Below are 48,863 nucleotides of genomic sequence, written 5' to 3' on the forward strand. Positions count from 1 at the left end.
GTGCTGGTCGGAGTGGTGCCCGCGGCACCCGACCGGCGAGCCCGCGTCGGCCGCTCGCGGCGCGGTGCGCGCTGCTCCGGCGCCTGCGAGCGGGTATCGAGCTCACGCCGGCCGCCGACCACGTCGCCCTTGTAGATCCACACCTTCACGCCGATCCGGCCGAACGTGGTGCGGGCCTCGAAGAAGCCGTAGTCGATGTCGGCACGCAGCGTGTGCAGCGGCACCCGGCCCTCGCGGTAGTGCTCGGAGCGGGACATCTCGGCGCCGCCGAGACGGCCACCGCACTGCACCCGGATGCCCTTGACCTGCGGGCTGCGCATGGCCGACTGGATGGCCTTGCGCATCGCGCGGCGGAAGGACACGCGGTTGGACAGCTGCTCGGCGGTCACCTGGGCGACCAGCTGGGCGTCGGCCTCGGGGTTCTTCACCTCGAGGATGTTGAGCTGCACCTGCTTGCCGGACAGCTTCTCCAGCTCGCCCCGGATGCGGTCGGCCTCCGCGCCGCGGCGGCCGATCACGATGCCCGGCCGCGCGGTGTGGATGTCGACGCGGACCCGGTCACGGGTGCGCTCGATCTCCACCTTCGAGATGCCGGCGCGCTCCATGCCCTTCGAGAGCAGGCGACGGATCTTGACGTCCTCGGCCACGTATTCCGCGTACTGCTTGTCGGCATACCAGCGGGACTTCCAGTCAGTGGTGATCCCGAGCCGGAAGCCGTGCGGGTTGATCTTCTGACCCACTAGCTGGCACTCCTCTTCGCACTGGGCTTGCGACCACCCTTGGCCGCCTTCTTCACCGGTTCGGGCTTCGGCCGCGACTCCACCTCGACGGTGATGTGGCTGGTCCGCTTCCGGATCCGGTAGGCACGGCCCTGGGCCCGCGGGCGGAACCGCTTGAGGGTCGGGCCCTCGTCCACGTAGGCCTGGCTGACCCAGAGTGTCTCCGGGTCGAGGTCCAGGTTGTTCTCGGCGTTGGCCACTGCGCTCGCCAGCACCTTCGCCACCGGCTCGCTGGCCGCCTGTGGGGCGTACCTGAGCACGGCGAGGGCGTCCTCGGCGCTGCGGCCCTTGATGAGCTCCACAACGCGGCGCACCTTCATCGGCGTGGCGCGGACGTAGCGAGCCCGAGCAAACGCGCGCGGAAGCTCTTCCTGCGCGGTCGCGTCAGTCATTGCTTACTCCCTATGTCCCTAGCGCCTGCGCGCCTTGCGGTCGTCCTTCACGTGACCCTTGAAGGTCCGGGTCGGTGCGAACTCGCCGAGCTTGTGCCCGACCATCGACTCCGAGACGAAGACCGGCACGTGCTTGCGGCCGTCGTGCACCGCGATCGTGTGGCCCAGCATGTCCGGGATGATCGTCGACCGGCGGGACCAGGTCTTGATCACGGTCTTCTTGCCGGACTCGTTGAGCGCGTCCACCTTCTTGAGCAGGTGGTCGTCGACGAACGGGCCCTTCTTCAAACTCCTAGGCATCTGTCACTCCCTCCTGCTCTAGCGCTTCTTGCCGGTCCGGCGCCGGCGGACGATCATCCGGTCGCTCGGCTTGCCCTTGTGGCGGGTACGGCCCTCCGGCTTGCCGGCCGGGTTGACCGGGTGTCGGCCACCGGACGTCTTGCCCTCACCACCACCGTGCGGGTGGTCCACCGGGTTCATCGCGACACCGCGGACGGTCGGGCGCTTGCCCTTCCACCGCATGCGGCCCGCCTTGCCCCAGTTGATGTTGGCGTGCTCGGAGTTGCCGACCTCGCCGATCGTCGCGCGGCAGCGCACGTCCACGTTGCGGATCTCGCCGGAGGGCATGCGCAGCTGCGCGAAGCGGCCCTCCTTGGCGACGAGCTGCACCTTCGCTCCGGCCGAGCGGGCGACCTTCGCCCCACCGCCGGGCCGCAGCTCGATCGCGTGGATCACGGTGCCGACCGGGATGTTGCGCATCGGCAGGGCGTTGCCCGGCTTGATGTCCGCGCTCGGCCCGTTCTCGATCCGGTCGCCCTGCCGCAGCTTCTCCGGCGCGAGGATGTACCGCTTCTCGCCGTCGGCGTAGTGCAGCAGCGCGATCCGCGCACTCCGGTTGGGGTCGTACTCGATGTGCGCGACCTTGGCCGGCACGCCGTCCTTGTCGTGCCGCCGGAAGTCGATCAGGCGGTACGCCCGCTTGTGCCCACCGCCCTTGTGCCGGGTGGTGATCTTGCCGTGCACGTTGCGGCCGCCCCGCCCGTGCAACGGACGGATCAGCGACTTCTCCGGCGTCGACCTGGTGATCTCGGCGAAGTCGGAGACGCTCGAGCCACGACGCCCTGGCGTCGTCGGCTTGTACTTGCGAATGCCCATCTCTACGCAGTCCTCAGTGTCTCTACTCGCCGGCTCAGGCCGGCCCGCCGAAGATCTCGATCGGCTTGCTCTCCGCGGAGAGCGTCACGATCGCTCGCTTGGTGTCCTTACGCTTGCCGTATCCGGTGCGGGTCCGCTTGCGCTTGCCGCTGCGGTTCAGCGTGTTCACGCTCACCACCTTGACGCCGAACACCTTCTCGACCGCGATCTTGATCTGGGTCTTGTTGGCGCCTGGCGCGACGACGAACGTGTACTTGTTCTCCTCGAGCAGCCCGTAGGACTTCTCGGAGATCACCGGCGCGAGCAGCACATCGCGGTGGTCGGGGATCACTTGTCGTCCTCCTCGGACTTCCGCTGCGACGGCGGGAGCTGGAAGCCGGCCTTCTCGGCCTCATCGGCGCTGGCGAACCAGACCTCGGCCTCCGTGCGGTTGTAGAACGAGGTGCCCGGCAGGTGGTAGAGCTTCGAGCTCTCGTTGCCCTTGACCGGAAAGCCCTCCGGTTCGGCGCCGTCGTCCAGCGCGGCGTGGCTGCCGGCGCCGTACGGACCGGCCTCGGCCTTCTTCGCCTTCGGCTTGGACGCCGCCTTGTCGGCCTTCGCCTCCGCCTTCTCCGCCTTGGCCTCCGCCTTCTCGGCCTTCGCCTCCGCCTTCTCAGCCTTGGCCTCCGCCTTCTCAGCCTTGGCTTCCGCCTTGTCGGCCTTCGCCTCCGCCTTGTCGGCCTTGGCCTTCGCCTTCGGTGCGGCCTTCGGTGCGGGCTCTGCGTCGACCTCGCTCGACCGGGCACTCGCCTTGACCGAGACGCCCTTCGACGGGCCGGCCAGGAAGGTGTCCAGCGCGGCGCGGGTGAACACCACGTCGTCGTTGACCAGGACGTCGTAGGTGTTCAGCTGGTCCGGCGCGATGACGTGCACGTTCGGCAGGTTGCGCACCGAGCGCCAGCTGACCTGATCGTCGCGGCCCAGCACGACCAGCACGTGGCGTGCCTCGCTGACCGTCTCCAGCACCTTGCGGGCGGACTTGGTGGACGGCGTGTCGCCGTCGACGAGGCCGCTCACCACGTGCACCTGGCCGGCGCGGGCCCGGTCGGAAAGCGCACCGCGCAGCGCGGCGGCCTTCATCTTCTTCGGGGTCCGCTGCGCGTAGTCACGCGGCGTGGGGCCGTGCACGATGCCGCCACCGGCGAACTGGGGCGCGCGGGTCGAGCCCTGACGGGCGCGGCCGGTGCCCTTCTGCCGGTAGGGCTTCTTGCCACCGCCGCGGACCTCGCCGCGGGTCTTGGTGGAGTGCGTGCCCTGCCGTGCCGCGGCCTGCTGCGCGACGACCACCTGGTGCATGAGTGCGATGTTGGCCTGCACGTCGAAGACCTCGGCGGGCAGCTCGACCTTGCCGTCGGTCTTACCGGCCGGGGTCTTCACCTCAACGCTGGTCACTACGCATCACCCTTCGCGGCGGTCTTGAGGAACACCACGCCGCCCTCTGAGATCTCGCCGGGGATCGCGCCCGAACCGGCGATCTCGACAACTGCAACGTTGCTCACTGTGCATCCCCCTTCGCGGCGGTCTTCAAGAAGACAACGCCGCCCTTGGGGCCGGGGATCGCGCCCCTGACGAGGATCAGACCCTCCTCGGCGTCCACCCGGTACACCTTGAGGTTCTGGGTGGTGACCTTGACGTGGCCCATCCGGCCCGCCATGCGCAGGCCCTTGAACACGCGACCCGGGGTGGCGCAGCCACCGATCGAGCCGGGCGAGCGGTGCTTGCGCTGGGTGCCGTGAGAGGCGGACAGGCCCTTGAAGCCGTGCCGCTTCATCACACCCGCGGTGCCCTTGCCCTTGCTGGTGCCGGTCGCGTCGACCACCGTGCCGGCGTCGAACACCTCGGCGGTGATCTCCTGGCCCAGCTCGTAGGTGTCGGCGTCGGTCGTGCGCAGCTCGGCGAGGAAGCGGCGCGGGGTCACGCCGGCCTTCTCGAAGTGGCCGGTGCGCGGCTTGTTGACCTTGCGCGGGTCGATGGCGCCGAACGCCAGCTGCACCGCGGTGTAGCCGTCGGCGTCCTGGGTGCGGATCTGGGTGACCACGTTGGGGCCGGCCTTGACGACGGTCACCGGGACGATCCGGTTGTTCTCGTCGAAGACCTGGGTCATCCCGAGCTTCGTGCCCAGGATCCCTTTCATCTGCCGGGAAGACATTAGTACTCAGGCCTCACTGAATGTTGACGTCGACGCTGGCCGGGAGGTCGATGCGCATGAGTGCGTCGACCGTCTTCGGCGTCGGGTCGAGGATGTCGATCAGACGCTTGTGCGTGCGCATCTCGAAGTGCTCGCGCGAGTCCTTGTACTTGTGCGGCGAGCGGATGACGCAGTACACGTTCTTCTCGGTGGGCAGCGGCACCGGTCCGACGACCCGAGCGCCCGTGCGGGTAACCGTCTCGACGATCTTGCGCGCGGACGCGTCGATCGCCTCGTGGTCGTAGGCCTTGAGCCGGATGCGGATCTTCTGTCCCGCCATGGTGGCTTGCCGTCCTTCTCGTCCTGTGCTCTATCACGATGGCTCGTGCCGCTCCGGTCCACGCGGTCGGGTGTGTCGCGCCCTTCGCACAGACCGGCCCCGTGGACTTCTGTCCTTCGGGAGTGGTCATGACTGTCTCGCCCGACAGCCGAACACAGCCGTCCACGACGAGCAACCTGTCAAGGATGCCACACGCGTGTGCGGCACCCAGAACCGGGGCCCCAGGTGAGAACACCTGAGGCCCCGGTGGGTACTACTTGGCGATCTTGGTGACCCGGCCGGCGCCGACCGTCCGACCACCCTCGCGGATGGCGAACCGCAGGCCCTCGTCCATGGCGATCGGCTGGATGAGGTTGACCGTCATGCCGGTGCTGTCACCGGGCATGACCATCTCGGTGCCCTCGGGGAGGGTCACCACGCCGGTCACGTCCGTGGTCCGGAAGTAGAACTGCGGGCGGTAGTTGTTGAAGAACGGCGTGTGCCGGCCGCCCTCGTCCTTGCTCAGGATGACGACCTGGGCCTCGAACTCGGTGTGCGGCGTGGTGGTGCCGGGCTTCACGACGACCTGGCCGCGCTCGACGTCCTCGCGCTTGATGCCGCGCAGGAGCAGACCCACGTTCTCACCGGCGCGCGCGTCGTCGAGGATCTTGCGGAACATCTCGACGCTCGTGACGGTGGTCTTCTGGGCCTTCTCCTTGATGCCGACGATCTCGACCTCTTCCATCGGCTTGAGCACGCCACGCTCGACGCGCCCGGTGACCACGGTGCCGCGGCCGCTGATGGTGAAGACGTCCTCGACCGGCATGAGGAAGGCCTTCTCGATCTCACGAACCGGCTCGGGGATGTTCTCGTCCACCGCGTTCAGCAGCTCGATGACCTTGTCGCCCCACTCGGCGTCGCCCTCCAGCGCCTTCAGCGCGGAGACGCGGACGACCGGCAGGTCGTCACCGGGGAACTCGTACTCGGTCAGCAGCTCGCGGACCTCGAGCTCGACCAGCTCCAGGATCTCCTCGTCGTCCACCATGTCGGCCTTGTTCAGGGCCACCACGATGTACGGCACACCGACCTGGCGGGCCAGCAGCACGTGCTCCTTGGTCTGCGGCATCGGACCATCGGTCGCGGCGACCACGAGGATCGCGCCGTCCATCTGGGCGGCACCGGTGATCATGTTCTTGATGTAGTCCGCGTGACCCGGGCAGTCCACGTGGGCATAGTGCCGCTTCTCGGTCTCGTACTCGATGTGAGCGATCGAGATCGTGATACCGCGCTGCTTCTCCTCCGGCGCCTTGTCGATCTCATCGAACGGCGTGAAGGGGTTCAGGTCCGGGTACTTGTCGTGCAGAACCTTCGAGATGGCCGCGGTCAGCGTGGTCTTCCCATGGTCGATGTGACCGATGGTCCCAATGTTGACGTGCGGCTTGGTCCGCTCGAACTTCGCCTTCGCCACTTCTCTCGTCCTCCTGGACTTGTATCTCTCCGCCGTCTTTGATTTGGGACGACAGCTAAATGGGGTTCAGTTGTGCGGAACCATAGAGGGCGCTACCCACGCAGCCCGCACCGGATGCAATTACTCGCCGGTTACTCGCCGGTCGCCTTGGCGATGATCTCCTTCGCGACGCTCTGGGGAACCTCCGCGTAGGAGTCGAACTGCATGGAGTAGTTCGCCCGACCCTGGGTCTTGGACCTCAGGTCGCCGACGTATCCGAACATCTCCGACAGCGGCACCAGCGCCTTGACGACGCGGGAACCACTCCGCTCCTCCATGGCCTGAATGTGGCCACGGCGAGAGTTCAGGTCGCCGATGACATCGCCCATGTAGGTCTCGGGCGTGGTCACCTCGACCGCCATCATCGGCTCGAGCAGGGCCGGGCTCGCCAGCCGTGCGGCCTCCTTGAGCGCCATGGAGCCGGCGACCTTGAAGGCCATCTCGGACGAGTCGACCTCGTGGTAGGCACCGTCGATCAGGGTCAGCTTGATCCCCACCAGCGGGTAGCCCGCCAGCACGCCGTACTGCATGGCGTCCTGGGCACCGGCGTCCACGGACGGGATGTACTCCCGCGGGATGCGGCCACCGGTCACCTTGTTGTCGAACTCGTACAGCGCGCCGTCCTTCGTGGCCAGCGGCTCGAGCTTGATGATCACCTTGGCGAACTGGCCCGACCCACCGGTCTGCTTCTTGTGGACGAAGGTGTGCTTGTCCACGGTCTTACGGATCGTCTCGCGGTAGGCCACCTGCGGCTTGCCAATGTTGGCCTCGACCTTGAACTCCCGGCGCATGCGGTCCACCAGGATGTCCAGGTGCAGCTCGCCCATGCCGGAGATGATCGTCTGACCCGTCTCGTCGTCGAGCTTGACCCGGAACGTCGGGTCCTCCTCGGCGAGCTTCTGGATCGCGGTCGAGAGCTTCTCCTGGTCGGCCTTGGTCTTCGGCTCGATGGCCACCTCGATGACCGGCTCGGGGAACGTCATGCTCTCGAGCACGATCGGGTTCTGCGGGTCCGACAGGGTCTCGCCCGTGGTGGTGTCCTTGAGCCCGATGACCGCGTAGATGTGGCCGGCCAGCGCCTCGGGAACCGGGTTCTCCTTGTTGGAGTGCATCTGGAAGATCTTCCCGATGCGCTCCTTGCGGTCCTTGGTCGAGTTGATGACCTGGGCGCCGCTCGCGACCTTGCCGGAGTAGACCCGGATGTAGGTGAGCTTGCCGAAGAACGGGTGCACGGCGATCTTGAACGCCAGCGCCGAGAACGGCTCGTCGGTCCTCGGGCTGCGGAAGGCCGCCGTCTCGCCGTCCTGCAGCGTGCCCTCGACCGGCGGGAGGTCCAGCGGTGCCGGCAGGTAGTCCACGACCGCGTCGAGCATGGGCTGCACGCCCTTGTTCTTGAACGCGGAGCCGCACAGCACCGGGTAGGCGCTGCCGTCGTGCACGATCTTGCGGATGCCCTGCTTGATCTGGTCGACGGTGAGCTCCTCGCCGCCGAGGTAGAGCTCCATGAGGTCGTCGTCGGTCTCGGCGACGGCCTCGAGCAGCTGCTCGCGGTACTCGCCGGCCTTCTCGACGAGGTCGGCCGGGATCTCCTCGACCGTGTAGTCCTCGCCCTTCTTGACCTCACCGCGCCAGGTCAGCGCGCGCATGTTCACCAGGTCGACGACACCGATGAACTCGCTCTCGGCGCCGATCGGCAGCTGGATCGGCAGCGGCTTCGCGCCGAGACGTTCGGAGATGGTGCGGATGGTGAAGTAGAAGTCCGCGCCCAGCTTGTCCATCTTGTTGACGAAGCAGATACGCGGGACGTCGTACTTGGTCGCCTGCCGCCAGACCTGCTCGGACTGCGGCTCGACCCCCTCCTTGCCGTCGAACACGGCGACCGCGCCGTCGAGCACCCGCAGGTTGCGCTCCACCTCGACGGTGAAGTCGACGTGTCCCGGGGTGTCGATGAGGTTGATCTGGTGGTCCTTCCAGAAGCACGTCGTCGCGGCGGACGTGATCGTGATGCCGCGCTCCTGCTCCTGCTCCATCCAGTCCATGACGGCGGCGCCGTCGTGCACCTCGCCGATCTTGTAGCTGATGCCCGTGTAGAACAGGATCCGCTCGGTCGTCGTGGTCTTGCCCGCGTCGATGTGGGCCATGATCCCGATGTTTCGGACCTTGGCCAGGTCGGTCAGCACGTCGAGTGCCACGGGTCTCTTCCCCTGTCTCAGTCAGCGTTGGTGCGGCCCAGGCTTCTGGCCGCGTGCCGTCACCAGCGGTAGTGGGCGAAGGCCTTGTTCGACTCCGCCATCTTGTGCGTGTCCTCGCGGCGCTTCACGCTCGCCCCGAGGCCGTTGCTCGCGTCTAGCAGCTCGTTCATCAGTCGCTCGGTCATGGTCTTCTCCCGGCGCGCCCGGGAGAACGTGACCAGCCAGCGCAGCGCCAGCGTCGTGGAGCGGCCCGGCTTGACCTCGATCGGCACCTGGTAGGTGGCGCCACCGACGCGGCGGCTCTTCACCTCGATGGTGGGCTTCACGTTGTCAAGCGCACGCTTGAGCGTGACCACCGGGTCGGTGCCGGTCTTGTCGCGGGCGCCCTCGAGCGCCTGGTACACGATCTTCTCGGCAACGGAGCGCTTTCCGTCCCGCAGCACCTTGTTCACCAGCTGGGTGACCAGCGGGGAGCTGTAGACCGGGTCGGAGATCAGCGGCCGCTTGGTGGCAGGTCCCTTGCGGGGCATCTCAGCTCTTCTCCTTCTTCGCGCCGTAACGGCTGCGAGCCTGCTTGCGGTTCTTCACGCCCTGCGTGTCCAGCGAGCCACGGATGATCTTGTAGCGCACACCGGGCAGGTCCTTCACCCGGCCGCCGCGCACCAGGACCATCGAGTGCTCCTGGAGGTTGTGACCCTCCCCCGGGATGTAGGCCGTGACCTCGATGCCGCTGGTCAGCTTCACGCGAGCGACCTTGCGCAGTGCGGAGTTCGGCTTCTTCGGGGTGGTGGTGTAGACGCGGGTGCACACGCCACGCCGCTGCGGGCTCCCCTTGAGGGCCGCAGTCTTCTGCTTGGCGACCTTGTCCTGGCGGCCCTTACGGACCAGCTGCTGGATCGTGGGCATGGACCGGCTTTCTCCTGGTGTACTGCTCTGCTTGGTCTCTAGCTGTTTCGTCCCGCTCCGTATCACGAGGTCGGGCGTGTCGCCCTTCCCCACAACGCCCAAGCAGGATTGAATCATCCTGACAGGGCTCGGAAGGAACTCCGCGGTTACTGCCGGGTGTCCGCTGACGCGGACCTCCGCGCACGCACGCGGATCGACCCGACCTAAGCCGGGCGCAAGTACCAAAGATACCTGGCGCGTCTCGGAGGGTCAAAACCGGGGTCACCTGGCGCTGGAGCCGCACTCGTCCCTGACGGATACAACACCACGACGGCGCTGGTCATTCCACCACACCTGTCTTCGGGGCCGGTGCCCCAGGGGTGGTTTCGGTGGGTCAGATGCCGCAGCTGGGCGCCGACCAGAACTGGTCCGCTCGGTGCGCCACGTGGGTGTGGTCGTCGTGGCCGGGATAGCCCGGGCCGAGGATCTCGCGGAAACCGTGCTCTCGGGCCTGCTGTGCCAGCCCGCAGAAGCCCTGCGCGCCGGCACCCAGGTCGACCGCGTCGCCGTAGAGGTGCCGGCTGTTGGGCGCCCCGCCGACGTTGTTGTTGCACGCCACGCTGCGGAAGCCGCCGTTGACGTCGATCGGTCGGTCGCCCATCGCGTGGCGCATCGCCTGCAGCTTCCACATGGACACCAGCGCGTTGGCCTTCGCGGTGGCGGCGTCGACGTTGCCGCCGGACCAGTCGGAGTTGCAGTTGTTCAGCTCGTCGAAGGTGAAGTTCACCGGCGTGCAGTCGTCGTCCTGGAGCTCGTAGAGCTTGTCGAAGGTCGACTGGTTCGCGGCGCCGTCCGCGGGCAGGCCGTACGCCTGCTGGAAGCGTGTGACGGCCGCTTTTGTCGCCGGACCGTAGTCGCCGTCCAGGCCCAGCACCGCGCCCGTGCCCGGGTAGCCGGCGACGCGAATCTGCAGCTGCCGCACGTCCTCGCCGGTCGCGCCCTCGGCCAGCGGGCGGTCCCAGCTGAAGCAGGCGTCGGCGGGCGCCGCGTTGGCCGGCAGCACGGTGACCGCGACGACGATCGCCGCGGCGACCGCGGACAGCAGGGCGACGAGGCGAACCAGACGCGACTTCATGCGAGTCCTCCGGCAGGGTCGGATGATCCTCGGAGGGTCGTCGGCGGAGATCGTCACGTCAACGAGTAACGGAAAAGTGCCCTACTTCGGTGGATCATGACCGCCCAACCGGCCCACGACGATCGTCGCAAGCAGCGCGTTATGGTGCCGCACAGGCCGTCGCACCGAACCCGGTCGGACCCGCCTAATACGCCACCGCCACCGGCCCCGGCCCCGGCCCCGGCAACTCCCCGATCCAGGACCTGACGTGCTCAGATGACGGGGCCAACCTCGCCTGCAAACACCTCGGTGGCTGGACCGGTTCGCCCGTGCCGACCTGATCGCCGGCGGCGAGAGCACCCCGGACGACGGCTACTGCCACCTGTTCTTCCGCAGAGCTCCCGGACGCGGCTGAGAAGACGGCGGGGCCCCGGAAGCCGTGTGGCTCCCGGGGCCCCGCCGTGCCCTAGACCTTTACACCCCTACGACTACCGGTAGTCCCGACCGAAGTCGTAGTCGTCCAGCGGGACCGCCGCACCGGTGCCCGTGCCGAACACGTCCGGGGTGTAGTAGCCGTCGTCGTAGGACGGGATCGCGTACGCCGCGACCCGCGCCTCCTCGGTCGGCTGCACCTGGATGTTGCGGTACTTGTTGATGCCGGTCCCCGCGGGGATCAGCTTGCCGATGATCACGTTCTCCTTCAGGCCCACGAGCTTGTCCGACCGGCCGTTGATGGCCGCGTCCGTGAGCACGCGAGTCGTCTCCTGGAAGGAGGCCGCCGACAGCCACGAGTCCGTGGCGAGCGACGCCTTCGTGATGCCCATCAGCACCGGACGGCCCGACGCCGGCTCGCCGCCACCGGCGACGACCCTGCGGTTCTCCGTCTCGAACTGCGCCCGCTCGATGAGCGCGCCGGGCAGGAACTCCGCGGCACCGCTGTCGAGGATCGTGACCCGGCGCAGCATCTGCCGGACGATCACCTCGATGTGCTTGTCGTGGATGGACACACCCTGCGCCCGGTAGACCTTCTGGACCTCGTCCACCAGGTGCAGCTGGGCCTCCCGTGGGCCCATCACCCGCAGCACCTCGTGCGGGTTGGGGGTGCCCTCGAGCAGCGGCTGGCCGACCGACACGTGGTCACCATCGGACAGCGGGCCTTCCGCGCTCACCGCGAGCCGCTGCCGCTTGGACAGCTTGTCGAAGACGATCTCCTCGCTGCCGTCGTCCGGGATCAGCGTGATCTTCCAGTACCGGTCGCCGTCCTCGATCCGCACGCGGCCGTCGGTGTCGGCGATGGGCGCCATGCCCTTCGGCACGCGGGCCTCGAACAGCTCCTGCACACGCGGGAGACCTGTGGTGATGTCGTCTCCCGCGACGCCGCCCTGGTGGAACGTACGCATCGTCAGCTGCGTACCCGGCTCACCGATGGACTGCGCGGCCACGATGCCGACCGCCTCGCCGACGTCGACCAGCTGGCCGGTCGCCATCGAGCGGCCGTAGCAGGTGGCACACACACCCACCGCCGACTCACACGTGAGCACGCTGCGCACCTTGGCGTTGGTGACCGCGGAGGACACCAGCGTCTCGATCGCCGGGTCGCCGAGGTCGTCGCCGCGGTTGAGCAGGACGTTGCCGTCCCCGTCGGTGATCTCCTCGGCCAGCGTGCGGGCGTAGACGCTCGTCTCCACGTGCTGGTCGCGCAGAACCGACTTGTCGGGCTGCGCCTCGCCGATCTTCATGTTGATGCCGCGCGTGGTGCCGCAGTCGACCTCGCGGACGATGACGTCCTGCGACACGTCCACCAGACGCCGGGTCAGGTAACCCGAGTCGGCGGTCCGCAGCGCGGTGTCGGCCAGACCCTTGCGGGCACCGTGCGTGGCGATGAAGTACTCCAGCACGGACAGGCCCTCGCGGAAGTTGTGCTTGATCGGCCGCGGGATGTACTCACCCTTCGGGTTGGACACCAGACCACGCATCCCGGCCAGCGACCGGACCTGGGTCATGTTGCCCGCCGCACCCGACTTCACGATCATCGGGATCGGGTTGTCGTCCGGGAAGTTCTCCTCCATGGCCTTGGCGACCTCCTCCGTCGCCTGGCCCCAGACCTTCACCAGCTCGTTGTTCCGCTCCGTGTGGGAGAGCTGACCGCGCTGGTAGCGCTTCTCGACCGCGTCCGCCTTCTTCTCGTACTCGTCGAGGATCTCCGCCTTCTTCGCGGGCACCACGACGTCGGAGATCGCGATCGTCACGCCGGACCGGGTGGCCCAGTGGAAGCCCGCGTCCTTGAGCTTGTCGAGGGTCCGCGCCACGGTGACCATCGGGTACCGCTCGGCCAGGTCGTTGACGATCGCGGCCTGGCGCTTCTTCGGCATCGGCTCGTTGATGAACGGGTAGTCCTCGGGCAGCAGGTCGTTGAACAGCACCCGGCCCAGGGTCGTCTCCGCCAGCCAGGTCGAGCCCGGCTCCCAGCCCTCCGGCTTGTCCGCCGACGCCGGCGCACGGTCGGAGACGCGCACCTTGATCGGCGACTGCAGGCCGATCACCTTGCGGTCGAAGGCCATGATGGCCTCGGCCGGCGAGGAGAAGGCCAGCCCGGCGCCGACTCCTTCCTCCCTGAGGCGGGTCAGGTGGAACAGCCCGGTCACCATGTCCAGTCGCGGCATGGCCAGCGGACGGCCGGACGCCGGCGACAAAATGTTGTTCGACGACAGCATCAGGATCCGCGCCTCGGCCTGCGCCTCGGCGGACAGCGGCAGGTGCACCGCCATCTGGTCACCGTCGAAGTCCGCGTTGAACGCCTCGCAGACCAGCGGGTGCAGCTGGATCGCCTTGCCCTCGACCAGCTGCGGCTCGAAGGCCTGGATGCCGAGGCGGTGCAGCGTCGGCGCGCGGTTGAGCATCACCGGGTGCTCGGTGATGACCTCTTCCAGCACGTCCCACACGGCCGGCCGGGCGCGCTCCACCATCCGCTTGGCGGACTTGATGTTCTGCGCGTGGTTGAGGTCGACCAGCCGCTTCATCACGAACGGCTTGAACAGCTCGAGCGCCATCGCCTTCGGCAGACCGCACTGGTGCAGCTTGAGCTGCGGGCCGACCACGATGACCGAACGGCCGGAGTAGTCGACGCGCTTGCCCAGCAGGTTCTGCCGGAACCGGCCCTGCTTGCCCTTGAGCAAGTCGGACAGCGACTTCAGCGGCCGGTTGCCCGGGCCGGTGACCGGACGCCCGCGGCGGCCGTTGTCGAACAGCGCGTCGACGGCCTCCTGCAGCATCCGCTTCTCGTTGTTCACGATGATCTCGGGCGCGCCGAGGTCGATGAGCCGCTTGAGCCGGTTGTTCCGGTTGATCACGCGGCGGTACAGGTCGTTCAGGTCGGAGGTGGCGAACCGGCCACCGTCGAGCTGAACCATCGGCCGCAGGTCCGGCGGGATCACCGGGATGCAGTCGAGCACCATGCCCATCGGCGAGTTCTGCGTGGACGAGAACGCGGCGACGACCTTGAGCCGCTTCAGCGCGCGGAGCTTCTTCTGCCCCTTGCCGTTGCGGATCGTGTCGCGCAGGTTGTCGGCCTCGGCCTCGACGTCGAAGTCGGCCGCCAGCTTCTGGATGGCCTCAGCGCCCATGGAACCGGTGAAGTAGTCGCCGTAGCGGTCCACCAGCTCGCGGTAGAGCACCTCGTCCGCGATCAGCTGCTTGACGTCGAGCTTGGTGAAGGTGCTCCAGATCTCGTCGAGCCGGTCCAGCTCGCGCTGGGCCCGGTCGCGGAGCTGGCGCATCTCGCGCTCGCCGCCCTCCTTGACCTTGCGCCGGACGTCGCTCTTGGCGCCCTCGTCCTCGAGCGCCTTGAGGTCGGCCTCCAGCTTCTGCGCGCGGGCCTCGATGTCGGCGTCGCGCCGGTTCTCGACCTGCTTGCGCTCGACCCCGATCTCGCTCTCCAGCGTGGCGAGGTCGTTGTGCCGCAGCTCGCCGTTCACCCCGGTGATCACGTAGGCCGCGAAGTAGATGATCTTCTCGAGATCCTTCGGGGCGAGGTCGAGCAGGTAGCCCAGCCGCGAGGGCACGCCCTTGAAGTACCAGATGTGGGTGACGGGAGCGGCCAGCTCGATGTGGCCCATCCGCTCGCGGCGCACCTTGGCGCGCGTGACCTCGACGCCACAGCGCTCACAGATGATGCCCTTGAAGCGGACGCGCTTGTACTTGCCGCAGTAGCACTCCCAGTCCCGGGTCGGACCGAAGATCTTCTCGCAGAAGAGTCCGTCCTTCTCCGGCTTGAGGGTGCGGTAGTTGATGGTCTCGGGCTTCTTCACCTCACCGAACGACCACTGGCGGATGTCGTCCGCGGTCGCCAGGCCGATGCGAAGCTCGTCAAAGAAGTTGACGTCCAGCACGTCGGTACTTCCCCTTTGTTCGTCTGAAGCCTTGGGTTATGGGGATCCGTTGGTCAATTCACGACGTCGTCAACAGATGGCGACTCATTGCGGGACAGGTTGATGCCCAGGTTGGCGGCCGCGCGCTCGAGGTCCTCGTCGTCCCCGTCGCGCATCTCGATCGCCGCGCCGTCGCTGGAGAGCACCTCGACGTTGAGGCACAGCGACTGCAGCTCCTTGAGCAGAACCTTGAACGACTCCGGGATGCCCGGCTCCGGGATGTTCTCGCCCTTGACGATGGCCTCGTAGACCTTCACCCGGCCGAGCACGTCGTCGGACTTGATCGTCAGCAGCTCCTGCAGCGTGTACGCCGCGCCGTAGGCCTGCATGGCCCAGCACTCCATCTCACCGAAGCGCTGGCCACCGAACTGGGCCTTACCACCGAGCGGCTGCTGGGTGATCATCGAGTACGGGCCGGTCGAGCGGGCGTGGATCTTGTCGTCCACCAGGTGGTGCAGCTTCAGGATGTACATGTAGCCGACCGCCACGGGGAACGGGAACGGCTCGCCGGAGCGGCCGTCCAGCAGCACCGCCTTGCCGTCCTCGGCGACCATCCGCTCGCCGTCCCGGTTGGGCAGCGTCGAGCCGAGCAGGCCGGTGATCTCGTCCTCCTTGGCGCCGTCGAACACCGGGGTCGCGGTGTGCGTGCCGGGCGCCACGTCGTAGAGCTCACCGGGCAGCTTGGTCGCCCAGTCGGGACTTCCCTCGACCTTCCAGCCCTGCGACGCCAGCCAGCCGAGGTGCAGCTCCAGCACCTGACCGATGTTCATTCGGCGCGGCACACCGTGGGTGTTCAGCACGACGTCGACCGGGGTGCCGTCCGGGAGGAACGGCATGTCCTCGGCGGGCAGCACCTTGCCGATGACGCCCTTGTTGCCGTGCCGGCCGGCGAGCTTGTCGCCGTCCTGGATCTTGCGCTTCTGGGCGACGTAGACCCGGACCAGCTCGTTGACGCCCGGGGGCAGCTCGTCCTCGTCCTCGCGGGAGAACACCCGGATGCCGATGACCTTGCCGGTCTCGCCGTGCGGCACCTTCAGCGAGGTGTCGCGCACCTCGCGCGCCTTCTCGCCGAAGATCGCGCGGAGCAGGCGCTCCTCGGGCGTCAGCTCGGTCTCGCCCTTCGGCGTCACCTTGCCGACCAGGATGTCGCCGTCGCCGACCTCCGCACCGATGCGGATGATGCCGCGCTCGTCGAGGTCGGCCAGAACCTCCTCGGAGACGTTCGGGATGTCCCGGGTGATCTCCTCGGCGCCGAGCTTGGTGTCGCGTGCGTCGATCTCGTGCTCCTCGATGTGGATCGAGGTGAGCACGTCGTCCTGGATGAGGCGCTGCGAGATGACGATGGCGTCCTCGTAGTTGTGGCCCTCCCACGGCATGATCGCCACGAGCAGGTTCTTGCCGAGCGCCATCTCACCGTTCTCGGTGCACGGCCCGTCGGCGATGACCTGGCCGGACAGGACCCGGTCGCCATCGCCCACGATCGGCCGCTGGTTGACGCAGGTGCCCTGGTTGGACCGGCGGAACTTGTGCAGCCCGTAGGTCCGGCGGGAACCGTCGTCGGCCATCACCGTGATGAAGTCGGCGGACAGCTCCTCGACCACGCCGTCCTTCTCCGCGACCACCACGTCGCCGGCGTCGACCGCGGCGCGCAGCTCGGTGCCGGTACCCACCAGCGGCGACTCGCTGCGCAGCAGCGGCACCGCCTGGCGCTGCATGTTGGCACCCATCAGCGCGCGGTTGGCGTCGTCGTGCTCGAGGAACGGGATCATCGCGGTCGCGACGGACACCATCTGCCGCGGCGAGACGTCCATGTAGTCCACGTCGAACGGCTCGATGAACTCGACCTCGCCGCCCTTCTTGCGGACCAGCACGCGGTCCTCGGCGAAGTGGCCCTGGTCGTCGATCGGCGCGTTGGCCTGCGCGATGACGTGCCGGTCCTCCTCGTCCGCGGTCAGGTAGTCGATCTGGTCGGTGACCTGACCCTCGATGACCTTGCGGTACGGCGTCTCGATGAAGCCGAACGGGTTGACCCGGCCGTAGCTCGACAGCGAGCCGATCAGGCCGATGTTCGGGCCTTCCGGCGTCTCGATCGGACACATCCGGCCGTAGTGGCTGTGGTGGACGTCGCGGACCTCCATGCCCGCGCGCTCACGCGACAGACCGCCCGGGCCCAGCGCGGACAGGCGACGCTTGTGCGTCAGGCCCGCGATCGGGTTGGTCTGGTCCATGAACTGCGACAGCTGCGAGGTGCCGAAGAACTCCTTGATCGCGGCCACCACGGGGCGGATGTTGATCAGGGTCTGCGGCGTGATCGCCTCGACGTCCTGGGTCGTCATCCGCTCGCGGACGACGCGCTCCATGCGGGACAGGCCGACCCGGATCTGGTTCTGGATCAGCTCGCCCACCGTGCGCAGGCGGCGGTTGCCGAAGTGGTCGATGTCGTCGACCTCGACCGGGACCTCGTTGCCGTCGATCGTCATCGACGTGTCGCCCGCGTGCAGCCGGACCAGGTACTCGATCGTGGTGACGATGTCGTCCTCGGTGAGCACGCCCGTTTCCTTGGGCAGGCCGACACCGAGCTTCTTGTTGACCTTGTAGCGGCCGACCTTGGCCAGGTCGTAGCGCTTGTCCTTGAAGAAGAGGTTCTCCAGCAGGGTCTGCGCGGACTCCTTGGTCGGCGGCTCACCCGGGCGCAGCTTGCGGTAGATGTCGAGCAGCGCCTCGTCGGTGCCGGCCGTGTGGTCCTTCTCGAGCGTCGCGAGCAGCGTCTCGGAGAAGTGGAACCGCTCGCGGATCTGCTCGGTGGACCAGCCGAGCGCCTTCAGCAGCACGGTGACCGGCTGGCGGCGCTTGCGGTCGATGCGGACGCCGACGGTGTCGCGCTTGTCGACGTCGAACTCGAGCCACGCGCCACGGCTGGGGATGACCTTGACGCTGAAGACGTCCTTGTCGGTGGTCTTGTCGACGTTGGTGTCGAAGTAGACGCCCGGGGAGCGGACCAGCTGGGACACGACGACACGCTCGGTGCCGTTGATGATGAACGTGCCCTTGTCCGTCATGACCGGGAAGTCACCCATGAACACCGTCTGGCTCTTGATCTCGCCAGTGGAGTGGTTGGTGAACTCGGCGGTGACGAACAGCGGCGCCGCGTAGGTCATGTCCTTGTCCTTGCATTCCTCGACCGAGGCCTTGACCTCGTCGAAGCGCGGGTCGGAGAAGGAGAGAGACATCGAGCCGGAGAAATCCTCGATGGGTGAGATCTCGTTCAGGACCTCTTCGAGGCCACCGACCGGAGTCTCGTCACCGGCGTCGACACGGCGCTGGAACCACGCCTCGTCACCGGTGAACCACTGAAACGATTGAATCTGCAGGTCGAGCAGGTTGGGCGTGCCAAGCGGCTCGCGGATCTTCGCGAACGAGACCCGCAGCGGTGCGCCTGGTATACCTGAGTTCGACACGGTGGAGTTGGTCGCAGCAGTGGCCTTGGTCGCGCGGGAGACTGCCAAGATGCGTCCTTCCAGGACTATGTGCGGTCGAGCAGCCTCGTTAGCAACTGAAACGAAGCTGGTCTAGGGTGCGGTCGTGCCCAACAGTCTAGGGCATGCGAAAGTGGGCAGCGCAAAGGGGCAGTCTAGCCGTGAAGCCGGCGACTGTCTAGGCCCGCACTCAACCAACCTCCCGCCGAAGGCGCGCTTGGTGAACAGCGTGACCCGGTGGCGTCATTCAGTCAAGATGCCGCGCCAGGATCTCACCGGCTTTCGGCCCGCTCGTCAGCCGGCGTCCAGCTGTTCTGTAGCAGGGAGTTCGCGCTTCCAGCGCGCTGACCAGCGGCTCCTCCCGAGCCGTGTCCGGTCGAGACGATCACGCTCGGCGAACACGGTCGGTGACCGATAGATCAGCACTTCGGGGCGGGCTGGCCGTTCACGAGGGGCTGGTCGAACATGTTGAACTCGGTGATCTTCCAGGCGTCGCCCTCGCGGTGGGCCAGGACCGCGAACTGGGCCTCGCCAGCCACCGAGTTGTTCACGTCGACCCGGGTGCTGCTCTGGTCGATGAACACGAGCGCCTCGGCGCGGTCGCCGTCCAGGCGGATCAGGGCGATGTCCCGCACGGCGGTCACCATGACGATCTTCTGCTTCGGCGCCAGCGTCTTGACCTGGCCGAACAGCTGGTCGTACTCGCAGCGCGCCTTGCCGGTCAGCGTCTCGTCGACGGCCTTCTGCGTCGCCTGCAGGTCGGTGTAGTTGTAGCTGAAGGTCTCCTCGATCGCCGACTTGAGCTGGCCGACCACCTCGCTCGAGGTGCCCGAGTCGGTGAGCGCGGTGTTGCTGTCGGCGCTGCGCAGGCTGTCCGACTCGCCCCGGAACCAGACCGCGAGGCCGGCGAGCACGATCGCGGCCACGGTCAGCACGACGGCGACCGACAGCTGGGTGGCGGCGCGCTTGCGCGGGTTGTCCTCGACGCGGGCGCGGGCGCGGTGGGACTTGGTCCGCGCCTCGGCCTCGGTGAGGTCGGCCGGGCGGGTGGTGCCGGTGGCACGCCGCTTGCCGGCCGGGCGGCGGACCGGGCTCGGAGTCGCCTCGTCGGAGTCCAGGTCGGAGTCCAGCTGGTCCTCGTCCAGCCGGTCCTCCTCGAGGTCGATCGGTTCCTCGAGGTCCTCGACGACGGCGAGGTCGCGCTCGGGTTCGAGATCGGGCTCGAGATCGCGCGTGGGGCCGGGCTCGATGTCGTCGAGGTCCAGCGTGCCGGACAGCGACTCGCGGCCGGACTCGCCGGGCTCCACGGGCTCACCGGCGTACTCATCGCCAGGCTCACGGCCGGACTCGCTCGGCTCGAACTCGTCCGCGTTGTCCCGGGTGCTGGCCGGCCGGTTGCGCAGGCCGGCCACCCGCGGGCGGCGGACCGGCGGCACCTGCCCCGAAGAGGGGGGCGGGCGACGGCGAGACGGTGGCACTGCTCGGGTCCTTTCGCTACTGCGGCTGGGCGTACGGCACGGGGCCGAGGGTCTCTAGCTTCCAGCCGTCGGCCGTGCGGGTCAGCGTCGCCTGGATGCGCTGGTAGGACGGCTGCGGTTTGCCGTCGCCCGTCTGCACGGTCTTCTCGATGGCGGCGATCACGGTCGCCTTGCCGCCCCGGTCGTCGAGCTCCTTCACGGCCGACGACGTGATCTTCGCCGAGGTGATCGGCTTCGCGTCGGTGAGCTGCTTCTTCTTGTCCGCGGTCAGGTTCGTGATCTCGTCGTGCAGCGGGCCGGTGGTGGCATCGGCCCAGTTCGACAGGCCCTCGTCGAGCTTGCGGTAGTCCAGCTCGTTCATCGTGACGATCGCGGCGCGGGCCACCCGGTCCACCTCGTCGCGCTTGCCGGAGTACGCCAGCCCGTCGTCGTTGGAGGCCCGGAACCACGAGACGCCGAACCAGCCCGCCACCGCCGTCGCGGCGACCACCAGCGCGACGGCCACGCTCAGCGCGATGACCGGGAACCGCGGGCCCGACTGCCGCTTCGGCTCGGTGGCCGACTCGGCGACAGTCTCGTCGGAGGCGTCGGCGGCGTCGGTGCCGGTGTCTGTGCCGGTGTCGCTGTCGGCGGATGTCATGGCACTCCAGGGTAGAGGTACGGCTACGACCGCCCGGTCAGCCGGGGAGGCCGAGCAGTTCCGCCAGACCGGCCTGGCGGGTCGCCCCGGGTTCGGCCAGCGTGCCGGGGAGGCTACCCGGCGCGAGACCGGCCTGTTGCCGCCCACCCGTCTCGGGGCCGGGGGCGGGCTGCTGGGGCTGCGGCGGCCGGCCCGCGACCGGCACGTTGTTCGAGCCGCGCACGTTGATCGGGCTGCCCGGCGGCTCCGCGCAGTACGTGTTCGACGAGTCCGGCTGCGGGGCCGGCGCGGTGTCGGTTCCGTTGCGACGCGGGGTCTTCTCGTACCCCGCGGTGCACGGCGGCGGGTTGAACAGGTTGAGCACCAGGCCCAGGTGCGCCTGGCCGGGGTCGGCGGCCAGCAGGCCCTGCCCGGCCGCGCTGAACAGCGGGTAGGAGACCAGCGTGTACTCGAGCCCGTCCTTGCGTGCCCCGACGATGTCGGACACCGTCAGCAGGTTCGCGAACAGCCGCGACAGGCCCGGCCCGGACTCGCGGAGCAGGTTCGTCAGCGAGGCGGCCGCGCCCGGAGCCGCCGTGATCAGCCGCCGCAGGTCCGGGTCGGACTTGCGCAGCTGCTCGGCCAGCAGGTTCAGGTCGCTCGCGAAGGACTTGATGTTGCCCGACTGCGCGGCCTGGGTGTCGAGCACGGTGCCGCCGTCGTTGATCAGCCCGATGGTCTGCGGCAGGTGCTCGGTCGCCGCGGCGGTGAAGTCGGACGTGCTGTCCAGCAGCACCTGCAGGTCGTCACCGGTGCCGGCGAACGCCTTGTCCAGCTCGTCGACCAGCGTGCGCAACGAGTCGGTCGGCACCGAGCTCGCCAGGCTGTCCAGGTCGCGGATGACCGCGTCGGTGGCCACCGGCGTCTTGGTCCGGTCCGCGGCGATCACCGACTCGCCGGACAGGAACGGCGCGCCGTCGTGCCGCGGTCGCAGGTCGACGTACTGCTCGCCGACCGCCGACCGGTTGGCCACGACCGCGTCGAGGTCCGCCGGGATCCGCGGCGCGTTCGGGTCCATGTTCAGGTCGACCTGCAGGCCGTCCTGGGTCAGCCGGATGTCGCCGACCCGGCCCACGTTGTAGCCGCGGTAGGTGACCTCGGCGTTGGAGAAGATGCCGCCGGAGTCGTTCAGGTTCAGCCGCACCGTGTAGCCCTCGGCGCCGAACGCCTTGCCCAGGTCGGTGAAGCGGAACAACGCGTACACCACCGCCACGACCGCGATCACCACGAACGCGACCAGCTGCAGCCGGACCCGCTTGGTCAGCATCAGCCACCACCGCCCAGGATGCCGTCGAGGATGCCGGCCAGCCCACCCTGCGTGGAGCCCGGCGTGCTGCTCGGGATCGGCAGCGGCGAGCCGCCGCCACCCTCCTGGCCGCCGACCACGTCGCCGAGGATCGGCACGTCCTGCAGCGGGTTGCGCCGGCTGCGGGACAGGTTGTCGACGATGGTCTGCAGGTTCAGGTCGATCTTCGCGTACAGGTTGAAGTAGTCGCCCCGCACGCCGTTCACGGCCTCGTCGGTGAACGGGATCGTGAACAACACCTCGAGCGACTTCGGCAGGTCCGCGCCCGCGTCACCCAGCTTGGTCAGCGCCGGGGCGAGCGCCTTCAGGTCGGCCACCAGGTCCGCCTGGCTCGCGTCGACGGTCCGGATCGCGACGTCGGACAGCGACTGCAGGCTCTGCAGCATCCGCACCAGCTGGCCGCGCTGGTCGGTGAGCACCTTCAGGCCCGGGCCGAGGTCGTCGATCGCCGCGGCGAGCTGGTCGCGCTCGGCGTTGAGCGTGCCGGCGAGCCGGTTCACCCCGTCGATCGCCTGCGTGATGTCGGACTTGCTTTCGTCCAAAGTGGACACGAGGGTGTCGACGCTGCCCAGCGTCCGGCGGATGTCCGCCTCCTTGCCGGACAACGCGGCGTTCAGCTCCTGGGCGATGTTCTGCAGCTGCTCGATGCCGCCGCCGTTGAGCAGCATCGACAGCGCGCCGAGCACCTCTTCGATGTCGGTGTTGCGGTTGGTGCGGGTGAGCGGGATCAGCGCGCCGTCGTCGAGCGCGCCGCGCGCCTGGTCCGGCGGGGGCGGCGACAGCTCGATGTACTTCTCGCCCAGCAGGCTCGACTGGCGCAGCATGGCGAGCGCGTTGGCCGGCAGGTCGACGTCGCCGTTGACCAGCATCGTCACCTCGGCGGTCCAGCCGTCCGGGGCGAGCCGGATGTCCTCGACGCGGCCCACCGGCACCTCGTTGACCTTCACGCCGGACTGCGGCACGAGGTCGAGCACGTCCTTGAAGTGCGCCTTGACCGTGTACGGGCGGTCCCCGATATCCGCGCCACCGGGCAGCGGGATGTCGTAGATGCCGGTGAACGAGCTGCAGCCGGAGGTGACCAACACCGCGGCGAGGGCTGCGACCACGAGCTTTTTCATCGGCCACCCCCGGTGTAGCCGGAGAGGTTGCCGAGCGGCAGCGCGACCGGCGGCAGCTTGCCGGCCTGCAGCGCGGTCAGCACCTGCGCCGGGGTCGGCAGCGGCACGGCCTTCTCCACGAGCGGGGCGAGCTGGTCGCAGGTGTCGGCGAGGAACTGCGGCAGGTCGTCCGGGGTGCCCTGGCGGACCAGGTTGCAGACGGTCACGATCGGCGGCTGGGCCAACTCGTTGATGTCCGCGCGCGCGTCGAGCGTGCCCGACGAGCCGTTGTAGCTGTTGATGATGTTGGACAACGCGACCGGGGCGACGTCGAGCACCTCGGACAGCGCCGCCCGCTGGTCGACCAGCACCCCGGTCACCGAGGCCAGCTTGTCCACATTGGACTTGAGCTTGGCGCGGTTGTCGTCGATGAACTGCTGCACGGCGCCGAGCGCGATGCCCAGCTGCTGCACCGCCGCGGCGAGGTCGCCGCGTTCCTCGGCGAGGAACCGGCTGACGTCGGCGGCCTGCTCGTTGAACCGGTTGACCGCGTCGTCGCTGTCGGCCAGCGCGGAGGTGAACTGCTGCAGGTTGTCGACGGTGGCGAACAGGTCCTCGTCGCTGCCCGAGAGCGTCTCGGCCATCTGTGAGAGCTGGGTGACCGTCTGGTTCAGCGCCTGCCCGTTGCCCTCGGCGTTCTCGGCGAGCGTGTCCAGCAGGTCGGCCAGCGCGCCGTTCTTGTTGGCCCCGTTGGGCCCCAGCGTGGTGCTGACCCGGTTGAGGCTCGCGTACAGGTCGTCGACCTCCAGCGGGGTCGCCGTGCGCTCGCGGGGCAGCACGGTGCCCTCGGCCAGCACCGCGCCACCGGTGTAGGCCGGGGTGAACTGCACGTACCGGTCGCTGACCAGCGAGGGCGCCACGATGACGGCCTTCGCGCTCGACGGGATGTGGACGTCCCGGTCGACGAGCACCTCCACCCGCACGAGATCGCCCTTCGGCTCCACGGTGTCGACCCGGCCGACCTTGACGCCGAGCACCCGCACGTCGTTGTCCTCGTACAGGCCGACGACGCCGGTGAACACCGCGGAGTAGCGACGCTGGTTCGCATCGAGCAGCAACCACCACAGGGCGAACGCCACCACCAGCGCCAACACGACGGAAATAGTGACGCCACGCGCAAAGTCGCGCCCCAGCTTGGTCCGGGTGGTCATGACTGGACCGCCTCCCAACCGCACCCAAGGGGAACGGGACGCAACCCAGCCACAGGTACGTACACAACCGCAGGACACCGACTCGAGGTGACCAACACCTTGAATTCTGGGGAGGCGGAACGGACTCCGCGAGCGAAGTCCCGGCCGAGCTTGGTCCGGGTGGTCATGACGTCGCCCCCAGACAGCCTTCTTGGTTCACGGTTCCTATCGGTGGGGGCAGCAGGCCGCAGATGTAGTTGTCGAACCAGCGGCCGTTGCCGACGGCGTTGTTGAACAGCCGGACGAACGGGGCCATGTTCTTGATGCCCTGCCCGAGCGCCTCCTGGTTTCGCGCCAGCATCCCGGTGAGCTGGTCGAGGCTCGTCAGCACCGGCTTCAGCTGCTTGTTGTTGTCGTCCACCAGGCCCTTGAGCTCGGTGGCCAGCGTCTGCGTGCCGGTGAGCAGCGTGGCGATCGCGTCGCGGCGCCGGCCGACCTCCTCCAGCAGCAGGTTGCCGTCCCGGAGGAGCTTGACGACCTCGCGGTCGCGGTCGGCCAGCGTCTGGCTGATCTGCTTGGTGTTGTCGAGCAACTGGGCGAGCTGGTCGTCGCGGGAGGAGATCGTCTTCGACAGCGACTGCAGGCCGTTCAGCGCGCCGCGCACGTCGTCCGGGGTGTCGGCGAACGTGTTCGCGATGACCTCGAAGCTCTGCGCGAGCTGGGCGGTGTCGATCCGGTTCGTGGTCTCGGCGAGGCCGCGGAACGCCTCGAGCACGTCGTAGGGCGCGGTCGTGCGCTCCCGCGGGATGCGGTCCGCCGGGTCGAGCACCTCGCGGCCGTCGGGCTCGAGCGCCAGGTACTTCTGGCCGAGCACGGTCTTGATCTTGATGGCGGCCGAGCTGCGGTCGCCGACCCAGGCGTCCTTGACCTTGAACGTGACCACCACCCGGTCGCCCTCGAGGTCCACATCGGACACCTTGCCGACCTTGACGCCGGCGATGCGCACCTCGTCGTCCGGCACCAGGCCGGCCGCCTCGGAGAACTCAGCGCTGTAGGTGGTGCCGCCGCCGATGATCGGCAGGTCGTCGGAGAACATCGCGACCGTGAACGCCAGGCCCAGCACGACCAGGCCGGTGATGCCGATCGGGATCGGGTTGCGCGAGCGGAAGGACCTCATCGCACGCACCTCGCCGGCGTCGACGCGGAGATGGGGACGCTGATCGGCTGGGTGATGATCCCGGGGATGCCGATCGAGCCCTCCGCGGAGCAGAGGTAGAAGTTGAACCACGAGCCGTAGCTGACGGTTCGGGTCAGCTTCGCGGTCTTCTCGGGCAGGAACTGAATGAAGTGCTCCACCACGTCTTCGCTGTCGTTGAGGTTGTTCGTGAGCCGGCCGAGCGCGGCGATGTCGCGCTTCAGCGGCGCGCGGGCCTCGGTCAGCAGCCCCGAAGTGGTGTCGGCCAGGCCGCCCAGCGCCTCGATCGCGTCCCCGATCGGCTTGCGGTCCTCGGCCAACCCGGACACCAGCTGCTGGACCTGGACGACCAGGTTGGACAGCTTGTCGCCGCGGGCGTTGATCGTCTCGAGCGCGCCGTTCAGGTTGTCGATCACCTGCCCGATGACCTGGTCCTTGTCGGCGATCGCGGACGTCAGCGAGGCCGTGTGCGCGAGCAGCGACTCGACCGTGCCGCCCTCACCCTGCAGGACCTGGATGATCTCGTAGGACAGCTGGTTGACGTCGTTGGGCGACAGCGCGCGGAACAGCGGCTTGAACCCGTTGAACAGCTCGGTGAGGTCCAGCGCGGGGCGGGTCCGCTCCAGCGGGATCTCCTCCCCCGGGTCGAGCACGTCGTTCGGGTTGCCGCCGCTGCCCTCGGTCAGCGAGACGTAGCGCTGGCCCACGAGGTTGCGGAACTTGATCTGTGCCTCGACGCCCGCCGGCAGCTTGCGGTCGGCGGCGACCGAGAAGGTGACCTCGGCCTGCTTGCGGTCGACGATGCCGACCTCCTCCACCTGACCGACCCGCACGCCGGCGATCCGCACGTCGTCGCCGGGCAGCAGCAGGGTCGCGTCGGTGAACCGGGCCTGGTAGCTGTTGGTGGCGCTGAGGTTCACGTTGGCGATGCTGATCGCGAGGATCGCGGTCGCGGTCACCGTCACGACGGCGAAGACGACCAGCTTGAACAACGGCGCGGCCATGCCTCTCACTGGAAACGCACCTCCGCCCCGCGGTAGAGCGGACCGACGAGCAGGCTCGCCCAGCCCGGCACCTGCTGCGGCTGCACCCCGATCCCCGGCGCGATCAGCTGCGCGAGGAAGTCACGCTCGGCCGGCGAGTTCGGCAGCGCGCTCGGGGCGGTGGCGGACGACGGCGCGGTGTTGCCGGGCGGCAGCAGGCCGTCCTGCACCGAGCGGTTCGCCGGCCCGTGCGAGGTGCCGTCCTGCAGCGGGCCGTCCGGCGGCTGGTCGGGGAACGGGTCGCCCATCTGCGCCGGGTCGTAGCAGCGCGGACCGCGGTGCTCGTTGAACTCCGGCTCGTCGACGCCTGGCTCGTACGGGCCCTTGTTGACCACGACCTCGATGGTCGCGTGCAGGCCGGGCTGGTTCGTGCCGGCGCCGAACACGGGCTTCCCGGACTCGACCAGAGAGGCCATCTGCTTGAGGAAGCACGGGTAGGACGGCGAGTACCGGGCGAGCAGCTCGAGGGTGTCCCGGGAGCTGTCGGCCAGCCGGATGAGGTTCTCGGAGTTGGCCCGCAGGAAGGACTCCAGGTTCGCGCTCGTGTTGGTCACCTCGGCGAACAGGTTCTGCAGGCTCGCCTTCTGCTCGGCGATCGTCCGCGAGGTCACGGTCAGGTCGGACAGGGCGTCGACGAAGTCCGGGATCGCCTCGGTGTAGGTGTCGCTGACCTCCACCAGCTTGCGCAGGTCGTGGGTCAGCTGTGGCACGTGCGGGTTGATGTCCTCGACCAGCCGGCCCAGGTCGACCAGGGTCTGGCCGAGCTGCTCGCCCCGGCCGTCGAGCGCGGTGGAGATCGCGGTCAACGTGGTCGACAGCTTCTCCGGCTGCACCGCCTGTAGCACCGGCAGCAGGTGGTCGAGCGCCTGGGACAGCTCCACCGCCGGCGCCGAGCGGTCCTGCTCGATGCGGTCCCCCTCGGCCAGCGACACGGGATCGGCGTCGTCCGGGATCTGCAGCGCCACGTACCGGTCGCCGAACAGCGTCTTCGGGATGAACCGGGCGGAGACGTTGCGCGGGATCAGTTCGACCTTCTCCGGGTCGAGCGCGAGGTCGAGCTGGGACCCCTGTGCGGTCGGCGTGATCTTGCGGATCTCGCCGACGATCAGCCCGCGCACCTTCACGTCGCCGTGCTGCTGCAGCTGGTTGCCGAGCTTGTCGGTGGTCAGCGAGACACGCACGACCGGCGTGAACGCCTTGTTGTACAAGGCGATCGACAGGCTCACCAGCGCCGCGATCACGACGATGAACCCGATGCCGAGCAGCCGGCGCCGGATCGTGACCATCACGGACTTGCGCGTCATCCGCCGATCCTCACGGTCACGGTGGTGCCCCAGACGGCGAAGCCGATGAAGAAGTTCAGCAGCGCCGCGGTGACGATCGTGGTCCGCACGGAGCGACCGACCGCCACGCCCACACCCGCCGGGCCGCCGCTCGCGCGGTAGCCGTAGTAGCAGTGCACGAGGATGATCACCACGGCGAAGATCAGCACCTTGCCGAAGGACCAGAAGACGTCTTCGGGCGGTAGGAACAGGTTGAAGTAGTGGTCGTAGGTGCCCGCCGACTGCCCGTAGAAGTAGACGGTGATCGTGCGGGAGGCGAGGTAGGAGCTGAGCAGGCCGATGATGTAGAGCGGGATCACCGCGATGAAGCCGGCGATGATCCGCGTGGTCACCAGGAACGGCAGGCTCGGCACACCCATGACCTCGAGCGCGTCGATCTCCTCGGAGATCCGCATCGCGCCCAGCTGCGCGGTGAACCCGGCGCCGACCGTCGCGGACAGCGCCAGCCCGGCCACCAGCGGCGCCACCTCGCGGGTGTTGATGTAGGCCGAGGCGAAGCCGGAGAACGCGGCCGTGCCGATCTGGTCCAGCGCCGCGTAGCCCTGCAGGCCGACCACGGTGCCGGTGAACACAGTCATGCCGATCATCACGCCGATCGTGCCGCCGATGACCGCGAGCGCGCCGGAGCCGAAGCTGACCTCGGCGAGGATCCGCATCGTCTCCCGCAGGTAGCGACGCAGCGTGCGCGGGATCCAGGCGAGCGCGCGCAGGTAGAAGGACAGCTGGTCGCCGAGGTTGTCGAGGACGCCGAGCGGGGCGCGGGCCGCGCGGCGGGCCGTGTCGGAGAAGGAGGCCATCGGTCAGCTCCCCTTCTGCGGCACGACCGACAGGTACACGGTGGTCAGCACGAAGTTGACGAAGAACAACAGCAGGAACGTGATGACCACCGACTGGTTCACCGCGTCGCCGACGCCCTTCGGCCCGCCCTTGGGGTTCAGCCCGCGGTAGGCGGCGACGACGCCGGCGATGAAGCCGAAGATCAGCGCCTTGATCTCACTGATCCACAAGTCAGGCAGCTGCGCGAGGGCGGAGAAGCTGGCGAGATAGGCACCCGGTGTGCCGCCCTGCAGCACGACGTTGAAGAAGTAGCTGCCGAGCACGCCGACCACACTGACCAGCCCGTTGAGCAGCACCGCGACCATCATCATGGCGAGCACGCGGGGCACGACCAGCCGCTGGATGGGGTTGACGCCGAGGACCTCCATGGCGTCGATCTCCTCGCGGATGGTGCGCGCGCCGAGGTCGGCGCAGATCGCCGAGCCGCCCGCGCCGGCCACCATCAGCGCGGTCACCAGCGGCGCGGCCTGCTGGATGATCGCCAGCACCGCGGCGGCGCCGGTGAACGACTGCGCGCCGAGCTGGACGATCAGGCTGCCCAGCTGCAGCGCGACCACCGCGCCGAACGGGATCGCGACCAGCGCGGTCGGCAGGATCGTGACGCTCGCGATGAACCAGCACTGCTGGATGAACTCCCGGACCTGGAAGGGCCGGCGGAAGATGTTGACGATGACGTCGAGGGCCAGGGCGAACAGCCTGCCGGTCTCCCGCAAGGCCCCGACACCCGGGAAGTTGGCCGATGCCGTCCGAGAGGTCACGTACCACCACCGGTGCCGGGCGGCGGGTCGGCGCGCCAGCCGGACTTCGGCAGGTTGGCGACGTCGTCGGACAGGTCTCCCCTGTCGCGCTCCCACTCCGGGGTGCGCGGGTGCGGGCTCGGGCGGAACGCGCCGGAGGTGACCCCGGCCAGCGGCCGGTTGCGGACGCCGTAGCGCTCGCGCTCGGCCGGCGTGAGCGACTCGATGATGCCTTCGCGGGCGGACCTGGGCAGCGTGTCGATGATCGACATGACCCGGTCCTTGCGGCGGCGCACGCCCTGCCGCTCGGGCAGCCCGGGCGTCGGCTCGATCTGCGGGACCACGCCGCGGGCGTCGTCGGTGCCGCCGTCGTGGTGGCCGGCCTCCACCTGGGCCTGCTCCGCGGCCATGGTGGCCTCGTCCTTCTCCTCCGACATGCCGATCGGGCCGATGCGGCTGCCGTTGAGGAACTGCTTGACCACCGGCTCGTCGCTGGTGAGCAGCACCTCGCGGGGACCGAACATGACGAGCTCGCGGCGGAACAGCATGCCGATGTTGTCCGGCACGGTCCGGGCCAGGTTGATGTTGTGCGAGACGATCAGGATCGTGGCGTCGATCTGCGCGTTGAGGTCGATCAGCAGCTGCGAGATGTAGGAGGTGCGGACCGGGTCGAGGCCGGAGTCCGGCTCGTCGCACAGGATGATCTCGGGGTCGAGCACGAGCGCGCGGGCCAGGCCGGCGCGCTTGCGCATGCCGCCGGAGATCTCGCCGGGCAGCTTCTTCTCCGCGCCGGCGAGGCCGGTCATGTCGAGCTTCTCGAGGACGATCCGGCGGATCTCGGCCTCGGACTTCTTCGTGTGCTCGCGCAGCGGGAAGGCGACGTTGTCGTAGAGGTTCATCGAGCCGAACAGCGCGCCGTCCTGGAAGAGCACGCCGAACAGCTTGCGGACCTCGTAGAGCTTGTGCTCGGAGCAGGTGACGATGTCGACGTTGTTGACCTTGCAGGAGCCGCGGTCGGGCTTGAGCAGGCCGATCATGGACTTGAGGAAGACCGACTTGCCGGTGCCCGACGGGCCCAGCATCACGCTGACCTCTCCCGGTGGCAGCGTAAGCGTGACGTCCCGCCAGATGGTCTGCCGGCCGAAGGACTTCGTCAGGCCTTCGACGACCACCTCGGCGCCCATCGAACCTCCTGCAATGTGGGTTTCATCCAGGTGCAACGACCGGGCGGCCGGTGGGTTACTGCCGAGTCACCTAGCCGGTCCGTAAACGCAGTCAGGGCCGGCACCATATCGGCACCGGCCCTGACGAGCGCGTTAGCGCCGAGCACAGATCGAAACACTCCTGATCGTCACCCCACGAGGAGCCGGTGGGCCTGTTTCGATCTGTGCTCGCTTGTCGTCCCTCGTGTCACTTGACGGAGACGGACGCGCCCGCGGACTCGAGCTTCTCCTTGGCGGCCTCGGCGGCCTCCTTGTTGACCTTCTCCAGGACGGCCTTCGGAGCGGACTCGACCAGCTCCTTGGCCTCCTTCAGGCCCAGGCCGGAGACGACCTCGCGAACGACCTTGATGACCTGGATCTTCTTCTCGCCGGCGCCCTCGAGGACGACGTCGAACTCGTCCTGCTCCTCGGGCGCGGCCGCGGCCTCACCGGCGCCGGCGGCACCCGGCATGGCCATGGCCATCGGGGCGGCGGCGGTGACGTCGAAGGTCTCCTCGAACTGCTTCACGAAGTCCGAGAGCTCGAGCAGCGTCATCTCCTTGAACGCGTCGAGCAGCTCGTCGGTGCTCATCTTCGCCATGACGGCGGTTCCTTTCTAGGTGGGTTTCTCAGCTCTCGGCTTGCTCGGCTGACGCCTTCTTCTCCTGCAGTGCCGCGGCCAGGCGGGCGACCTGCGAGGCGGGCGCGGCGAAGAGGCCGGCCGCCTTGGTGAGGTTGCCCTTCATGGCGCCCGCCAGCTTGGCGAGCAGCACCTCGCGGGAGTCGAGGTCGGCGATCTTGCCGACCTCGTCGACCGTGAGCGGGCGGCCGTCCATGTAGCCGCCCTTGATGACCAGGCCCTTGTGCTCCTTCGCGAAGTCGCGCAGGGCCTTGGCCGCGTCGACCGGCTCCCCCTCGACGAACGCGATCGCGGTCGGACCGACGAACAGGGCCTCCAGGCCCTTGACGTCGGCCTGCTCCGCGGCGCGCTGGACGAGGGTGTTCTTCGCGACCCGGTAGGTCGCACCCGTGCCGAGAGCGCGACGCAGGGTCGTCAGCTGCGACACGGTCAGGCCGCTGTACTCGGTGACAACGGCTGCCGAGCTGTTGCGGAACTTGTCCGCGATCTCAGTGACGGCCTCGACCTTGCCTGCCTTCGCCATGGTCGCCTCCTCTCGTGGCTGTGGACCGCCGGCGAGGACCCCTGGAGACGACGAACGCCCCGGCGCAGCAGCACGGGGCGTGAAGAGCGCGAACGCTCGAACCTCGTTCTCCTGCGCGGGCCGCCCGCGTTCGCGGGGCCTTCGTCCGTCCCGTCACCGGGGCGGAGACCAGCGGTCTTCGGTAGAACCGCTGATGAGGATACGGGGCGGCCCGCGCGCGCCCGAACCCGGCCTCCCCCAACCTTCCGCACCTGACCTTCCGCACCCGGACGAGCACGGCATGATGGAGTCCGTGGCCGACAACGAGCACCCGCCGGCGGACCCGCCGGACACGCCGGACGGGGAGCGGACTCCGCCGACCGGCACGCCGGCGGTGGGTGGCGAGTTGTCCGTTCGTCCGCCGAGCGAGCCCGCGACCACCCCGCCGCCCCAGCTCGTCGATCCCGAGGCGGTGCGCCAGTTCCAGCAGTTCCAGCAGTTCCAGGAGCTGATGCGCCAGCAACAGGAGCAGGGCTTCCCGCAGGGCACCCCGCCTCCGCCGGGCTCCCTGCAGCCCTGGGGGCCGCCGCCGAGGCGCGACCCGCTCTGGCGACGGTTGCTGCGGCCGCTCGTCGGCAAGCTCGTCACCGTGGCGCTCGTGGCCCTGCTGCTGGCCGGCGTCGCCTACTGGCTGCTCGACAAGCTCCCGGGCAGCGGTCCGCCCGAGTCGCCCGGTCCGCCGCACGTCATCGGCGGCAAGAAGGCCGAGACGAACCTGATCTACGAGACCGATCCGCGCAACGCCGTACAGAAGATCTACGACGACGTCGCCCAGGGCGACCCGACCAGCGCCTGCGGCCGCTTCACCGAACGGGCGCGCGCCGAGTTCGCCGACCACTACTCGCGGCTGGGCGGCTCGTGCGAGGAGATCGTCGGAGAGCTCAACGCGCAGGTCACGCCCGGCTCGAAGTCCGACTACGCCAACCCGCGCTTCCCGCCGTCGGTCAACACGAACCCGACGAGCGACAAGGTTCCGGTGAGCTCCTGCGCCCTCGACGTGACCGGCGGCCCGCGGCTGGGCCTGCTCACCGTCGGCAAGATCGAGAACTCGGTCGGCGGCCAGTGGATCGTCACCCGGCACGACGCCGAGCCGGACAACTGCGCCGGCGTCCCCACCGCGCCGCCGACCAGCTAATCCCGTAACTCAGCCGGATGAATATCGCCACCCGACGAAAGTGGGTAAGTCGGCCCATGATCATACCCACCGGTAACTAAATTTCGAACCCGTAACGGGGCCTGTTGAAACCGACAAAAGGCCTGGTCAGACACCTCGCGACAGACCCACCGAGGACACCCTCGCGCCCGTTGAAAATTCGCTCACCAGCTGCGCCTGTGAACCGGTACTCATCACTGTTCGTATGTAGGGGTGGCCCCATTCGTGCGAATGTCAAGCCAAGGAGCAATCCAAGGAGGTCGGGGAGTTGGGCGCCAAACATCGAGGCGTATCGAAGAAGAAGGCCCTCATCGCCAGCGCGGGAGCTGTCGCGGTAGTCGCTCTAGCAGTGACGTTGCCGTCGGCTTACGCGTCCAGCGACGAGCAGGCCCAGCCTGAGGTCATGACGCTGCAAGAAGGCCAGTCGGTCCTCTGGGACGAGGCTCGGATGCCGGGTACCGCGTGGTCGGTCAACCCGGAGACGAACCAGATCGAGGTCCTCGCGGACAGCACGATCGACTCGTCCGAGTGGGACCAGCTCGAGTCCACTGTGGACTCGATGGGTAACGACGTGGCGAGCCTGAAGCGGGCGCCCGGCGAGTTCCAGCTGTTCGCGGCGGGTGGCGACGCCATCTTCGCCGGGGGCGCGCGCTGCTCGCTCGGCTTCAACGTCACCACGGCCGAGGGCACGCCGGGCTTCCTGACGGCCGGACACTGTGGTGTCGCGGCCGCCGAGTGGTCGGACACCGAGGGTGGGGCGCCCATCGCCACCATCCAGGACGCCGTGTTCCCGGGTGACGGCGACTTCGCCATCGCCGCGTACGACGACCCGGCGACCGAGGCTCCCAGCACCGTGAACATCGGTGGCCAGGAAGTCGAGATCACCGGTGCGGTCGAGGCCGAGGAAGGCCAGCAGGTCCAGCGCATGGGCAGCACCACGGGTCTGAACGATGGCCAGGTCACAGCCCTGAACGCCACCGTTACCTACCCGGAGGGCACCGTCACCGGTCTCATCGAGACCGACGTCTGTGCCGAGCCCGGCGACAGCGGCGGTTCGCTGTTCACCGCAGAGGGCGGCGCGGTCGGCCTCACCTCGGGCGGCAGTGGTGACTGCACCCAGGGCGGCGTCACGTTCTTCGCCCCCGTGACCACGGCCCTCGCGGCCACGGGCGCGACGCTTCCGTGACGGTCTGATCGAGCAACCACCACAGGGAGAGAGAACGGTGCCCCCGAGGGAGACCTCGGGGGCACCGGCTTGTTCTCGGCCTTCTCTTTCCCAGACCGGCTTACACAAGAACGGCGCCCCGAGGGTCTCCCTCGGGGCGCCGTTTCGCCTTGGCTCGTCGCGCCTGTGTCAGACGGCGGACGGGTCCTCGGTCAGCATGTTGCGGGTGCGCGCCGGGTCCACCGGGATGCCGGGGCCCATGGTCGTGGAGAAGGTGACCTTCTTCAGGAAGCGGCCCTTCGCGGCGGACGGCTTGGCCCGCAGCACCTCGTCCAGCGCGGCCGCGTAGTTCTCGACCAGCTTCTCCGAGTCGAACGACGCCTTGCCGATCACCATGTGCAGGTTCGACTGCTTGTCGACCCGGAAGTTGATCTTGCCGCCCTTGATGTCGGCGACGGCCTTGGTCACGTCCGGGGTCACGGTGCCGGTCTTCGGGTTCGGCATCAGGCCGCGCGGGCCGAGGATGCGCGCGATGCGGCCGACCTTCGCCATCTGGTCGGGGGTCGCGATCGCGGCGTCGAAGTCGAGCCAGCCACCCTGGATGCGCTCGATCAGGTCCTCGGCGCCGACCTCGTCCGCACCGGCGTTGACGGCCTCGTTGGCCTTGTCACCGGTGGCGAACACGATCACGCGCGCGGTCTTGCCGGTGCCGTGCGGCAGGTTCACCGTGCCGCGCACCATCTGGTCGGCCTTGCGGGGGTCGACCCCCAGCCGGATCGCCACCTCGACGGTGGCGTCCAGCTTCACCTTGCTCGTCTCCTTCGCCAGCTTCGCGGCCTCGAGCGGTGAGTAGAGCCGCTCGCGGTCGATCAGCTCGGCGGCCTGACGATAGGCCTTGCTGCGCTTTGCCATGTCTGATTCCAATCAGGTTGTGGTAGCGGGCCAGCGCGTGGCCCTCCCACGGACTTCGGACTTATACGACCGTGATGCCCATCAAACGGGCGGTGCCCGCGATTTGTCTTGATCGACACTGCGCGGACTGGTCGATTTCGTTTCCTAGACGACCGTGATGCCCATCGAACGGGCGGTGCCTGCGATGATCTTGGCGGCCTGGTCGATGTCGTTGGCGTTGAGGTCGCTCTTCTTCTGCTCGGCGATCTCCCGCACCTGGTCCCAGGTCACCTTGGCGACCTTGAGGCGGTGCGGCTCGCCGCTGCCCTTGTCCACACCCGCGGCCTTCAGCAGCAGCTTCGCCGCCGGCGGGGTCTTGAGCTTGAAGTCGAACGAGCGGTCCTCGTACACGGAGATCTCGACCGGCACCACGTTGCCGCGCTGCGACTCGGTCGCGGCGTTGTAGGCCTTGCAGAACTCCATGATGTTGACGCCGTGCTGACCAAGCGCCGGACCCACGGGGGGCGCCGGGTTGGCCGCGCCGGCCGTGATCTGCAACTTGATGATCGCGGTCAGCTTCTTCTTCTTCTTGGGTGGCATTACTTCCCTGCTTCGTGTCTCGACAACGTCAGATCTTGGAGACCTGGCTGAACGACAGCTCGACCGGCGTCTCCCGGCCGAAGATCGACACCAGGACCTTCAGCTTCTGGCCGTCGGCGTTGACCTCGCTGATCGTGGCGGGCAGCGTCGCGAACGGGCCGTCCATGACGGTGACCGACTCGCCGACCTCGAAGTCCACCTCCACGACCGGGCCCTTGGCCGGCGTGGTCGCCGTCCCCTTGCCCGCCGTTGCCGGTTTGGCCTCCTCCACCTGCGGGAGGAGGAACTTGAGCACCTCGTCGATGGTCAGCGGCGACGGCTTGGACGTCGCCCCGACGAAGCCCGTCACGCCCGGGGTGTTGCGCACCGCGGACCAGGAGGCGTCGTTGAGGTCCATCCGCACGAGGATGTAGCCGGGCAGCACCTTGCGCTGGACCTGCTTGCGCTGCCCGTTCTTGATCTCGGTGACCTCTTCCGTCGGCACCTCGACCTGGAAGATGTAGTCCTCCATGTCCAGGGTCTGGATTCGGGTCTCGAGGTTGGTCTTGACCTTGTTCTCGTAGCCGGCGTAGGAGTGCACGACGTACCACTCACCGGGCGCACGCCGCAGGGCGTCGCGCATCTCGGCGACCGGGTCCTCCGGCTCGGCCTCCTCGGCTTCGCCGTCGGTGTCCTCGGTGTCCTCGCCGGACTCGGCGTCGGCCTCGTCGGAGTCGTCCTCGGTGGCGTCCTGGGCCTCGTCGGAGTCGGCCTCGTCGGAGTCGGCGTCCTCGGTCGTGTCGGCGTCGTCGGCCGTGCTCTCGGCGTCCTCGGCGGACTGCTCGTCGGCGGTCCCGACCGCGTCCTCGTCGATCTGGTCGACACCGCCGCCGGTCAGCTCCTGGCTGCCAGCAGCGCCGTTCTCGGAGCTCACTGTTCGGTCTCGCTTCCTTTCATCGATCGCGTGCCCTGTCCACTCTGCCGGCGCACCCGCGTGGGCGCAGCTCAGCCGAACAGTGCTGACACGCCCTTGCCGAGACCGAGGTCCAGCAACGCGATCAGCGCCACCATGAAGGCCACGAAGACCAGCACGACGGCCGTGTAGGTGATCATCTGCTTGCGTGTCGGCCAGATGACCTTGCGGAGCTCGGCGACCACCTCACGCAGGAACCGGACGGTCCGCGAGAACAGCCCCGGCCGGGACTCCTTGCGGTCCCGGGTCGGCGTCGGCCGCCCCTTCTGCTCGCCGCGCGTGGCGGACTTGGACTCGGCGTCCTTGTCCTTGCCGCGGACGCGAGCCTTGGCCTTGTCGGCGCCCTTGTCGGACTTGTCCGCCTTGCCGCCGGGCTTCGACGCCGCCTTGTCGGCCGCCTTGTCGCCGGCGGGCGTCGTGTCCTTCCGCGCGGCGGGGCGAGCGGACGCACGGCGCTCACGCCGCGAGGCGGCGGTGACCGGACGAGAAGGGCGCTCCGGTCCCTTTTCCCGTTCCTTGTCCCGGTCGTCAACCACGCCAGTTCCTCCGCTCGATGGGTCCGCACCTTGCGTCTGACGCAGGGGTGACAGGACTTGAACCTGCAACCTGCGGTTTTGGAGACCGCTGCTCTGCCAGTTGAGCTACACCCCTTCGCGAGATCGATCACTCGACCACGCGGTCATGGACGCATTCGACCTACCCCACTGTCCTTCGTGGGGTGAGGTCGGCAACTTCCAAGTTCAAGAGTGTACGGCAACGGGTGAGACGGCCTTCACCGCGCCCCTGGTACGACAGTCGGGTACAACACGGAGCGGGCGGCTGTTAATCCGATTGGCCTATCTGCGACGATTCTGGCATGGCTGACAGCTCCGTCCCCGCCCCGCCCCGCGTCTCCGCCCGGATCGGCGCCATCGCCGAGTCCGCGACGCTCGCCGTGGACGCGAAGGCCAAAGCGCTCAAGGCCGCCGGCCGGCCGGTAATCGGCTTCGGCGCCGGCGAGCCGGACTTCCCCACCCCGCCCGCGATCGTCGAGGCGGCGATCGAGGCGGCCCGCGACCCGCGCAACCACCGCTACACGCCCGCGGCCGGCCTGCCCGAGCTGCGCGAGGCGGTCGCGGCGAAGACGAGGCGGGACAGCGGCTACGAGGTGGCGGCCAACCAGGTGCTGGTCACCAACGGCGGCAAGCAGGCCGTCTACCAGGCGTTCGCCACGATCATCGACCCGGGCGACGAGGTGCTGCTGCCGGCGCCGTACTGGACCACCTACCCCGAGTCGATCGCGCTCGCCGGCGGCGTCACGGTGCCGGTCCTGACCGACGAGTCGACGGGTTACCTGGCCTCGGTCGAGCAGCTGGAGGCCGCGCGCACGCCGCGCACGAAGGCTCTGCTGTTCTGCTCGCCGTCCAACCCGACCGGCGCGGTGTACCCGCGCGAGCAGGTCGAGGCGATCGGCCGCTGGGCGGTCGAGCACGGCATCTGGGTGATCACCGACGAGATCTACGAGCACCTGACCTACGACGGCGTGACGGCCGCGTCGATGCCGGTCGTCGTGCCGGAGCTGGCCGAGACCTGCATCGTGGTGAACGGCGTGGCCAAGACGTTCGCGATGACCGGCTGGCGGGTGGGCTGGATGATCAGCCCGGCGGACGTGACGAAGGCGGCCGCGAACCTGCAGTCGCACCTGACGTCGAACGTGGCGAACGTGTCGCAGCGGGCAGCGCTGGCCGCGGTGTCCGGCCCGCTCGACGCCGCACACGAGATGCGGGAGGCGTTCGACCGCCGGCGCCGCACGATCGTGAAGCTGCTGTCGGAGATCCCGGGCGTCGAGTGCCCGACCCCGCAGGGCGCGTTCTACGCCTACCCGTCCGTGCGGGCGCTGCTGGGCAAGGAGATCCGCGGCTCGGTGGCGGCGACGAGTGTCGAGCTGGCCGCGCTCGTGTTGGAGCACGTCGAGGTCGCGGTGGTCCCGGGCGAGGCCTTCGGCACCCCGGGCTACTTCCGGCTCTCGTACGCCCTGGGCGACGACGACCTGGCAACCGGCATCACGCGCATGGGCGATCTGCTCCGCGAAGCGATGTAGCGGCGGCCCCGGCCTCCCGACCGGCTCGCCGCCAACGAGGCGCTACACCGGCGTGAGGTCCTCGGCGGCGCGCAGCGTGTGCCAGGTGACCTCGGCGGGGACGTCGTCCGCGCGGGTCGAGGCCACCACCGCCCACGGGTCTCCCGTCCGGCTCACCAGCGCGCCCACGCAGGACACGCCGTCCCGGAACTGGCCGTGCTCCAGCACCGCCCGGCCCGCGCCGACGCCGGCGAGCTCGACCTCCAGCGCGTCGGTGTCGACCACCGTCCGCGAGGTGAACCGGCGCATGCCCTGCTCGGCCAGGTACGCGGTACGCCGCGCCCTCGGCAGCGACGCCAGCAGCACCTTGCCGATCACCGTGGCGTGCGCGGCCACGTTCAGGCCGACCTCCAGGTCCTCCAGGTACGGCGACTCCGGCCCCTCGACGAGGTCGGTGATCAGGATCCGGCCGGACACGAACCGACCGAGGTAGGCCGTGCGGCGGGTCGTCGCGGCCAGGTGCGCCAGCACGTCGTGGACCTCGGGCGGCTGGTCGAACGAGGCCTGCAGGTCGTGGAACCGGCGCGCGACCGACGAGCCCAGGACGTAACGGCCCTCGCGGTCGCGCACCAGGTAGCCCTCGTAGCTCAGGGTGCGCACGAGGTGGTAGGCGGTCGACACCTTCAGCCCGCAGCGGCGGGCGATGGCCTTGACGGTCAGCGGCGCGGGGCTCGACCCGACCTCCTCGAGGATGCGCATCGCACGGGACACCGACTGGATGAGATCCGATGGCTGATCGCGCATCTTCGTCACCGTCCCACAGCGTGCACCATCTGAAATCTTACGACTTTCGCCGACCCGCGGCCGCTGCGAGCCTCGAAGCATGGCCGACATCCCGCAGCGGTTCATCGACGCGCTGGCCGACGTGTACGACCCGTGCTGCCAGGAGAAGGGCATCTCGGTGGTCGACATGGGCCTGCTCCACCGGGTGTCCGTTTCGGACGGACGGGCCCGGGTGGAGCTGCTGTTGACCTCCGGCTGGTGTCCGTTCGCCGCTCGGGTGATCTCGGACGTCCAGGAGCGGGTGGAGGCGCTGCCGGACATCGACAGCGCCGAGGTGGAGGTGGTGTGGGACGAGGCGTGGACGACCGACCGGCTGTCAGCCGGCGCTCGCGCCAAGCTGCGCTTCCTCCCCGACCCGGCGGCCGTGCCCGACCGAGCGGCCTATCTGGCCGAGAAGGGAGTCACGTCATGATCGACGACGTGTTCGTGTTCGACGGCGTGGCGCACCCGTTCAACTTCGAGCCGAAGAACGCCTTCGGCGCCCCCGGCGAGATGTTCGCGAACCACCTGTACGCCTTCCACTCGGCGCTCACTCCGGACGACGCCGAGACGCTGTCGGCCGAGCAGTTCCTGCGCAACTGGACCATCCAGGACATCCGCCACCAGGTGTACGAGGAGTCCGACACGGACATGCTCGTGGCGATGCCACTGCCGCTGACCGACCTGTTCGCGGACGGACTGTCGCCTTGGGAGGAGTGCGCGGAGCTGGCCCAGCTCGACCCGGACCGCACGGTGCTGTGGGGCTCGGTGAACCCGCTGGAGGGCAAGCGCGCACTGGACCTCATGGAGCGGCAGGTCGGCGAGTTCGGCGCGAAGGCGTTCAAGTTCTACAACGTGCGCTACGACTACGGCTCGCCGTTCCCGTGGCGGATGGACGACCCCAAGATCGCGTTCCCGATCTTCGAGAAGGCCCAGGAGCTCGGCATCAACCTGATCGGCGTGCACAAGGGCGTGCCGCTCGGGCCGCAGCCGATCGAGCACACCGCGACGTGGGACATGGACGGGGCGGCGGCGAACTTCCCGGACATCAACTTCGTGATCTTCCACGTCGGGCTGCCGTTCCTCGACGAGACGTGCTGGCAGCTGATCCGCTACCCGAACCTGTACGCGTCGATCGCGGCGACGATCAACTTCATCGTCCGCTCCCCCAGGATGTTCGCCGAGATCATCGGCAAGTTGCTCTTCTGGTGCGGCGAGGACAAGATCGTGTTCGGTAGCGAGGCGCCGCTGTTCCACCCGCAGTGGGCGCTGCGCGCCTTCATGGACTTCCAGATCCCGCAGGACCTGTGCGAGGGCTACGGCTACCCGCAGCTGACAGACACGGCGAAGCGCAAGATCTTGGGAGAGAATCTGTTGCGACTGCACGGCATGGACGTGGCGGCGGCCCGCGAGAGGTTCGGCCGCACTCGCGCCTGAGACGGCACCGGCCCGGTCCCCGCCGGTGAGTGGCGCCTTCCGGGACAGTTCGGATACCCGGAAGGCGTCATTCAGGCAGTTGCTCAGACAGTCATTCAGGCAGGCGGACGATCGCGACGGCCTTGCCCAGCACGGCCTTGCCCTCGAACTTGGCCGTGATGTCGACCCGCGCCGTGCCGTCCTCGCGGACCTCGCGCACCTTGCCGGTGAGCTCGACCAGCGCGCCCTCGTCGTCGTTCGGGACGACCACGGGGCGGACGAACCGGGCGCTGTACTCGAGGATCCGGCCGGGGTCGCCGAGCCAGTCGGTGACCAGCCGGCCCGCGACGGCCATCGTGAGCATGCCGTGGGCGATCACGCCGGGCAGGCCGACGTCCTCGGCCACGCGGTCGTTCCAGTGGATCGGGTTGAAGTCCAGCGACGCGCCCGCGTAGCGGACCAGGTCGGCGCGGCGGACCCGCACGTCGAGGGGCGGCAGCTCGGTGCCGGCCGTGACCTCACTCATGACGCGGCCCGCACGACGAGCTGGGCCCAGGCGGTGACGACGCGCTCGCCCTCTTCGGTGTCGATGTCCGCGCGCAGCGTGAGGAAGTCGTTGCCGGCGCGGGACATGATCTCGTCGATGGACGTGGTGACCGCGAGCTTGTCGCCGGCCTGCACGGGCCGCGCCAGCTTGAAGGACATGTCGCCGTGAACCATGCGTTCGTAGTCGAGGCCGAGGCCCGGGTCCTCCACCACGGCCGCGAGGGCGTACATGTGGAACAGGACCATCACGAACGTCGGCGGGGCGATCACGTCGGAGTGGCCGGCCGCCTTGGCGGCGTCGACATCGCGGTACATCGGATGCGGGTCACCGATGGCGTCCGCGAACTCCCGGATCTTCTCCCGACCGATCTGGTAGAGCTCCGAGCGCGGGTAGCTGTGCCCGACGTAGGCCGGGTCCAGCGGCACCTAGCGCGTTTCCTTGTGCGCGCGGTGCCGGCCGCAGTTCGAGCAGAACTTCTTCATCTCCAGGCGGTCCGGATCGTTCCGCTTGTTCTTCCTGGTGATGTAGTTGCGGTGCTTGCACACCTCACACGCCAGCGTGATCTTCGGTCGCACGTCGGTGCTGGCCACAGCCTTGCCTCTCTCTCAATACTCAACCCGCGTAGCGGTGGCCGGACTTGAACCGGCGACACAGCGATTATGAGCCGCTTGCTCTACCGACTGAGCTACACCGCCAGATCCCCTGTGGGGGATTCGCACCCCCCGAGTGTATTCGCGAGCCCCAATACGGAATCGAACCGTAGACCTTCTCCTTACCATGGAGACGCTCTGCCGACTGAGCTATTGGGGCGTGCTCTTCGCGTTGAGCCGTGCTGACTGTACACGGGGCGACCGAGGCGGCGAAATCGGGATCCTCGCCCTGTGACATCGGTTCGCTCGCAAGCTCGCTCACGAGAGCAGCGTGAGGATCATCTCGTCGCGGATGTTCTTGGCCTGCGCGGTGCGGGCCTGCAGCCATGCCTCGAGCCGCTCCTCGGACAGCGGCCGCGAGATCAGGTAGCCCTGCGCGACGTCGCAGCCCATGGCGGCGAGCTGGTCGCGGGCGGCGTCCTCCTCGACTCCCTCGGCGACCACGACCAGGCCGAGCGAGTGGCCGAGCTCGACGATCGACCGGACCACCGCGAGGTCGCCCAGGTCGCTGCCCATGCCGAAGACGAAGCTCTTGTCGATCTTGACCTCGTCCACCGGCAGCTGGCGCAGGTAGGCGAGCGAGGAGTAGCCGGTGCCGAAGTCGTCGACCGCCAGCACGACGCCCAGGCCGTGCAGCGCCCGCAGCACCGGCAGGGCACGCGCCGGGTCGGCCATCACGCCGGACTCGGTCAGCTCGAGGGTGAGCAGCTCGGGCGGCACCCGGTGCCGCTGCAGCGCGTCCGCCACCCGGCGCGGGAACTCCAGGTCGGCGAGGCTGCGCACGGACAGGTTGACCGCGACGCCGATGCGCAGCTGGCGGTCCATCCACTTGCGCACCCGGATCAGCGCCTTCTCGAGGACGAACTCGGTGAGCGCGTCGACCAGCCCGGCGGCCTCGACGGCCGGCACGAACTCGTCCGGGTGCAGGTCGCCGAACTCGGGGTGCCGCCAGCGCACCAGCGCCTCGACACCGAGCACCTCGCGCCGCGGCAGCGCCACCTTCGGCTGGTAGTGGATGCTGACCTGGTCGGTCTCCAGTGCCTGGCGGAACTGGGTGACCAGCTGGAACCGGCGCAGGAAGATCTGGCCCATGCTCGGCATGTACGCGCGGACCTGCTCGCCGCTGGACTTGGCCGCGCGCAGCGCCACGTCGGCGCGCTTGAGCAGCTCGTCGACGTCCAGCTCGGTCACCGCGCCGTCGCGGGCGCCCGCGGCGTCGGTGAACATCACGCCGTCGGCCATCGCGGCCGAGGAGTAGCCGACGACCACGCCGGCCTCGACGGTCAGCCGGTCGACCGGGTAGGGCACGGACAGGCCGACGACGAGGCGCTCGGCCACGGCCTGCGCGTGCTCGAAGTCGGCGTCGACCAGCAGTGCGGCGAACGCACCACCCTCGAGCCGGGCGAGCGGGGTGTCCGCACCGAGGGCGTCGCGCAGCCGGCGGCCGGCGGCGATCGTGATGCGGTCGGCCCAGGCGTAGCCGAGCGCGTCGCTGATCGCGGGCTGGACCTCGAGGTCGACGCGCAGCATCACCGAGCCGGGGTTGCTCGCGAGCAGCTCGGTGGCGAGCTGGCGGAAGCCGGGCCGGTTGTGCAGCCCGGTCAGCGGGTCGTGGTAGGCGTCGTGGCGCAGCGTCGCCAGCAGCCGGCGGTTGTCCAGCGCGGTCGCCAGGTGGCTCGCCGTGGTGCCGATCATCCGCAGGTCGGCCTGGCCGAAGCCGCGCCAGCGGGACAGCTTGTCGTGCGCCTCGACGACGCCGAGCAGGTGGCTGGCGCTGCGCAGCGGGACGACGAGGGCCTCGTGCGCGTCGCGGCGCACGAGTGCCTGACGGATCTCGGGCAGCGCGTCGGCGCGGCGGAAGTGGCGCACGTGCGAGCCGGGCAGGCGCAGCAGTGCGTCGGTCCGGGCGCCGGTCGCCGCCAGGTCGACGACCTCGGCGGGCAGCTCGTCGCCGGCGACGACGGTGTGCATCGGCGCCTGGGGGTCGAAGCGCAGCCGCAGCACGACGCGGGCCGCGCCGAGCTGGTCGCGGATGCGGTGGGCGACGCCGAGCCAGTCGTCGGGCCGGATGGCGGTGTCCGGGCCGGTGGCCGGACGGGCGGCCGCGCGCCGGCCAGAGCGCGCGACGATGAGGCTGACCTCGGACAACGCCTCGAGGTCGCGTTGTTCGCGCAGCAGGCCGGAGTAGGCGAGGTAGAGGGCCCAGACGCCGCCGAGGGTGGCGAGGACGAGGACCCAGCCGTGCTCGACGTTGCTGGCGACCTTGTAGCAGACGACGCCGACGGAGGCGTTGACCAGGCCGAGCACGAGGATGCGGAAGACGAGCCGGACGGCCTCGCCCACGCGCATGCGGCGGCCGAGCACGTAGACCGCGGCGAGGCCGAGCAGCGTGCTGGTGATCGGGGCCGACAGCGCGCCGGCGAACGCGCCGATCCAGCGCGGGCCCTCGCCCTGCAGCAGGACGTTGCCGACCAGCGTGTAGACGGCGAACGCCGAGGTGATCTCGAGGATCTCCGCGCCGGTGTTGTAGAGGACGCGGTCCTGCACGCGGCGGGCGAGCAGCGTGCCGACGCCGGCGATCAGGTGGGCGGCGAGGACGACCTGGAACGGCGCCACGAACAGGCCGATGGCCAGGGGTATCTCGGTGAACGAGATGGTCCAGGAGATGCCGCCGCGGATGTCGATGTTGACCGAGAGCTGCTCGACGACGAGGAACGCGAGGACGAGCAGCAGGCCGGTGCCGATCTGGCCGACGCTCGGGTGCAGCGGCAGCCACCAGGACATGAGGGCGGCCGCGACCACGCCGGTGGCGAGGACGAACACGGAGAAGATGCCGAACCGGCGGTCGACGGTCGGGTCCGTCTCGGCGGTCGCGTCGGCTGGCGCCGTGCGCTCCACTGCCGTCTCAGGCATGCACTCTCCTCGGCCGTCCAACCAGGCCAAACCCGTCGCACGGTGGCCACGCCCCCCGATCGGGCATGTCACGGTCGGGTAACTGTATCGTGTTCGGACTCAGAATCCGACTGCGCTAAAAGGACATTTGTGAAACCGGACATACTTCTGGGTGTCACCCCAAAGCGTTACCCGCTCCGGTTTCTCGACTTGCTCGGTCCAGGAACCGGTTGAGATCGGCGATCTCGTCCGCCAGGTCCGGTAGCGACTGTCCCCCGAACCCCGTCGCCGTCACCTCGACCTCGTTCTTCCGCGTCGTGGCCCGCCAGGTGCCGACCGCCCGGCCCTCGTTCAGGACGACCGGCATCACGAAGCCGCCGCCGGCCTGGACCTCACGCTGGTGCTCGGCGGGGACGGCGAGATCGCGGCCGCGGTAGCCGAGCAGATAGGCGTCGAAATGTCCGAGAAGCCGGGTTGGTGCGTCGGGCAGCGGGTCGTCCGCCAGCGCCTCCTCCTCGACCGTTTCGACGGCCGCACGCGCCAAGGTGACCGGCAGCCCCGACCAGGTGGCGAGGTCCTCGGCGGTGGCCGGCCCGTGCCCGCGCAGGTACCGCACGGCGAGCCGCGCGAGCGCCTCCTCCTCGGTGAGGCTCTTCTGCGGCCCGAGCCACTCGTCGACGAGAACGTAGGTCGGCTCGTCCTTGGCGGTGTCGGGTCCCCGGCAGAGCTGCCCGGTGTTGGCCGCGTAGGCGAGCAGGTGCGGGGCCTCCTGACTCTTCGGCTCGAGCCGCACCCCGTGGTCGGCCAGCCGCTCGACGATCTCGCTGCGGGTATGTGGCTCCCGCGCGATCTCCTCGAAGGCGGCGGCGGCCCGCTCGAGAGTCGCGTCGCCGAGCCCGAGCTGCCGCCGCCGAGGCGCCCCCCGAGCGGCGAAGTAGGGCCCGAAGAGCCCGTTGACCCACCCGAAGTCGTCGGCCGCGACCATGTGCAAGGTCCCGCGCATGGCCCAGGTCCGCACGACTGCCTTCTCCCGACAGGCGGCGTCGACGTCGGCGGCGGTGAGCCCGCGAGTCCGCACCCGGACCGCGAGCCGACAGGCCCGCACGTCCTGCGCCTGCAGGCCGACGACCCGCCGCACCGCGTCGACGACAGTGGTAGCGGACCCCGCGAGCCCCTGCGCGGCAGCCCTCAGCCGGCACGTGTCGTCCGCGGAGAACCGTCCCATGGCGACCTCCGCAAGCCGGCGACGACAACGACACCGAAGATGATGCCCTCACACGGTTTCGAGCCCCATCTCCTCCCCACCGACCTCGACTTCGGACTCGACCAGCGTCGGCCTGGTGTCGTACCGGACCACGGTCATCCGCAACTGGTCCGCGTACCGGTAGATGTCCGAGACGTGGTCGATGGGAACACGAGTCTCGACCTTGTTCTCGTCGAACACGCCGAGGTACTTCCTGGCCCGGTTGAGCCAGAGCCGAGCGACGGGCTTTCGGTTGTTGTCGTCGAGCAGCACGCCGCAGTAGGTCTTGGTGTCGCGGGCCACGACCCGAGCGACATCCACCTCACCGCAGACGATGGCCCGCACGATCCGGAACCCCTCGAGCTCGTCCTCGGTGGTGACGATCTCCCCACTCGCGTTGACGGCCTTCTCGACTACTTCCTCGCGCGCCTCCGCCGGCGGCTGTTCGGCCTCGGCGGGGCTGGAGACGCTGACATAGGCGTCGGGCCCGCCGAGCGCGTTCTTGAGCCGGTCGTTGACCTGCTCGGTGAGGAACTGCCGGGCGGCCTTGGACACCAGCGGAGCGAACTGTTCCCGCACGCGCTGGGTGAAGGCGCCGTCGTAGACGCGGGTGGTCAGGAAGCGGACCCACTCGTCCTCGGGCTGCTTGAACTGACCCGCGAGTACGCGCTTGAGCTGCCCGATGTATTTCAGCTCCCCGGCCGCGCTGATCACGGAATCGAGGTCGAAGGATTCCTTGGTGAGCTTGGCGAGCTCCGGCAGCAAAGTCTCGTCCAGCGCGGAGAAGTCGAGCACCAGGAAGGGCTTCGCGTCCATTCGGTTGGGCGCGTCGAGATCGGTGTAGAACTCGTACACCTCGCCGTTGGTGAGAATCGCGATCCGCGCGTTGGTGACCGCGAAGTACCGGTAGAGCTGAGAAGCATGCTCGATCCGAAGCGGATCGTTGACCTTCTTGACCTCGACGAGCAGCTGAATCTTGTCCTCGTGCGCGATGGCGTAGTCGATCTTCTCGCCCCGCTTGGTACCCACGTCGGCGGTGAACTCGGGAATCACCTCAGCGGGATTGAAGACGTCATAGCCGAGCACGGTACTGATGAAGGGCATGACGAAGGCGTTCTTGGTCGCCTCCTCGGTCTCGATGCTGGCCTTCTGCTTCCGGATCTTCAGCGCCAACGCCTGCGTACGCTCAGCAATCTCCACGACGTGACCTTTCGTCGACTGGGGCCCCAGTGCCGTCAGTCGCCAATCCCGATCATGGCGTTACCGACACGGAACCACGGCGACGTCGTAAAAGCGAACGCCCGCCAACATCCGGGGGTATCTCGGGTGCCACTTTCCGGCTTCTCTGGATCACCCTGGTCGTCGGCGGACTGACGATCTGCGCCATGGACCGGTGCTGTCCTGCGTCGTCGTTCTCGTCTCTCCACATAGGACGAATTGGCCAACGCCGAGACCACACCCCATAAATCGGTACCGCGGCATCCGAGTATGTTGATCAGTCAGCCGAACGTGAGGACTGTTTCGCCGATGTCAGAACCCGTTCATCGTCCGATCGACCGTTGGCCCACGACAGACGTCTTGCTGCTGCTGCTCACCGCGGCGCTCGTCACCGGCGGCGCGACGTTGTGGGTCTCGTTGCAGGTATCCGCGGCCGAGCGGCCCATCGTCGCCGGTTTCGGCGCGGTGCTGTCGGTGGCGGTGTGCGTCGCCGTCGCGTTGGCGGGACACCGCGGCATCGAGGCGCGGCTGGCTCGCGAGCGGGCACGGCTGGTGGACACGGACTACGCCGCGCTGGCCGACCACGTGCTGCCGGCCGCGGCGAGACGCCTACGGGAAGGCGTCGCGCCGGACACCGTGCTCGCCGAGTTGCCGCAGCCGCACGGCCCCGTGCACCGGCGCATCCTGCAGGCGTTCACGGCGGAGATCGGACTCGGCGAGCGCCGGCGCGCGGCGACGACGGCGGCCTGCGCGAGCGCCGCCGCACGCGTCCAGGCCATGGCCACGAGCATGCTCGCCGACCTCCGCGAGATGGAGGGCCGGCACTCCGAGGAGGTGCTCGGAGACCTGCTGAGGCTGGACCACAGCACCGCACAGGCCGGCCGGCTGGCGGACAGCATCGCGGTGCTGACCGGGGCACGTTCCGGCCGGCGCTGGACCAAGCCGATCGTGATGGAGAGTGTCCTGCGGGGAGCGATGGGCCGGATCGGCGCCTACCAGCGGGTGCGGGTGCACTCGGCCTGCACCGCCGGAATCGCCGGCTACGCCGCCGAGGACGTGATGCACGCGCTGGCCGAGCTCATGGACAATGCGACCCGCTTCTCCGCGCCGTCGGAGGAGGTGCACGTCTACGTCGAGGAGCTGCACACCGGCATCGTGGTGACCATCGAGGACGGCGGCCTCGGGATGAAGCCGCAGGCGCTCGAGCGTGCCGAGGCGGCGGTCTCGACGAACGAGGCGATGGACATCACGAAGCTGTCCGGCACCCGCCTGGGCCTGGCGGTGGTGGGCGCGCTCGCCCGCAAGCACTGGCTGCACGTCTTCTTCCGGCCCTCCTCGCGCGGCGGCACCGGCGTGGTGGTCCGCATCCCGAGCCAGCTGATCGTCCAGCCCCGCTGGGACTCGTTCCCGACCGCGCCACAGCCGGCGGTGCTCGAGCCGGCGGCCGTCGGCGCGGGTACCGAGAACGGCACGGTGGACGACGCCGACCGGCTGCCGGCGCTGCCGAAGCGGCCCCGCGGGCAGACCCTGGCG

At 68.9% G+C, this 48,863-nt stretch carries 44 protein-coding genes, 3 tRNA genes and 1 pseudogene; 6 read left to right on the forward strand and 42 right to left on the reverse strand.

Annotated elements, in window-relative coordinates; all coding sequences use genetic code 11:
- From rpsC to rplJ, 28 genes and pseudogenes are all read right to left on the reverse strand, one after another.
- Positions 1-740 (reverse strand): 30S ribosomal protein S3 (rpsC, locus tag ACRDSK_RS05985; protein WP_431438928.1); only part of this gene is annotated, 740 nt, incomplete at its 3' end.
- A complete protein-coding gene (rplV, locus tag ACRDSK_RS05990; protein ID WP_431438929.1) occupies positions 740-1,171 on the reverse strand; it encodes a 50S ribosomal protein L22 in 432 nt (143 codons plus the stop codon). The genes rpsC and rplV, both read right to left, overlap by 1 nt.
- Before the next feature lie 18 nt (positions 1,172-1,189).
- Positions 1,190-1,471 carry a 30S ribosomal protein S19 gene (rpsS, locus tag ACRDSK_RS05995; RefSeq protein ID WP_330839971.1) on the reverse strand — a complete coding sequence of 94 codons (282 nt, stop codon included), beginning with the start codon at positions 1,469-1,471 and terminating at the stop codon, positions 1,190-1,192.
- A gap of 18 nt (positions 1,472-1,489) precedes the next feature.
- Complete coding sequence (rplB, locus tag ACRDSK_RS06000) at positions 1,490-2,326, reverse strand: 50S ribosomal protein L2 (protein ID WP_431438930.1); 837 nt, start codon at positions 2,324-2,326, stop codon at positions 1,490-1,492.
- A gap of 34 nt (positions 2,327-2,360) precedes the next feature.
- The gene (gene rplW / locus ACRDSK_RS06005; RefSeq protein WP_431438931.1) at positions 2,361-2,657 is read right to left on the reverse strand and encodes a 50S ribosomal protein L23; all 297 of its coding nucleotides are present in this window, start codon (positions 2,655-2,657) and stop codon (positions 2,361-2,363) included.
- A gap of 434 nt (positions 2,658-3,091) precedes the next feature.
- Positions 3,092-3,757: pseudogene (rplD, locus tag ACRDSK_RS06010) on the reverse strand (50S ribosomal protein L4); the annotation flags it as partial.
- 103 nt (positions 3,758-3,860) lie between these two features.
- A complete protein-coding gene (gene rplC, locus ACRDSK_RS06015; RefSeq protein ID WP_431438932.1) occupies positions 3,861-4,514 on the reverse strand; it encodes a 50S ribosomal protein L3 in 654 nt (217 codons plus the stop codon).
- Positions 4,515-4,527: 13 nt separating this feature from the next.
- Positions 4,528-4,833: a 30S ribosomal protein S10 gene (gene rpsJ, locus ACRDSK_RS06020; protein WP_003938093.1), complete on the reverse strand. Its 306-nt coding sequence runs from the start codon at positions 4,831-4,833 to the stop codon at positions 4,528-4,530.
- 253 nt (positions 4,834-5,086) lie between these two features.
- Positions 5,087-6,280 (reverse strand): elongation factor Tu, encoded by a 1,194-nt coding sequence (gene tuf / locus ACRDSK_RS06025; protein WP_431438933.1) that lies wholly within the window; start codon positions 6,278-6,280, stop codon positions 5,087-5,089.
- Positions 6,281-6,411: 131 nt separating this feature from the next.
- Positions 6,412-8,511 (reverse strand): elongation factor G, encoded by a 2,100-nt coding sequence (fusA, locus tag ACRDSK_RS06030; RefSeq protein WP_431438934.1) that lies wholly within the window; start codon positions 8,509-8,511, stop codon positions 6,412-6,414.
- Positions 8,512-8,570: 59 nt separating this feature from the next.
- Positions 8,571-9,041 (reverse strand): 30S ribosomal protein S7, encoded by a 471-nt coding sequence (gene rpsG, locus ACRDSK_RS06035; RefSeq protein ID WP_431438935.1) that lies wholly within the window; start codon positions 9,039-9,041, stop codon positions 8,571-8,573.
- 1 nt (position 9,042) lies between these two features.
- Positions 9,043-9,417, reverse strand: a complete 375-nt coding sequence (gene rpsL, locus ACRDSK_RS06040) for a 30S ribosomal protein S12 (protein ID WP_030473471.1) — start codon at positions 9,415-9,417, stop codon at positions 9,043-9,045.
- A gap of 373 nt (positions 9,418-9,790) precedes the next feature.
- Positions 9,791-10,531: a D-Ala-D-Ala carboxypeptidase family metallohydrolase gene (locus ACRDSK_RS06045; RefSeq protein ID WP_431438936.1), complete on the reverse strand. Its 741-nt coding sequence runs from the start codon at positions 10,529-10,531 to the stop codon at positions 9,791-9,793.
- 467 nt (positions 10,532-10,998) lie between these two features.
- The gene (locus ACRDSK_RS06050; protein ID WP_431438937.1) at positions 10,999-14,898 is read right to left on the reverse strand and encodes a DNA-directed RNA polymerase subunit beta'; all 3,900 of its coding nucleotides are present in this window, start codon (positions 14,896-14,898) and stop codon (positions 10,999-11,001) included.
- 53 nt (positions 14,899-14,951) lie between these two features.
- Entirely contained in the window at positions 14,952-18,443 is a 3,492-nt protein-coding gene (gene rpoB / locus ACRDSK_RS06055) for a DNA-directed RNA polymerase subunit beta (protein ID WP_431438938.1), read from the reverse strand.
- A 389-nt stretch (positions 18,444-18,832) separates the two neighbouring features.
- Complete coding sequence (locus ACRDSK_RS06060; RefSeq protein ID WP_431438939.1) at positions 18,833-19,849, reverse strand: hypothetical protein; 1,017 nt, start codon at positions 19,847-19,849, stop codon at positions 18,833-18,835.
- A gap of 58 nt (positions 19,850-19,907) precedes the next feature.
- Positions 19,908-20,531, reverse strand: coding sequence for a hypothetical protein (locus ACRDSK_RS06065; protein WP_431438940.1), 624 nt, complete (start codon positions 20,529-20,531; stop codon positions 19,908-19,910).
- A gap of 37 nt (positions 20,532-20,568) precedes the next feature.
- Complete coding sequence (locus ACRDSK_RS06070; protein ID WP_431438941.1) at positions 20,569-21,837, reverse strand: MCE family protein; 1,269 nt, start codon at positions 21,835-21,837, stop codon at positions 20,569-20,571.
- Positions 21,837-22,994, reverse strand: coding sequence for an MCE family protein (locus tag ACRDSK_RS06075; RefSeq protein WP_431438942.1), 1,158 nt, complete (start codon positions 22,992-22,994; stop codon positions 21,837-21,839). Before ACRDSK_RS06075 ends, ACRDSK_RS06070 begins: the two co-directional genes overlap by 1 nt.
- Positions 22,991-24,184, reverse strand: coding sequence for an MCE family protein (locus tag ACRDSK_RS06080; protein WP_431438943.1), 1,194 nt, complete (start codon positions 24,182-24,184; stop codon positions 22,991-22,993). The genes ACRDSK_RS06075 and ACRDSK_RS06080 overlap by 4 nt, the downstream gene beginning before the upstream one ends.
- Positions 24,185-24,347: 163 nt before the next feature.
- Positions 24,348-25,340: an MCE family protein gene (locus tag ACRDSK_RS06085; RefSeq protein ID WP_431438944.1), complete on the reverse strand. Its 993-nt coding sequence runs from the start codon at positions 25,338-25,340 to the stop codon at positions 24,348-24,350.
- Positions 25,337-26,371 carry an MCE family protein gene (locus ACRDSK_RS06090; protein WP_431438945.1) on the reverse strand — a complete coding sequence of 345 codons (1,035 nt, stop codon included), beginning with the start codon at positions 26,369-26,371 and terminating at the stop codon, positions 25,337-25,339. Before ACRDSK_RS06090 ends, ACRDSK_RS06085 begins: the two co-directional genes overlap by 4 nt.
- A complete protein-coding gene (locus ACRDSK_RS06095; protein WP_431438946.1) occupies positions 26,368-27,705 on the reverse strand; it encodes an MCE family protein in 1,338 nt (445 codons plus the stop codon). Before ACRDSK_RS06095 ends, ACRDSK_RS06090 begins: the two co-directional genes overlap by 4 nt.
- Positions 27,702-28,541, reverse strand: coding sequence for an MlaE family ABC transporter permease (locus ACRDSK_RS06100; protein WP_431438947.1), 840 nt, complete (start codon positions 28,539-28,541; stop codon positions 27,702-27,704). Before ACRDSK_RS06100 ends, ACRDSK_RS06095 begins: the two co-directional genes overlap by 4 nt.
- A gap of 3 nt (positions 28,542-28,544) precedes the next feature.
- The gene (locus ACRDSK_RS06105; protein ID WP_431438948.1) at positions 28,545-29,339 is read right to left on the reverse strand and encodes an MlaE family ABC transporter permease; all 795 of its coding nucleotides are present in this window, start codon (positions 29,337-29,339) and stop codon (positions 28,545-28,547) included.
- Positions 29,336-30,502 (reverse strand): ABC transporter ATP-binding protein, encoded by a 1,167-nt coding sequence (locus tag ACRDSK_RS06110; protein WP_431438949.1) that lies wholly within the window; start codon positions 30,500-30,502, stop codon positions 29,336-29,338. The genes ACRDSK_RS06105 and ACRDSK_RS06110 overlap by 4 nt, the downstream gene beginning before the upstream one ends.
- A 226-nt stretch (positions 30,503-30,728) precedes the next feature.
- Positions 30,729-31,121: a 50S ribosomal protein L7/L12 gene (rplL, locus tag ACRDSK_RS06115; RefSeq protein ID WP_431438950.1), complete on the reverse strand. Its 393-nt coding sequence runs from the start codon at positions 31,119-31,121 to the stop codon at positions 30,729-30,731.
- A gap of 28 nt (positions 31,122-31,149) precedes the next feature.
- Complete coding sequence (gene rplJ / locus ACRDSK_RS06120; protein WP_431438951.1) at positions 31,150-31,683, reverse strand: 50S ribosomal protein L10; 534 nt, start codon at positions 31,681-31,683, stop codon at positions 31,150-31,152.
- A gap of 280 nt (positions 31,684-31,963) precedes the next feature.
- On the opposite strand from rplJ, the gene ACRDSK_RS06125 reads away from it, so the two are divergent.
- Both ACRDSK_RS06125 and ACRDSK_RS06130 read left to right on the forward strand, forming a co-directional pair.
- Complete coding sequence (locus ACRDSK_RS06125; protein ID WP_431438952.1) at positions 31,964-32,857, forward strand: hypothetical protein; 894 nt, start codon at positions 31,964-31,966, stop codon at positions 32,855-32,857.
- A gap of 421 nt (positions 32,858-33,278) precedes the next feature.
- A complete protein-coding gene (locus tag ACRDSK_RS06130; RefSeq protein ID WP_431438953.1) occupies positions 33,279-34,061 on the forward strand; it encodes a S1 family peptidase in 783 nt (260 codons plus the stop codon).
- Positions 34,062-34,229: 168 nt separating this feature from the next.
- Here ACRDSK_RS06130 and rplA read toward each other — a convergent pair whose 3' ends face one another.
- The 5 genes from rplA to ACRDSK_RS06155 form a co-directional block, all read right to left on the reverse strand.
- Complete coding sequence (gene rplA, locus ACRDSK_RS06135; RefSeq protein ID WP_431438954.1) at positions 34,230-34,952, reverse strand: 50S ribosomal protein L1; 723 nt, start codon at positions 34,950-34,952, stop codon at positions 34,230-34,232.
- Between the two features lie 144 nt (positions 34,953-35,096).
- Positions 35,097-35,531: a 50S ribosomal protein L11 gene (gene rplK / locus ACRDSK_RS06140; protein ID WP_431438955.1), complete on the reverse strand. Its 435-nt coding sequence runs from the start codon at positions 35,529-35,531 to the stop codon at positions 35,097-35,099.
- Positions 35,532-35,559: 28 nt separating this feature from the next.
- Positions 35,560-36,444 (reverse strand): transcription termination/antitermination protein NusG, encoded by an 885-nt coding sequence (gene nusG / locus ACRDSK_RS06145; protein WP_431438956.1) that lies wholly within the window; start codon positions 36,442-36,444, stop codon positions 35,560-35,562.
- 71 nt (positions 36,445-36,515) lie between these two features.
- Positions 36,516-37,019: a preprotein translocase subunit SecE gene (secE, locus tag ACRDSK_RS06150; RefSeq protein ID WP_431438957.1), complete on the reverse strand. Its 504-nt coding sequence runs from the start codon at positions 37,017-37,019 to the stop codon at positions 36,516-36,518.
- 42 nt (positions 37,020-37,061) lie between these two features.
- Positions 37,062-37,134: transfer RNA gene (locus tag ACRDSK_RS06155), tRNA-Trp, on the reverse strand.
- A 205-nt stretch (positions 37,135-37,339) separates the two neighbouring features.
- On the opposite strand from ACRDSK_RS06155, the gene ACRDSK_RS06160 reads away from it, so the two are divergent.
- The gene (locus ACRDSK_RS06160) at positions 37,340-38,563 is read left to right on the forward strand and encodes a pyridoxal phosphate-dependent aminotransferase (protein ID WP_431438958.1); all 1,224 of its coding nucleotides are present in this window, start codon (positions 37,340-37,342) and stop codon (positions 38,561-38,563) included.
- Between the two features lie 42 nt (positions 38,564-38,605).
- On the opposite strand, the gene ACRDSK_RS06165 is transcribed toward ACRDSK_RS06160, so the two are convergent.
- Positions 38,606-39,346, reverse strand: coding sequence for an IclR family transcriptional regulator (locus ACRDSK_RS06165; RefSeq protein WP_431438959.1), 741 nt, complete (start codon positions 39,344-39,346; stop codon positions 38,606-38,608).
- A 79-nt stretch (positions 39,347-39,425) separates the two neighbouring features.
- Here ACRDSK_RS06165 and ACRDSK_RS06170 point away from each other — a divergent pair, with 79 nt between their 5' ends.
- Both ACRDSK_RS06170 and ACRDSK_RS06175 read left to right on the forward strand, forming a co-directional pair.
- A complete protein-coding gene (locus ACRDSK_RS06170) occupies positions 39,426-39,797 on the forward strand; it encodes a metal-sulfur cluster assembly factor (RefSeq protein WP_431438961.1) in 372 nt (123 codons plus the stop codon).
- A complete protein-coding gene (locus tag ACRDSK_RS06175; RefSeq protein WP_431438962.1) occupies positions 39,794-40,801 on the forward strand; it encodes an amidohydrolase family protein in 1,008 nt (335 codons plus the stop codon). Before ACRDSK_RS06170 ends, ACRDSK_RS06175 begins: the two co-directional genes overlap by 4 nt.
- A gap of 91 nt (positions 40,802-40,892) precedes the next feature.
- Here the strand turns inward: ACRDSK_RS06175 and ACRDSK_RS06180 are convergent, their stop codons facing one another.
- The 8 genes from ACRDSK_RS06180 to ACRDSK_RS06215 all read right to left on the reverse strand — a co-directional run bounded on the left by ACRDSK_RS06180 (position 40,893) and on the right by ACRDSK_RS06215 (position 47,312).
- Positions 40,893-41,306: a MaoC/PaaZ C-terminal domain-containing protein gene (locus tag ACRDSK_RS06180; RefSeq protein WP_431438963.1), complete on the reverse strand. Its 414-nt coding sequence runs from the start codon at positions 41,304-41,306 to the stop codon at positions 40,893-40,895.
- Positions 41,303-41,752, reverse strand: coding sequence for an FAS1-like dehydratase domain-containing protein (locus ACRDSK_RS06185; RefSeq protein ID WP_431438964.1), 450 nt, complete (start codon positions 41,750-41,752; stop codon positions 41,303-41,305). The genes ACRDSK_RS06180 and ACRDSK_RS06185 overlap by 4 nt, the downstream gene beginning before the upstream one ends.
- A complete protein-coding gene (gene rpmG / locus ACRDSK_RS06190; protein WP_431438965.1) occupies positions 41,753-41,917 on the reverse strand; it encodes a 50S ribosomal protein L33 in 165 nt (54 codons plus the stop codon).
- Between the two features lie 32 nt (positions 41,918-41,949).
- A tRNA-Met gene (locus ACRDSK_RS06195) sits at positions 41,950-42,022 on the reverse strand.
- Between the two features lie 42 nt (positions 42,023-42,064).
- Positions 42,065-42,137 (reverse strand) — tRNA-Thr (locus ACRDSK_RS06200).
- A 98-nt stretch (positions 42,138-42,235) separates the two neighbouring features.
- Entirely contained in the window at positions 42,236-44,890 is a 2,655-nt protein-coding gene (locus ACRDSK_RS06205; RefSeq protein WP_431438966.1) for a putative bifunctional diguanylate cyclase/phosphodiesterase, read from the reverse strand.
- Positions 44,891-45,044: 154 nt separating this feature from the next.
- Complete coding sequence (locus ACRDSK_RS06210) at positions 45,045-46,094, reverse strand: winged helix DNA-binding domain-containing protein (RefSeq protein WP_431438967.1); 1,050 nt, start codon at positions 46,092-46,094, stop codon at positions 45,045-45,047.
- A gap of 48 nt (positions 46,095-46,142) precedes the next feature.
- Positions 46,143-47,312, reverse strand: a complete 1,170-nt coding sequence (locus ACRDSK_RS06215; RefSeq protein ID WP_431438968.1) for a type I restriction enzyme HsdR N-terminal domain-containing protein — start codon at positions 47,310-47,312, stop codon at positions 46,143-46,145.
- Between the two features lie 327 nt (positions 47,313-47,639).
- On the opposite strand from ACRDSK_RS06215, the gene ACRDSK_RS06220 reads away from it, so the two are divergent.
- Positions 47,640-48,863: sensor histidine kinase (locus ACRDSK_RS06220; RefSeq protein WP_431438969.1), on the forward strand; the 1,224-nt coding region annotated here is incomplete at its 3' end.

This window comes from Actinophytocola sp., assembly GCF_050699915.1.
Lineage (GTDB): Bacteria > Actinomycetota > Actinomycetes > Mycobacteriales > Pseudonocardiaceae > Actinophytocola.

Bases quoted from the DNA above. Each gene is read 5' to 3' on its own strand.
- rplV (WP_431438929.1), bottom strand. From the start codon at position 1,171: ATGACTGACGCGACCGCGCAGGAAGAGCTTCCGCGCGCGTTTGCTCGG.
- rpsS (WP_330839971.1), bottom strand. From the start codon at position 1,471: ATGCCTAGGAGTTTGAAGAAGGGCCCGTTCGTCGACGACCACCTGCTC.
- rplB (WP_431438930.1), bottom strand. From the start codon at position 2,326: ATGGGCATTCGCAAGTACAAGCCGACGACGCCAGGGCGTCGTGGCTCG.
- rplC (WP_431438932.1), bottom strand. From the start codon at position 4,514: ATGTCTTCCCGGCAGATGAAAGGGATCCTGGGCACGAAGCTCGGGATG.
- rpsJ (WP_003938093.1), bottom strand. From the start codon at position 4,833: ATGGCGGGACAGAAGATCCGCATCCGGCTCAAGGCCTACGACCACGAG.
- rpsG (WP_431438935.1), bottom strand. From the start codon at position 9,041: ATGCCCCGCAAGGGACCTGCCACCAAGCGGCCGCTGATCTCCGACCCG.
- rpsL (WP_030473471.1), bottom strand. From the start codon at position 9,417: ATGCCCACGATCCAGCAGCTGGTCCGTAAGGGCCGCCAGGACAAGGTC.
- ACRDSK_RS06045 (WP_431438936.1), bottom strand. From the start codon at position 10,531: ATGAAGTCGCGTCTGGTTCGCCTCGTCGCCCTGCTGTCCGCGGTCGCC.
- ACRDSK_RS06065 (WP_431438940.1), bottom strand. From the start codon at position 20,531: ATGACATCCGCCGACAGCGACACCGGCACAGACACCGGCACCGACGCC.
- ACRDSK_RS06070 (WP_431438941.1), bottom strand. From the start codon at position 21,837: ATGCTGACCAAGCGGGTCCGGCTGCAGCTGGTCGCGTTCGTGGTGATC.
- ACRDSK_RS06075 (WP_431438942.1), bottom strand. From the start codon at position 22,994: ATGAAAAAGCTCGTGGTCGCAGCCCTCGCCGCGGTGTTGGTCACCTCC.
- ACRDSK_RS06080 (WP_431438943.1), bottom strand. From the start codon at position 24,184: ATGACCACCCGGACCAAGCTGGGGCGCGACTTTGCGCGTGGCGTCACT.
- ACRDSK_RS06085 (WP_431438944.1), bottom strand. From the start codon at position 25,340: ATGAGGTCCTTCCGCTCGCGCAACCCGATCCCGATCGGCATCACCGGC.
- ACRDSK_RS06095 (WP_431438946.1), bottom strand. From the start codon at position 27,705: ATGACGCGCAAGTCCGTGATGGTCACGATCCGGCGCCGGCTGCTCGGC.
- ACRDSK_RS06100 (WP_431438947.1), bottom strand. From the start codon at position 28,541: ATGGCCTCCTTCTCCGACACGGCCCGCCGCGCGGCCCGCGCCCCGCTC.
- ACRDSK_RS06110 (WP_431438949.1), bottom strand. From the start codon at position 30,502: ATGGGCGCCGAGGTGGTCGTCGAAGGCCTGACGAAGTCCTTCGGCCGG.
- rplL (WP_431438950.1), bottom strand. From the start codon at position 31,121: ATGGCGAAGATGAGCACCGACGAGCTGCTCGACGCGTTCAAGGAGATG.
- rplJ (WP_431438951.1), bottom strand. From the start codon at position 31,683: ATGGCGAAGGCAGGCAAGGTCGAGGCCGTCACTGAGATCGCGGACAAG.
- ACRDSK_RS06125 (WP_431438952.1), top strand. From the start codon at position 31,964: ATGATGGAGTCCGTGGCCGACAACGAGCACCCGCCGGCGGACCCGCCG.
- ACRDSK_RS06130 (WP_431438953.1), top strand. From the start codon at position 33,279: ATGACGCTGCAAGAAGGCCAGTCGGTCCTCTGGGACGAGGCTCGGATG.
- rplA (WP_431438954.1), bottom strand. From the start codon at position 34,952: ATGGCAAAGCGCAGCAAGGCCTATCGTCAGGCCGCCGAGCTGATCGAC.
- rplK (WP_431438955.1), bottom strand. From the start codon at position 35,531: ATGCCACCCAAGAAGAAGAAGAAGCTGACCGCGATCATCAAGTTGCAG.
- ACRDSK_RS06160 (WP_431438958.1), top strand. From the start codon at position 37,340: ATGGCTGACAGCTCCGTCCCCGCCCCGCCCCGCGTCTCCGCCCGGATC.
- ACRDSK_RS06165 (WP_431438959.1), bottom strand. From the start codon at position 39,346: ATGCGCGATCAGCCATCGGATCTCATCCAGTCGGTGTCCCGTGCGATG.
- ACRDSK_RS06170 (WP_431438961.1), top strand. From the start codon at position 39,426: ATGGCCGACATCCCGCAGCGGTTCATCGACGCGCTGGCCGACGTGTAC.
- ACRDSK_RS06175 (WP_431438962.1), top strand. From the start codon at position 39,794: ATGATCGACGACGTGTTCGTGTTCGACGGCGTGGCGCACCCGTTCAAC.
- ACRDSK_RS06180 (WP_431438963.1), bottom strand. From the start codon at position 41,306: ATGAGTGAGGTCACGGCCGGCACCGAGCTGCCGCCCCTCGACGTGCGG.
- ACRDSK_RS06205 (WP_431438966.1), bottom strand. From the start codon at position 44,890: ATGCCTGAGACGGCAGTGGAGCGCACGGCGCCAGCCGACGCGACCGCC.
- ACRDSK_RS06210 (WP_431438967.1), bottom strand. From the start codon at position 46,094: ATGGGACGGTTCTCCGCGGACGACACGTGCCGGCTGAGGGCTGCCGCG.